Origin of the sequence: Bullifex porci, from assembly GCF_009695635.1 — a bacterium.
Lineage (GTDB): Bacteria > Spirochaetota > Spirochaetia > Sphaerochaetales > Sphaerochaetaceae > Bullifex > Bullifex porci.
Genome location: NZ_VUNN01000015.1, coordinates 1 through 57,671, shown reverse-complemented (window position 1 = coordinate 57,671; position 57,671 = coordinate 1). Strand labels below are relative to the sequence as shown.

The 57,671-nt window shown below is 36.8% G+C and carries 48 protein-coding genes, 2 tRNA genes and 1 pseudogene (1 of these 51 running past the window's edge); 39 read left to right on the top strand and 12 right to left on the bottom strand.

Features of this window, described 5'->3' with window-relative positions:
• On the top strand, positions 1-1,168 hold the 3' portion of the coding sequence (locus FYJ80_RS08020; RefSeq protein ID WP_154425777.1) for a sensor histidine kinase. 326 nt of this gene lie to the left of the window's left edge; 1,168 of the gene's 1,494 nt are visible here — the last part of the coding sequence; its start codon lies off the left edge, out of view; its stop codon occupies positions 1,166-1,168.
• Here FYJ80_RS08020 and yfcE read toward each other — a convergent pair.
• On the bottom strand, positions 1,161-1,700 hold the full coding sequence (yfcE, locus tag FYJ80_RS08015) for a phosphodiesterase (protein WP_154425775.1): 540 nt from the start codon (positions 1,698-1,700) through the stop codon (positions 1,161-1,163). The genes FYJ80_RS08020 and yfcE overlap by 8 nt on opposite strands.
• Positions 1,701-1,903: 203 nt before the next feature.
• Here yfcE and FYJ80_RS08010 point away from each other — a divergent pair, with 203 nt between their 5' ends.
• The 13 genes from FYJ80_RS08010 (at position 1,904) to FYJ80_RS07950 (ending at position 15,319) form a co-directional block, all read left to right on the top strand.
• Positions 1,904-2,926, top strand: a complete 1,023-nt coding sequence (locus FYJ80_RS08010) for a hypothetical protein (protein WP_154425773.1) — start codon at positions 1,904-1,906, stop codon at positions 2,924-2,926.
• A 115-nt stretch (positions 2,927-3,041) separates the two neighbouring features.
• Positions 3,042-3,938: a ribokinase gene (locus FYJ80_RS08005; protein WP_154425771.1), complete on the top strand. Its 897-nt coding sequence runs from the start codon at positions 3,042-3,044 to the stop codon at positions 3,936-3,938.
• A complete protein-coding gene (locus tag FYJ80_RS08000) occupies positions 3,925-4,695 on the top strand; it encodes an alpha/beta hydrolase (protein ID WP_154425769.1) in 771 nt (256 codons plus the stop codon). Before FYJ80_RS08005 ends, FYJ80_RS08000 begins: the two co-directional genes overlap by 14 nt.
• Before the next feature lie 166 nt (positions 4,696-4,861).
• Complete coding sequence (locus FYJ80_RS07995) at positions 4,862-6,022, top strand: ABC transporter substrate-binding protein (protein ID WP_154425767.1); 1,161 nt, start codon at positions 4,862-4,864, stop codon at positions 6,020-6,022.
• A gap of 74 nt (positions 6,023-6,096) precedes the next feature.
• Entirely contained in the window at positions 6,097-7,017 is a 921-nt protein-coding gene (locus FYJ80_RS07990; protein WP_276999178.1) for a branched-chain amino acid ABC transporter permease, read from the top strand.
• Complete coding sequence (locus FYJ80_RS07985; RefSeq protein ID WP_154425763.1) at positions 7,014-7,937, top strand: branched-chain amino acid ABC transporter permease; 924 nt, start codon at positions 7,014-7,016, stop codon at positions 7,935-7,937. Before FYJ80_RS07990 ends, FYJ80_RS07985 begins: the two co-directional genes overlap by 4 nt.
• Positions 7,921-8,697 carry an ABC transporter ATP-binding protein gene (locus tag FYJ80_RS07980; RefSeq protein WP_154425761.1) on the top strand — a complete coding sequence of 259 codons (777 nt, stop codon included), beginning with the start codon at positions 7,921-7,923 and terminating at the stop codon, positions 8,695-8,697. The genes FYJ80_RS07985 and FYJ80_RS07980 overlap by 17 nt, the downstream gene beginning before the upstream one ends.
• Positions 8,697-9,428, top strand: a complete 732-nt coding sequence (locus tag FYJ80_RS07975) for an ABC transporter ATP-binding protein (RefSeq protein WP_154425759.1) — start codon at positions 8,697-8,699, stop codon at positions 9,426-9,428. Before FYJ80_RS07980 ends, FYJ80_RS07975 begins: the two co-directional genes overlap by 1 nt.
• A 55-nt stretch (positions 9,429-9,483) precedes the next feature.
• Positions 9,484-10,128: a CBS domain-containing protein gene (locus tag FYJ80_RS07970; RefSeq protein ID WP_154425757.1), complete on the top strand. Its 645-nt coding sequence runs from the start codon at positions 9,484-9,486 to the stop codon at positions 10,126-10,128.
• Positions 10,129-10,130: 2 nt separating this feature from the next.
• A complete protein-coding gene (locus tag FYJ80_RS07965; RefSeq protein ID WP_154425755.1) occupies positions 10,131-12,017 on the top strand; it encodes a Smr/MutS family protein in 1,887 nt (628 codons plus the stop codon).
• A 115-nt stretch (positions 12,018-12,132) separates the two neighbouring features.
• Positions 12,133-13,428, top strand: coding sequence for an extracellular solute-binding protein (locus tag FYJ80_RS07960; protein WP_154425753.1), 1,296 nt, complete (start codon positions 12,133-12,135; stop codon positions 13,426-13,428).
• Positions 13,429-13,496: 68 nt separating this feature from the next.
• Positions 13,497-14,423 carry a carbohydrate ABC transporter permease gene (locus FYJ80_RS07955; RefSeq protein ID WP_154425751.1) on the top strand — a complete coding sequence of 309 codons (927 nt, stop codon included), beginning with the start codon at positions 13,497-13,499 and terminating at the stop codon, positions 14,421-14,423.
• Between the two features lie 14 nt (positions 14,424-14,437).
• Positions 14,438-15,319, top strand: coding sequence for a carbohydrate ABC transporter permease (locus tag FYJ80_RS07950; RefSeq protein WP_154425749.1), 882 nt, complete (start codon positions 14,438-14,440; stop codon positions 15,317-15,319).
• A gap of 96 nt (positions 15,320-15,415) precedes the next feature.
• Here the strand turns inward: FYJ80_RS07950 and infA are convergent, their stop codons facing one another.
• Positions 15,416-15,634, bottom strand: coding sequence for a translation initiation factor IF-1 (gene infA / locus FYJ80_RS07945; protein WP_276984182.1), 219 nt, complete (start codon positions 15,632-15,634; stop codon positions 15,416-15,418).
• A 156-nt stretch (positions 15,635-15,790) separates the two neighbouring features.
• On the opposite strand from infA, the gene FYJ80_RS07940 reads away from it, so the two are divergent.
• Positions 15,791-17,107 (top strand): extracellular solute-binding protein, encoded by a 1,317-nt coding sequence (locus FYJ80_RS07940; protein ID WP_154425747.1) that lies wholly within the window; start codon positions 15,791-15,793, stop codon positions 17,105-17,107.
• A 2-nt stretch (positions 17,108-17,109) separates the two neighbouring features.
• On the opposite strand, the gene FYJ80_RS07935 is transcribed toward FYJ80_RS07940, so the two are convergent.
• Both FYJ80_RS07935 and FYJ80_RS07930 read right to left on the bottom strand, forming a co-directional pair.
• Positions 17,110-17,862 carry a response regulator transcription factor gene (locus tag FYJ80_RS07935; protein WP_154425745.1) on the bottom strand — a complete coding sequence of 251 codons (753 nt, stop codon included), beginning with the start codon at positions 17,860-17,862 and terminating at the stop codon, positions 17,110-17,112.
• Complete coding sequence (locus tag FYJ80_RS07930) at positions 17,849-19,573, bottom strand: cache domain-containing sensor histidine kinase (RefSeq protein WP_154425743.1); 1,725 nt, start codon at positions 19,571-19,573, stop codon at positions 17,849-17,851. Before FYJ80_RS07930 ends, FYJ80_RS07935 begins: the two co-directional genes overlap by 14 nt.
• A gap of 73 nt (positions 19,574-19,646) precedes the next feature.
• On the opposite strand from FYJ80_RS07930, the gene FYJ80_RS07925 reads away from it, so the two are divergent.
• The 13 genes from FYJ80_RS07925 to FYJ80_RS07865 all read left to right on the top strand — a co-directional run bounded on the left by FYJ80_RS07925 (position 19,647) and on the right by FYJ80_RS07865 (position 37,600).
• Positions 19,647-21,158 (top strand): glycine hydroxymethyltransferase, encoded by a 1,512-nt coding sequence (locus tag FYJ80_RS07925; protein ID WP_154425741.1) that lies wholly within the window; start codon positions 19,647-19,649, stop codon positions 21,156-21,158.
• A 115-nt stretch (positions 21,159-21,273) separates the two neighbouring features.
• Positions 21,274-24,441, top strand: coding sequence for a putative selenate reductase subunit YgfK (gene ygfK, locus FYJ80_RS07920; RefSeq protein ID WP_154425739.1), 3,168 nt, complete (start codon positions 21,274-21,276; stop codon positions 24,439-24,441).
• 1 nt (position 24,442) lies between these two features.
• Entirely contained in the window at positions 24,443-25,777 is a 1,335-nt protein-coding gene (ssnA, locus tag FYJ80_RS07915) for a putative aminohydrolase SsnA (RefSeq protein ID WP_154425737.1), read from the top strand.
• A 205-nt stretch (positions 25,778-25,982) separates the two neighbouring features.
• On the top strand, positions 25,983-28,115 hold the full coding sequence (locus FYJ80_RS07910) for a xanthine dehydrogenase family protein molybdopterin-binding subunit (protein WP_154425735.1): 2,133 nt from the start codon (positions 25,983-25,985) through the stop codon (positions 28,113-28,115).
• 2 nt (positions 28,116-28,117) lie between these two features.
• Positions 28,118-28,585 carry a (2Fe-2S)-binding protein gene (locus FYJ80_RS07905; RefSeq protein WP_320595916.1) on the top strand — a complete coding sequence of 156 codons (468 nt, stop codon included), beginning with the start codon at positions 28,118-28,120 and terminating at the stop codon, positions 28,583-28,585.
• Positions 28,579-29,442: an FAD binding domain-containing protein gene (locus FYJ80_RS07900; protein WP_154425731.1), complete on the top strand. Its 864-nt coding sequence runs from the start codon at positions 28,579-28,581 to the stop codon at positions 29,440-29,442. The genes FYJ80_RS07905 and FYJ80_RS07900 overlap by 7 nt, the downstream gene beginning before the upstream one ends.
• Before the next feature lie 12 nt (positions 29,443-29,454).
• The gene (locus tag FYJ80_RS07895) at positions 29,455-30,156 is read left to right on the top strand and encodes an FAD binding domain-containing protein (protein ID WP_154425729.1); all 702 of its coding nucleotides are present in this window, start codon (positions 29,455-29,457) and stop codon (positions 30,154-30,156) included.
• Positions 30,149-33,022, top strand: coding sequence for a molybdopterin-dependent oxidoreductase Mo/Fe-S-binding subunit (locus FYJ80_RS07890; RefSeq protein WP_154425727.1), 2,874 nt, complete (start codon positions 30,149-30,151; stop codon positions 33,020-33,022). The genes FYJ80_RS07895 and FYJ80_RS07890 overlap by 8 nt, the downstream gene beginning before the upstream one ends.
• Before the next feature lie 131 nt (positions 33,023-33,153).
• A complete protein-coding gene (gene argC / locus FYJ80_RS07885) occupies positions 33,154-34,185 on the top strand; it encodes an N-acetyl-gamma-glutamyl-phosphate reductase (RefSeq protein ID WP_154425725.1) in 1,032 nt (343 codons plus the stop codon).
• Complete coding sequence (gene argJ, locus FYJ80_RS07880; protein WP_154425723.1) at positions 34,182-35,390, top strand: bifunctional ornithine acetyltransferase/N-acetylglutamate synthase; 1,209 nt, start codon at positions 34,182-34,184, stop codon at positions 35,388-35,390. Before argC ends, argJ begins: the two co-directional genes overlap by 4 nt.
• A 2-nt stretch (positions 35,391-35,392) precedes the next feature.
• Positions 35,393-36,265: an acetylglutamate kinase gene (gene argB, locus FYJ80_RS07875; RefSeq protein ID WP_154425721.1), complete on the top strand. Its 873-nt coding sequence runs from the start codon at positions 35,393-35,395 to the stop codon at positions 36,263-36,265.
• Between the two features lie 12 nt (positions 36,266-36,277).
• Positions 36,278-37,453, top strand: a complete 1,176-nt coding sequence (locus FYJ80_RS07870; RefSeq protein ID WP_154425719.1) for an aspartate aminotransferase family protein — start codon at positions 36,278-36,280, stop codon at positions 37,451-37,453.
• A 73-nt stretch (positions 37,454-37,526) separates the two neighbouring features.
• A tRNA-Arg gene (locus tag FYJ80_RS07865) sits at positions 37,527-37,600 on the top strand.
• A gap of 28 nt (positions 37,601-37,628) precedes the next feature.
• On the opposite strand, the gene FYJ80_RS07860 is transcribed toward FYJ80_RS07865, so the two are convergent.
• A complete protein-coding gene (locus FYJ80_RS07860; protein ID WP_154425717.1) occupies positions 37,629-38,426 on the bottom strand; it encodes a hypothetical protein in 798 nt (265 codons plus the stop codon).
• 181 nt (positions 38,427-38,607) lie between these two features.
• Between FYJ80_RS07860 and FYJ80_RS07855 the strand changes: the two genes are divergently transcribed.
• Positions 38,608-38,680 (top strand) — tRNA-Pro (locus tag FYJ80_RS07855).
• 174 nt (positions 38,681-38,854) lie between these two features.
• On the opposite strand, the pseudogene FYJ80_RS07850 reads toward FYJ80_RS07855, so the two are convergent.
• A pseudogene (locus FYJ80_RS07850) lies at positions 38,855-39,049 on the bottom strand (LuxR C-terminal-related transcriptional regulator); the annotation flags it as partial.
• A 303-nt stretch (positions 39,050-39,352) separates the two neighbouring features.
• Here FYJ80_RS07850 and FYJ80_RS07845 point away from each other — a divergent pair.
• Positions 39,353-39,958: an endonuclease III domain-containing protein gene (locus FYJ80_RS07845; protein WP_154425713.1), complete on the top strand. Its 606-nt coding sequence runs from the start codon at positions 39,353-39,355 to the stop codon at positions 39,956-39,958.
• Here FYJ80_RS07845 and FYJ80_RS07840 read toward each other — a convergent pair.
• On the bottom strand, positions 39,931-40,335 hold the full coding sequence (locus FYJ80_RS07840; RefSeq protein ID WP_154425711.1) for a hypothetical protein: 405 nt from the start codon (positions 40,333-40,335) through the stop codon (positions 39,931-39,933). The two genes, FYJ80_RS07845 and FYJ80_RS07840, sit on opposite strands and share 28 nt — an antisense overlap.
• Before the next feature lie 176 nt (positions 40,336-40,511).
• On the opposite strand from FYJ80_RS07840, the gene rpmB reads away from it, so the two are divergent.
• The 3 genes from rpmB (at position 40,512) to thrC (ending at position 44,486) form a co-directional block, all read left to right on the top strand.
• Positions 40,512-40,742 (top strand): 50S ribosomal protein L28, encoded by a 231-nt coding sequence (gene rpmB, locus FYJ80_RS07835; protein WP_154425709.1) that lies wholly within the window; start codon positions 40,512-40,514, stop codon positions 40,740-40,742.
• A gap of 76 nt (positions 40,743-40,818) precedes the next feature.
• Positions 40,819-43,212 (top strand): bifunctional aspartate kinase/homoserine dehydrogenase I, encoded by a 2,394-nt coding sequence (gene thrA, locus FYJ80_RS07830; protein WP_154425707.1) that lies wholly within the window; start codon positions 40,819-40,821, stop codon positions 43,210-43,212.
• Between the two features lie 14 nt (positions 43,213-43,226).
• A complete protein-coding gene (gene thrC, locus FYJ80_RS07825; RefSeq protein WP_154425705.1) occupies positions 43,227-44,486 on the top strand; it encodes a threonine synthase in 1,260 nt (419 codons plus the stop codon).
• Between the two features lie 30 nt (positions 44,487-44,516).
• On the opposite strand, the gene FYJ80_RS07820 is transcribed toward thrC, so the two are convergent.
• The gene (locus tag FYJ80_RS07820) at positions 44,517-45,863 is read right to left on the bottom strand and encodes an MATE family efflux transporter (RefSeq protein WP_154425703.1); all 1,347 of its coding nucleotides are present in this window, start codon (positions 45,861-45,863) and stop codon (positions 44,517-44,519) included.
• A 98-nt stretch (positions 45,864-45,961) separates the two neighbouring features.
• Here FYJ80_RS07820 and FYJ80_RS07815 point away from each other — a divergent pair, with 98 nt between their 5' ends.
• The gene (locus tag FYJ80_RS07815; RefSeq protein WP_154425701.1) at positions 45,962-46,120 is read left to right on the top strand and encodes a FeoB-associated Cys-rich membrane protein; all 159 of its coding nucleotides are present in this window, start codon (positions 45,962-45,964) and stop codon (positions 46,118-46,120) included.
• A gap of 1 nt (position 46,121) precedes the next feature.
• Here the strand turns inward: FYJ80_RS07815 and FYJ80_RS07810 are convergent, their stop codons facing one another.
• The 3 genes from FYJ80_RS07810 to FYJ80_RS07800 all read right to left on the bottom strand — a co-directional run bounded on the left by FYJ80_RS07810 (position 46,122) and on the right by FYJ80_RS07800 (position 50,227).
• Positions 46,122-47,372, bottom strand: a complete 1,251-nt coding sequence (locus FYJ80_RS07810; protein WP_235899611.1) for a galactokinase — start codon at positions 47,370-47,372, stop codon at positions 46,122-46,124.
• Positions 47,373-47,425: 53 nt separating this feature from the next.
• On the bottom strand, positions 47,426-48,754 hold the full coding sequence (locus tag FYJ80_RS07805) for a RecQ family ATP-dependent DNA helicase (protein WP_154425697.1): 1,329 nt from the start codon (positions 48,752-48,754) through the stop codon (positions 47,426-47,428).
• A 132-nt stretch (positions 48,755-48,886) separates the two neighbouring features.
• Positions 48,887-50,227, bottom strand: a complete 1,341-nt coding sequence (locus FYJ80_RS07800; protein WP_154425695.1) for an acetate kinase — start codon at positions 50,225-50,227, stop codon at positions 48,887-48,889.
• A 132-nt stretch (positions 50,228-50,359) separates the two neighbouring features.
• On the opposite strand from FYJ80_RS07800, the gene FYJ80_RS07795 reads away from it, so the two are divergent.
• Positions 50,360-51,361, top strand: a complete 1,002-nt coding sequence (locus tag FYJ80_RS07795) for a hypothetical protein (RefSeq protein WP_154425693.1) — start codon at positions 50,360-50,362, stop codon at positions 51,359-51,361.
• Here FYJ80_RS07795 and murB read toward each other — a convergent pair.
• Complete coding sequence (gene murB / locus FYJ80_RS07790; protein WP_154425691.1) at positions 51,345-52,241, bottom strand: UDP-N-acetylmuramate dehydrogenase; 897 nt, start codon at positions 52,239-52,241, stop codon at positions 51,345-51,347. The genes FYJ80_RS07795 and murB overlap by 17 nt on opposite strands.
• A gap of 30 nt (positions 52,242-52,271) precedes the next feature.
• Between murB and cysS the strand changes: the two genes are divergently transcribed.
• From cysS to FYJ80_RS07770, 4 genes are all read left to right on the top strand, one after another.
• Entirely contained in the window at positions 52,272-53,678 is a 1,407-nt protein-coding gene (gene cysS / locus FYJ80_RS07785) for a cysteine--tRNA ligase (protein WP_154425689.1), read from the top strand.
• A gap of 28 nt (positions 53,679-53,706) precedes the next feature.
• Entirely contained in the window at positions 53,707-54,243 is a 537-nt protein-coding gene (locus tag FYJ80_RS07780) for an RNA polymerase sigma factor (RefSeq protein WP_154425687.1), read from the top strand.
• Positions 54,233-54,757, top strand: coding sequence for an anti-sigma factor family protein (locus tag FYJ80_RS07775; RefSeq protein ID WP_206361027.1), 525 nt, complete (start codon positions 54,233-54,235; stop codon positions 54,755-54,757). The genes FYJ80_RS07780 and FYJ80_RS07775 overlap by 11 nt, the downstream gene beginning before the upstream one ends.
• A gap of 126 nt (positions 54,758-54,883) precedes the next feature.
• Entirely contained in the window at positions 54,884-57,535 is a 2,652-nt protein-coding gene (locus tag FYJ80_RS07770; RefSeq protein WP_154425683.1) for a valine--tRNA ligase, read from the top strand.
• Positions 57,536-57,671 lie beyond the last annotated feature (136 nt).

Sequence of the window (57,671 nt, the reverse complement as noted above, 5' to 3'; positions counted from 1 at the left end):
TAGTATAAATGACCCTTCGATGATTAATAGTCAATTGATGGTAAATTCAATTGCAAATTTAGATATATCATCGATGAGAGAAATCAATACAGATATAGATTTATATGAATTTAATGTAGATAGACAGGCTGATGGAACCTTTATCTTTTATGTAAATGAAGAGGTTGCTTCAATAGAACAAAAGTATACAGTACCTCTAGAGGTTCAAGCACGTGATATAGCAGCCTCTGTAGTAATAAAGAGTAATGGAGAGGTTAAGGGCTACTATGATATTTTAGTTATGACAGCTAGAAAATATGGTCCTACTAGATATATCCTAGATACTTCAGCTCTTGTAATTGTTACATTCCTTCCAATAGCAGTTATTGTATCCCTATTAATTTCATATGTTATTTCAAAGCGAAATGAAAAATCGATAAAGCAAATCCAAACTTCATTAAAGAAGCTTTCAAATAATGAATTTGATGTTGAGATCGGGTCCCAAAAGAGTATGGAGCTACAAAGTATTTCAGACTCTATTGTTGAGCTAGGTAATAATCTTAGAAGGCACCAGGATTCAAGAAAGGAGTGGATTAGATCAATTAGCCATGACCTAAATACTCCTCTTACCAGCTTAAATATGCTTCTTGATGCATCTATAGATGGAATTTTCCCAATCAATGCGGATTTACTTAAGCAAATGAAAAAGGAGTGTGATGTACTAACTAGCAGAATAAGTGCAATTAAGTACTATGCATTCTTACTCTCTCCTGATTGTAAGGCAAATAAGGAGGAGGTTGGCTCCTTTGATTTCGTCGATAGTGTAATAAGCCAATTCAAGGATTCTAAGAAGGTTGATGTACACTTAGATAATAACTCTCCTTTAGTCTTAGATACAAATCTTGCTTCTAGAGCTCTATGTGAGGTTTTAAATAACGCAATACAAAGTGGTAGTGATCAAATTGATTTATATGTTAGTGATAGCATTATAACGATTAAAAATAAGGGTAAGCTCCCAGATCCACTTCCAGACTTCTTCGAGCCTTGGGCTAGAGGTGATTTAAGTAGACATGAGGGAGGCTCAGGACTTGGTCTTCCTATTACAGGTCAAATTATGAATCTTCATGGTGGAAAGGCTACTATCTCACAAGAAGGAGAATATGTAGTTGTAACACTCTCCTTTAAATAGAGAGTGTTAGCATTTGCTTTTCATCAATTAAATCTAAAACAGAGAGTGTTTTGTTTTCATATATTCCAAAGGAGGCTTTATTTCCTCCCTTTGGAATAGAAGTTGAGCCAGGATTAAAGAAGATTATATCATTCTTTTTATGACAAACTGGAATGTGAGTGTGTCCATAAAGCATGATAGAGGCTCCAGGAACTATCTTTTCCTCATTATATATGTGTCCATGTGTTAATGTTAATTTTAAACCATCAACAAATACCTCTGAATAGGTACTCATACATGGAAATTCTAGTACCATTTGGTCAACCTCAGCTTCACAATTTCCCCTTACAGCTATTATTTTATCTTTATATTTATTTAATAAAGGTATTACACCCTTTGGGTGATAGCCTAAAGGTAAATCATTTCTTGGACCATGGTATAATAGGTCTCCAAGAAGGATAATTAAATCAGGATTGTGCTTCTTAATAAGCTCATCAACTCTTAACATGGCGTTCTCACTACCATGGATATCTGAAAAAATAAGTGCTTTCATATGCTTTGAATTTATCTAGAATGCACTTGAATATCAATAAGTTACACTTCGCACACACAAAATATATAAAATCCTCCATATTCTTCATAAAGCTCAATAATCTCCATAATTAATATAGATTGCGAACATTTATATATCATACTGGCTACAAATATTCATGAGACGATTTCTACAAAATCTATAAAAAAACGGAGTATTGAAAAATGAAAAAAACAATCTCACTTCTACTCGTAGTACTTCTTGCATCAGCTTGTTTGTTTGCAGATGTCTCATTGACTGGCGAACTTGGTTTCGGCTATAAGGTTAATTTCAACGGTACAGTTGAAAATAAGGACTATTTAAATCTTGATTCTACATATGGTGGTAGATTCAAGATTAAGCTTGCTTCTGATTATGTAAATGGCGAACTCAGAATGGATAAGATTACTCTTGATGGTGATGCATCTTTTACAACAGGTGTAAGACAGCCAATTAACGCTTATGCTACAGTTAAAGCATCTAAGTTAGTTGAAGATACATTAAGTGTTAGCCTTCCTGTTGCTGTAGAGCTCTATGTTGGTAACCAGTCATTCAGCACAAGCTACAACTGGGCTTACTTAGATCCTCAGGATAATGAAGATAATATTAAGTTAAATGCTGAGAGAAATGTAATGCCAATTGGTGCTTCTGTTTCTTATGACAAATATGTAACAGTTAGTGCATGGGGTTCATTCACAACTGGTTCTCAGTTAGGTCTCGTTGAAGCTAAGGTTTCTCCAGTTGATGGTATTAGAGCTGCTGTCGCTTATGGTATTAACCAGGCTGCAGGCACAAATAATTTCCAGGCTGCTGCTTTAGTAGATGTTAAGACTCTTGCTGATCTCGACTTTGACTTAGCAGTTTCTGGTCAGATTATTGCTAACGTTAATAATTTTAATAATGGTGCTTACTATGCAACAGTTGCTGGTGGTTACAAGTCAGTTTCTGGCTTTGCTGAATTCATCAGAAAGAGCGAAAAGAACAATTTATATGCAGGCTTATCATATGTACTCCCAGCTGAGAAGGCTCCTACAACATTAAGCGCAGGTCTTGCATTAGTTAATTTAGCTGATGTAACAGTTGGTGCTTCAGTTGGTGCAACAACACAGCTTGCAAACATCACTCTTAATGTTAAGCTTGGTGTAGATAACTTCAAAGATTTCAAGAATAGTGGATACGTTAGATTTGCTTCTTATATAACTTTCTAATAAGGTCTTCCAATTTTTCGGGAGAAAAATTCCATAATACAAAAGGTACTTCAATATATTTTGGAGTACCTTTTTTCTTATCTATAGTTTATTATTCTTTCTGTGAGGCTAAAGTATGAAGGTTCTTTGCTATGGTTCTTTAAATATAGATATTACATATCGTGTAAATCATATAGTAAAGGAGGGAGAAACTATTTCCTCCTACAGTGTTATTAAGGGCGCAGGTGGAAAGGGTGCAAACCAAAGTGCTGCTTTAGCAAAAGCGGGCTTAAGAGTCTTTCATAGTGGAAAGCTAGGTACAGATGGAGCCTTTATTCTTGATAAGCTAAAGAGCTTTGGTGTTGATACCTCTCTTACTATAGTTACAGATAATCAAAGCGGGAATGCTATAATCCAAGTTGATGATGAGGGACAAAACTCTATCATTTTATTTTCAGGTGAAAACAAAAATATCTTAAAAATCGAGGTTGATAGTGTCCTTTCTAATTTTGATGCAGGAGATTGGCTTGTAATACAAAATGAGATAAATGAGCTTGAATATATTATAAATAGAGCCTCTGAAAAGGGTATAAATATTTGCTTTAATCCTGCTCCTATGGATGAAGATGTATTTAAGCTTCCTCTTGATAAAATTACATTACTAGTTGTTAATGAAATAGAGGGTGCTGCTTTAGCTTTAACTGATGGAGATTTTGAGGAGATTTTAAATACTCTTTGTCAAAAATATCCAAAGTGTAAAATTTTAATGACGCTCGGAGATAAGGGCTCTCTTTATTATGATGGTAGTAAGGTTTATCATCAAGCTTGCTTTAAGGTTGATAGTGTTGATACTACAGCTGCTGGAGATACCTTTATTGGATATTTCTTGAAAAAGCTAATAGATGGAGAAGGTGCAATAGATGCTCTTAAGTGGGCGAGTGCTGCTTCTGCAATAGCTGTTAGTAGAAAGGGAGCTATGGATAGTGTTCCATACTATGATGAGGTAAGGAGTTTTTTAGGTGAAAGTATTTGACTTTACAGTTGGAAGAAATAAAAGAGTTGTAAAAGCATATTTACATGAGGATTTATCAAGCGTATGTGATAGCGTTGAAAGCCATCCAGTAATGATTGTATGTCCAGGAGGTGCATATATGCATCTCTCTCCAAGAGAGGCAGAGCCTGTTGGCTTTAAGTTCTTTGCAAGGGGCTACAATGTATTTATTCTTTATTATTCTATTGGAGAGAGTATTAAAACAGAGAGCCCTGTAAGAGAGCTTGCAGAGTGTGTAGACATAATAAAGCAAAATAGTAAGGAATGGATGGTAGATAGAGATAATATCTCTGTTGTAGGCTTTTCTGCAGGAGGACATTTAGTTGCTTCATTAGCTACTCTTTGGAATAAAGAAATTTGTGATGGCTTTGATTGCAAGGTAAAAAATGTAGTTCTTGCTTACCCTGTTATTACAGCTGGTGAGTATGCTCATAGAGAATCAATAAAAAATATTTGCCAAGATGGTCATGACGAAGAGTATTACTCACTTGAAAAGAGAGTAGATAAGGATACTATTCCATGCTTTATCTTCCATAGTGCGAATGATCCTGCAGTTCCTGTAGAAAACTCTCTACTATATATGATGGCTTTAAAGAGGAATGGAATTGATTTTGAAGCACACATATTTCCTTATGGTGGCCATGGATGGAGTACAGCTACAAGAGAGGTTGGTACAGAGTTTATAGAAAACCAATCTTGGATAGATATGGTTTTAAGGTATTTAGGCTATAGAGAATAGTTTTTTTATCGATAATTATTTATAAATTAATAAAAAATAAAAATATTGTTATAAAATCCTAAAAATAGAGGGTAATTGTTGTTGTATGCTAATTGCATAAATATTCTATTTCGTGTATAAAAAGCTAATTAAAATAAAAAAGTACATCTCTATTGGAGGTTTTGGTATGAGATCTTTAAAGAAAGTTGCTCTTGTATTTGCTCTTGTTGCAATGAGCGCTTGTTTGTTTGCTGGTGGTTCTTCAGAGAGCTCAACAGCTTACAAAATCGGTTTCATTGGTCCTATGACTGGTGATAATGCAAACTATGGTATTCTTTGTTCTCAGGCAGTTAAGCTCGCTGTAGATCAGGCTAACGCTAAGGGCGGTATTAATGGTACTCAGATCGAGTTAATTATTGAAGATAGTGAAGGTAACCAGGAAAAGGGTATGGCTGCTATTGAAAAGCTTTCTTCTACAGATAAGATCTCTTGCTTAGTTGGTCCTGTATTCACAGGTGTTTCATTCGCAGTTGGTGAACGCTGTCAGGCTGAAGGTATCCCAATGATGAGCCCATCTGCTACACATAAAGATATTACAGCAATTGGTGACTATGTATTCAGAACAGTAGTATCTGATGGTCTCCAGGGTGAAGTAGCTGGTCACTATTTCTATGAAGTACTTGGATATAGAAACATTGGTTGTCTCTACATCAAGAACGACTATTCACAGGGGCTTTACGAAGGTATGAAGGCTGCATTTGAAGCTTGCGGTGGTAAGGTAAGTGCAGTTGAAACAGCTCAGCTTGGTGATAAGGACTTCAAGACACAGCTCACAAAGCTTAAGGCTGCTAACGTTGAAGCTATCTATATTCCTAACTACACAGTAGAAATGGCTCAGCAGCTCGAGCAGGCAGCTCAGGTTGGCTTAAACGTTCCATTCCTCTCATGTGATGGTTTCTCAAACCCTGAAATCTATGACCTCGCTGGTGATTACACAAATGGTGTTATTTACATTGCTCCAACACAGGTTGAAGAGAGTGATTCTTACAAGCAGTTTGTTGCTGATTACACAGCTGCATTTGGTGTTGCTCCAGACTCATTTGCTACAAACGCATTTGATGCTACAAACATCTACATCAAGGTTATGAAGGAAGTTGGCTCAGATAGAACAGCTATCAGAAATGGTGTAGCTTCTATTAAGGATTATCAGGGTGTAACAGGTACTGTTAACTTTGCTGAAAATGGTGACTTAATTGCATACCAGGGTGTTTATCGTGTTGAAAACCAGACACCTATCTATATTGGTGCATACACTGTTGACGGTGGTAAGCTTGTTGAAGTTAAATAAGCAATAAGCGTTCTCAAGAATAATCATCCCTTGGCTCGCTCAAGGGATGAATACTTTTATTTAAGGAGCTGACTGTGTCATCTGTAGCAGTATTTTTTCAGCATCTCACAAATGGCCTTACCTTAGGTGGTATCTATGCTTTAATCGCACTTGGATACACTATGGTATATGGTATCTTAAAGTTTATTAACTTTGCTCATGGCGATATCCTAATGGTAGGTGCGTACATGGGTATGTTTGCCTTTGACTTTTTAAGAGGCGATGCACCTCTCGGGGCTTGGACCTTTATTTCATTTCTATTAGCGATGATTTTCTCTGCAGTATTCTGTGCAGTTCTTGGTATGTTCATTGAAAAAGTCGCTTATAAGCCTCTAAGAAGAGCTGCAAGACTTGCTCCTCTACTTTCAGCTATTGGTGTTTCATTTATTCTTTCAAATGGAGCAGCTTGGATGTGGGGAACTCAATCAAGGAAGCTAAATTATCCTTTTGATAACTCTCCAATTACTATTTTAGGAATTTCTATTACACCACACCAGATACTTGTTTTAATTGTATCCTTTGCAATGATGGTTGCATTAACCCTATTCGTAGGAAAGTCTAGAATGGGTAAGGCTATGAGAGCTACCTCTCTAGATCAGGATACAGCTCAATTAATGGGTATTAATGTAAATGTGGTAATTTCTCTTACATTTGCTATTGGTTCTGCTTTAGCAGCAGTTGGTGGCATGCTCATTGCACTTGACTATAAGTGCTATCCAACACTTGGAACAATGACAGGCTTAAAGGCCTTCGTTGCAGCTGTAGTTGGTGGTATTGGTAATATTTCAGGCGCTATGCTTGGTGGTATTCTACTTGGCCTTGTTGAAACCTTTGGTGTTGCTGTACTTGGTATTCCTCAGGGTTATAAGGATACAATCGCATTCGTTATTCTTATCATTATATTACTCCTCAAGCCAGAGGGTATTCTTGGTAAGGTTGAAAAGGAGAAGGTATGAGTTTCTTTCAGATTATTTTGATATATACATGTATCTATGCACTTATGGCAATCGGACAGAACCTCATCACTGGTTATGGTGGTATGCTCTCTCTCTGTCAGGCAGGCTTCTTTGCACTTGGTAGCTATGCAACTGCAATCTTAACAACTACCTATGGCTGGAACTTTTGGCTTACACTCCCTGTTGCTGTATTAATCAGTGCAATTTGCGGCTTTGCAATTGGTATGCCAACCTTAAGACTTAAGGGTGACTACCTTGCAATTGCAACACTTGGTTTTGGTGAAATTGTTAGAAACGTAATCAATAACTGGGATAGCTTAACAAAGGGACCTATGGGAATTCAGAAGATTCCTCAGGCTGCTATTTTGGGCTTTAAGTTTAATCCATATAAAAAGACTGCATTCTTAATTATGCTAGTTGTTGTTTTAGCTATTTGCTACTTCTTATTTAGACGTCTCGCACGCTCTAGGATGGGTAGAGCTCTAGCAGCAGTAAGAGAGGATGAAATTGCAGCCGCTTCAATGGGTATTAATACTACTAAATATAAGGTATCTGCATTTATCTTAGGTGCAAGCGTAGCTGGTATCGCAGGCTCATTCCAGGCTGTATACATTCTTTCAGTTACACCAGGTACTTATACCTTCATGGTTTCAATCATGGTACTTTGTATGGTTGTTCTTGGTGGTATGGGTAACTTCTTAGCTTGTATTTTAGGAGCCTTTATTATTCAGTTTATTTCATACTTCCCTCAGCTTACTGGACTTACAAATGTTATTCCAGCTCAAGCAAAACAAATTATCTTTGGTCTTATCCTAGTTGTTATGATGATTTGGAGACCTCAGGGTATTATGGGTCGTGAGAAGTTCGACTATAGCGGTGAAAAACGCAAGAAGGGGGCTAAGGATGCTACTAGAAACTGAAAAGCTTTCAAGAGTTTATGGCGGTGTCGTTGCCGTTAATGAGGTTGATTTCCGTGTCCAAGAGGGTTTAATTACAGGTCTTATTGGCCCTAATGGTGCTGGTAAAACAACACTGTTTAATAACATGACAGGACTCGATACTCCAACTAATGGTAAGGTTTTATTTGAAGGTAAGGATATTACTGGAAAAAAAGCTAATGAGATTTGTCGTCTTGGAATTGCCAGAACCTTCCAAAATATTCGTCTCTTTAAGGAGATGAGTGTTGTAGAAAATGTTATGATTGGTCGCCACTTTAAGGTTGGTGATAAGAATAAGGGTCGTTTTTTGCAATCTGTTAAGAGCTACTTCTTCATGAAAAATGAGGAAAAGACAATATATAATAAGGCTCTTGAGTACCTTGATTTCTTTGGCTTAGCAGATTTAAGAAATGAAGATGCAAAGGCTCTTCCTTATGGCCACCAAAGAGAGCTTGAGATCGCTAGAGCTATGGCTACAGAGCCAAAACTTTTATTCCTCGATGAGCCTGCAGCTGGTATGAACCCTCAAGAAACTGAGCACCTAATGGAGATGATTTCACGTATTCGTTCTCTTGGAGTTAGTGTTGTATTAATCGAACACGATATGAAGCTTGTAATGAATATTTGTGATGAAATTACTGTTCTAAACTTTGGTAATAAGATAGCGTCAGGAACACCTAATGCTATTAAGCATGACCCTGTCGTCATTGAAGCATACCTTGGATCAGAGGAGGATGATTAATGTCTGAGCTTCTTACAATTGAGAATATTGATGTTTGTTATGGAAACATCAAAGCACTTAGCGGTGTTTCAATGCATGTTGACCAAGGTGATATCGTTTGCTTAATCGGTGCAAATGGTGCTGGTAAATCAACACTTTTAAAGTCTATTGTTGGTCTTGAAGGACTTACTAATGGCCAAATATGCTTTGATGGTGAAGTGATTTGTCAAGCAAAGAAGGTTAAGCATACAACAGACCAAATTGCTAAGATGGGTATTTCACTAGTTCCAGAGGGTAGACGTGTCTTTGCTGATATGACCGTTGAAGAGAACCTTGATATGGGTGCCTTTATGGTTAGAGATCAAAATGTAATTGCTAAGAAGAAGGAAGAAATGTTTGACTTCTTCCCAATCTTAGGTGCAAGAAGAAAGCAAAAGACTAGAAGCTTATCTGGTGGTGAACAGCAGATGATGGCTATCGCTCGTGCTCTAATGTCATCTCCTAGAATGATATTACTTGATGAACCAGGCTTAGGACTTGCTCCTCTTATTATTCAGGATATCTTTAATAAGATTGCTTTGATTAACAAGCAGGATAAGGTAACTATATTCCTTGTTGAGCAGAATGCTAGAATGGCTTTAAAGGCTTCAAATAAGGGATATGTAATGGAAAATGGTAAGATAGTATTAGCTGATAAAGCAAGCAACCTTTTAACTAATGAAAAGGTAAAGGCTGCTTATTTAGGAGAGTGATTTTCCTTTAATCTTTTAACATTGTATTGTAAGATTTATTTGACGGAGGGTAAAAATGATTATAGAAAGAAGAATGACTAAGAATCCTGTTACCATTACTCCTGATGCGAGTGTAGTAGAGGCATCTGATTTAATGAAGAAGGAGAAGGTCCATCGCTTACCAGTCCTTGATAAGGATAAGAACCTAGTTGGTGTTATTAGTGAAAAGGATATTCTTTTTGCGACTCCTTCACCAGCATCATCTCTTTCTATTCATGAGATGGCATATCTATTATCTAAACTCACAGTAAAAAAGATTATGTCAAAAAATCCTGTTACTATAAGTAAGGATACTCCTGTAGAAGAGGCTGCTCGTTTAATGGTAGACCAGGATTTATCATGCTTACCAGTTGTTGAGAATGGAAAGCTAGTTGGTATAGTTTCAAAGAGTGATATGTTTAAAATTCTTTTAGAACTCTTTGGTGCTCGCCACTTTGGAGTACGCGTATCATTCCTAGTTGATGATAAGCCAGGTACAATTGCTGCTGTTTCACGTGTTATTTCTGATGCAGGCTTTGATATTATTTCCTTTGGTACCTTTATGGGTACTGACCCTAGTAACGCAATATGTACAATTAAGGTTCAAGGCTGTACTAAGGAAAAGCTCACTTCTTTGTTAAGTCCACTTGTTAAAGAAATCCTCGATATTAGGGAAGCTTAATAATGGGTAAGAAAGATAAAAGAAGAGCGACTGAAACAGGTCGCTCTTTTCTAACTGATGATGAAAATCTAGCAGATTCTCCCTTTAAAAACATCGTATTAAAGGAGAAAAAGGAAGAGGAGCCAAAGGCAAAAAGGACTCCTCCTAAAAAGCCATCTCAAATTGTTCAGGGCTATGATCCTAATGCATCCTTTAAGGATATTTTATATAACTGGGAGCATACTGGAAATCCATATGCACTTCCTTCAAAGGGAAAGAAGGAAGAAATAAAAGCAAAGGAAACCTCCTTTGCTGATATCTTTGCGCAGTGGGAAAAGAAAACAGATAAAAAAAGTATTAATAAAAAACAGGAAATAAAAAGAGTATCTCCTTCCTATAAACCAACTAAAGACTTTGGCTCACTGTTAGATCAATTTGAGGGAAAGCCTGTAAAGAAACAGGATGATACTCCTGTTGTTAAGGAAAAGGTTTTAGATGCTCCAAAGCCAACCTTCTTTAAGCAAATGGAGGAAGATGATGAGCGTCCATCCACAGTTGCTTGGTCAGTTTTTGGTGATAATAAAAAAATTGAAAGAGCTGAAAGGAAGGAAGAAGTAAAAGAAGAAGCTGAAAAAAGCTTTAAAAGAGTATCGAAGGAATATAAACCAACAAAAAGCTTTGGAGATTTACTTGATTCCTTTGAAGGTAAGGTAAAGCCAAAGAAAGTTGAAGAGAAGAAAGAAGTAAAGGTTGAAAAAAAGAAGGAGATAATTCCTGAAAAGCCAACTTTCTTTAAGGAAAAGGAAGAGGATGATGAGCGTCCTGCTACTGTTGCTTGGTCTGTCTTTGGAGACAATAAGCCAATTGAGAGAGAGAAAAAGGTTAAAGAGGAAGTAAAGGAAGAGACTCCTATAAAGGAAGAGATAAAGCGTGTTTCACCTTCCTATAAGCCAACTAAAGACTTTGGTGAGCTTCTTAACTCCTTTGAAGGTTCTATAAAGATAGAGAGTGTTAAAAAAGAGATTGTAGAAAAAGAGGAAGCTCTTCCTGTAAAGCCAACATTCTTTAAAGAAAAGGAAGAGGATGATGAGCGCCCTTCCTCTGTTGCTTGGTCTGTCTTTGGAGAGAATAAACCAATTGAGAGAGAGGAAAAGGTTAAAGAGGAAGTAAAGGAGGAGACTCCTATAAAGGAAGAGATAAAGCGTGTTTCACCTTCCTATAAGCCAACTAAAGACTTTGGTGAGCTTCTTAACTCCTTTGAATGTTCTATAAAAACAGAGAGTGTTAAAAAAGAGATTGTAGAAAAAGAGGAAGTTATTCCTGAAAAGACAACCTTCTTTAAAGAAAAGGAAGAGGACGATGAACGTCCTTCTACTGTTGCTTGGTCTATCTTTGGTGATAACAAACCAATTATAAGAGAAGAGAAAAAGGAGCTTGTAACTGAGGATATTGTTGAAAAGCCTGATACAGAACAAATTGTCATTAAAAAGGCTCCAATAAAGAAATCAAAGCTATTTAATGAGAGTGTTAATAAAATTCCTCAGAAGAGCTTTGAGGATATTTTAAAGGAGAAGGGTGAGCTAAGGAAGAAGCCTCGAGAAAAAACTATGAATGAGCTAAGAGTAATGCTTCCATTAGCAACACTAGATCTTCATGGAATGACATATGTAGAGGCGGAGAGTGAAATCAACCATTTCTTAGATGAAGCACTTTCCTCTAAGATACAAAAGATTGCTATAATCCATGGAAAGGGATTACACTCTGAGGATGGTGTTGGCGTTCTTAAGGACTTAGTTTATAAGATTTTGAATGAGAGAAAAATTGCTCGAGAAATTATAGTTCCAAAGATCCAATATGGAGGTACTGGAGCTGTTTGGGTAATATTAAAGAAGGAAGAAGAAGCACTGTAATAGGTGCTTCTTTTTCTGAATTTTATTCAAAAAACGATAAATAATTACAATTGCGAAACGAAGAAATTAAATTGATGATTAATTATAGAAAGCCATAAAAGGAGGCAATTTTTATATGAAAAAAGCATTGGTTTTATTACTTTGTTTAGTAATGACACTTACATCTGTATTTGCACAGGGTGCAAGTGAACCTAAGGCAGATGAGCCAATTACTCTCGAATTCTGGACACATGAGGATTCCGCTAGACAGGTTCTTGAAGAGAGATATATTGAAGAATTCAAGCAGCTTCATCCAAATGTAACTGTTAACGTTACAAGACAGAGTGCAGAGAAGCTTAGAGAGCTCATTCAGACAGCTTTCGCATCAGGAGAAGGTCCATCATTCTTTAACCTTCCTATCGAAAACGAATTCCAGTATATCGAAGCTGGTCGTGTAGCTCCAGCAGATTACAAGACTCTCGGCTTCAAGGATGCTAAGGATCTTCTCGCTAACTATCAAGATGGTATGATTGATGCAGTTTACTACGATGGTGATGTTTATGGTCTTCCTCTTGAGCTTACAAACTGGTCTATCTTCTTAAATAAGAAGGTATTTAGAGATGCAGGCTTAGACCCAGAAAAGGATTATCCAAAGACTTGGGAAGAGATGAAGGAAGTATCAAAGAAGATTGTAATAAGAGATGGTGACATCATCACAAGAAGAGGCTTTGACTTCAGATATTCATATGAGCTCACATACTTCATTCCAATGGTTGAGCAGCTTGGTGGTTCTCTCTCTGAGAAGGATGGATGTGTAAATAAGGAAGCTTGGGTAAAGGCTTTAACATTTATGAAGGAATGGGGCCCACAGGGTGAAAATCTTGGTAACCCAACATTAACAGCAGCTAGAAAGCTCTTCAATAAAGACAACAATGATATCGCAATGTGTAACACAGGTCTTTATCAGGAAGCTAGAATCCTTTCAGATAACGCAGCATTCTATAACAGTGGTGAGTGGATGGTAGTTCCTTATCCAGTATTTGAGGATGCAGTTAAGGACGTAGCTGGTTGCTACTATGGCCACTTCTACATGGTTAATGCTGATAAGCCTAAGGCAGAACAGCAGATGGCTTGGGAATTAATTAAGTACTTCCTCTTAACAGAGGGACACGCTGAAGAGTACCTTACACAGGTAGGACTTATCCAGCCAACTAAGGCATTGATGGAAGGTGCAACATACGCTGCTCAGCCATATTCAGAGGTATTCAAGAATGACTTTGCTAGATCTCACATCGTATACTACGGAAAGGGTGCTACAGAAATCCAGAGTGCTATCAACAGTGCAATTAAGCAGGTTATGCTACAGGGTACAGATCCATCAGTAGCTTATGATGCTCTCCAGAAGAATGTATTAGAGATTCTCGCAGACTGATCTTATTTGGTTTGAAAATTGTGGGTCGGCATATTTTACCGGCCCACGTTTAATAAGAGAGGTTAAAAATGAAACATGAAAAAAAATTTAGCATAGAGAAGCAGCAAGCAAAGTGGGGCTTTGCATTTACTATTCCATGTCTATTATTCTTTGCAGTATTTAGCTTCTATCCAATTATTAGTGCGTTTATTACAAGCCTTACGAATAGAGATGCTATTAAGCGTACCTGGGATTTTATTGGATTAGATAACTACGTATATCTATTTACTCAATCAAATGGGGGATTTTCCCTTATAAATTCTCTCAAGGCAACAGGAATCTTTACTATTGGTACATTTATTCCTATGGTAGTAGTTTCTTTAATTCTTGCCGTTATGATTATGCAGCTTCGTAAGCCTGGACAGTCTAAGATGTTCGAGCTTGCTTTCTATACACCTGCAGTACTATCTAGTGTAGTAGCAGCAACTATTTGGATGATTCTATTCCAGCCAACTGGACTCTTTAACCAGCTATCAAATTTTGTAATGAGATCCTCTGGAAGAGATTTCCAGTGGCTAACAAATGATAACATGTTGAGAATTTCAACTATTATAGTTTACTTCTGGAAATACATAGGATACTTTACAATACTATTTATTACAGGACTTGCTTCAATCCCTCCAACAATTTATGAAGCAGCTATAGTTGATGGCTCATCAAGATGGCATACCTTTTGGAAGATTACTCTTCCTCTTCTAAAGCCAACTATCATGCTTGTATCTATTATGGCAATGCTACAGTGCTTGAAGACCTTCAGTACTCAATACATGTTTGTCCAGGGTGGAACAGCAAGAGAGCCAATCGATGTTATTACAATGAATATTTACTACACAGGTGTTGTAAATAGAAGACTTGGAAGATCAAGTGCTATGTCTATCATCCTGTTTGTTATCATGCTTTTCTTTACCTTCCTACAGTTTAAGACTCAGAAGGGTGATGAAGACGTCGAATATTAAGATGGAGGAAAATGATGAATAATAATAAATTCGTTGGAAAGGTAGGAGTAGGTGAGGTTATTACCTATATCGTACTAATATTAGTTCTAATATTTACTATACTTCCTCTAGTATTCATGGTTACAGCAGCCTTCATGGATGCAAAGCAGATAATGAGTATGCCATATACTTGGATTCCTAGTAAAAAATATTTTACTTCAGAGAGTAGAACGTTCTTTACTAACTTTCAGAAAGCTATATTGGGTAACCATGGTGAGAAGATATTCTTTACAAACCTATTAAACTCTTTAGTTGTTGCATTAACCTGTTCAATAACTACCGTATTAATGGCTTCCTTATGTGGCTATGGCTTAGCTAAGTTTAATTTCAAAGGTAAGACTCTAGTATTTATGTTAATTATGAGTACTATGATGATACCTTTTGAAGCAATTATGATCCCTCTTTATTTAGTTGCTTCAAAGTTTAAGCTTATCAATACTATTCCAGGTCTTATAATACCATTCTTGGTTAGTGCCTTTGGTGTATTCCAGATGAGACAATATTTACTAACCTTCCCAAGTGAGTATCTTGATGCAGCACGTGTAGATGGTCTTGGTGAGTTTAAGATTTACTATAAAATTGTACTTCCAAACTCAACACCAGTTATTGCTACTCTTGGTATATTATCCTTTAGAAATCAATGGGATAACCTTTTGTGGCCACTTCTCTGCTCACAGGCAGAAAAAATGAAGACAGTACCACTCTATATTTCAAAGTTTGCAGAAGAAAAGCAAACAGATGAGGGTGCTTTGATGGCATGTGCACTTCTTGCATCTATTCCAATGTTTATACTCTTCTTCTCTCTATCTAAGTATTTCTTAGGTGGTGCAGCTGTTTATGAATCTCGAAAGGGATAATAATTTAAAGACTAAAAAATACCCGTCATATGACGGGTTTATTTATATATACAATAAGAAATAAAAAAGCTTCCAAATCTGGAAGCCTGTCATTAATCAGTGTTCTCTGTAAACAATTCTACCCTTTGATAGATCATATGGTGATAGTTCAACTTTAACTATATCACCTGGAACAATTCTGATATAATGCTTCCTCATCTTACCGGAGAGGTGAGCGAGAATAACAAGCTTATTTTGAAGCTCAACCCTAAATCTTGTATTTGGGAGTGCTTCCTTTACTACGCCTTCAACTTCAATAGCTTCTTCTTTAGCCACATTTCCTCCATATAATTGCTTTTCTTATAAAGCCTTAAAAATTATAGATAACTTATGTCTATAAGTCAATATGGTGCTTTATCGCAAGATGAACCATTTAATTGAGTTTTATTTTTTAGATTATTTTATATATAATAATAGTAACTGAGGTAAATTATGAAGAAAAAGGGTTGTTTCATTATTTTAGCTATTGCTGTTATTTCTTTATGTGCAGCTTTTTTCTTTTATTCATTTTTTAACCATAAAAGTAAAGAGGATGAACACATCGTATTAGAGATGTGGACCCATGAGGATAGTAATAGAGCACTACTTGAGGATAGATATGCAAAGGAATTTATGCAAACTCATCCAAATGTTGAGATTAATATTACTAGACAATCATCGACGAAGCTTATAGAGCTAGTTCAAACTGCATTTGCAGCAGGTGAGGGACCTACAATTTTTAATCTATCAATTAATGATGAGTACCCTTTAATTACTACTGGAAGAGTTGCACCTATGGATTATGAAGCTGCAGGATATAAAGATGCAGAGGATGTTAAATCCTATTACATAGATGGTATGCTTGATCCTGTTACCTATAATAGCGAAATATATGGCTTACCTTTAGAGCTTACTAATTGGTGTATATTTATTAACAAGAAGGTCTTCAGAGATGCTGGCTTAGATCCTGAAACAGATTATCCAAAGACCTGGGAAGATATTGTTAGACTATCTGAAAAAATAGTTATTAGAGATGGAAATATCTTAGTTCGTAGAGGGTTCGACTTTAGATATCCATACTTTTTAGAGGCAATGGTACCTATGGTAGAGCAGCTAGGTGGTAAGCTAATCTCAGATGATGGTAAGGAAGCAATCGTTGGAGAGGAGGCTTGGATAAAGTGGCTTACCTTTATGCAGATGTGGGGACCAAATGGTCTAAATTTAGGATCTCCAACATATAAAAATGCAAGATCACTATTTAACTATGATAATAACGATATAGCCATGGCTCAAACGGGACTTTATCAGGAGGCTCGAATGAAGAGTGACAATCCTGAGTTCTTTAATAGCGGAGAGTGGATGGTAGTTCCATATCCTGTATTTGAGGATGCTGTTGTTGATACTGCAGCGTGCTACTATGGTCATTACTATATGGTAAATGGTGATTGCGATGAAAAAACAAGGAAAGTAGCATGGGAGTTTATCTCATATATGCTTTCTCATGGAGAAGAGTATTTAGAAGAGGTTGCGATTATACAGCCAACAAAGGCGCTATTTAATAGTGAAGCCTTTAAAGCAAAGCCATATTCAGATGTTTTTGCTAAGGACTTTGAAAGAGGACACATAGTTTATTATGGTGAGTCCTCCTCTGCTATACAAAGTCTATTAAGAACTGCAGTTGGTTCTGTGATGCTTCAAAATGAGTCACCAAGAAGTGCGTATTTAAAGCTAAAGAGCGCAGTACAAGAAATTATAGATGAAAAGCGTTAGCTTTATAGCTGGTCTCTAAATTGAGTAGGAGTCATGCCAAAATATCGTTTAAAGATCTTTGCAAAGTATCCTGGATTTTGGAAGCCACAGCGTGGTGCGATTTCTGAGATATTGACTCCTCCCTCCTTCATAAGATCAATTGCCATATTTAATCTATATGCATTTAGATATTGTAAGAAATTAATTCCTGTAACCTCTTTAAATAGTGTTGATAGGTGGTTTTCAGATAGCTTAATAGCTTCAGCTGCATCAGAAAGACCAATAGCCTTTTCATAGTTTTCCTTAATAAAATTAACTACACAGCTAATTTGATGGTTATGAAAGCCTGTTGGAAGATTGATATGGAAGGATCCTTCCTCCTGCTTTTCATTCTTATGCTCCTCTCTAATTTTATCTGCAAGCTGACCACAAACCTTTAAAAGCTCCTCATCATCAAAGGGCTTTTCGATGTAATCATATACTCCAAGCTGAATAGCCTTTCTTGTGTATTCGAAGTCTGTATATCCAGATAGTACCAATACATTTTGATCTAATAATGGACATTTTGATACCATTGTTAAGCCATCCTGTAGAGGAAGTCGAATATCTGTAATAATTATATCTGGATTACTCTCCTTTATTAGCATTTCACCCTTTAAGCCATCCTCTGCAGTTCCTATAACAGTAAGTCCAATGGAAGCCCAGTCGATTGTACTTACAAGTTCTTCTAGCATTATCTTTTCATCTTCGATGATAACAAGACTAAGTGTTTCCATTTTTATCCTCCTCTACTGGAATAACAATATTAACCTTAAAGCCCTCATTTGGACCTGTTTTAACTTCAAATGTAAAGCTATTTCCATACCTAAGCTGAAGTCTTCTATATATATTATATATACCTACATGGCCGCTATCCTCTAGCTGACTCATATCATTAAATAGCTCTGGGTTATCCATTCCACAGCCATTATCCTTTATAGATATATAAATATTATTTAATACCTTTTTGATATCTATTTCAATTGTAACTCCCCCCATTCCTGGCTCAAGTCCATGTACAACTGCATTTTCTACTAATGGTTGGATTATTAGCTTAGGAGTTAGGATGGTATCACAAGGAGTATCATGAGTTTCGATAGTATATGTTAGTCTATCGCTAAATCTAATTTTTTGAATAGCAAGATAGCTTTTAGTAAGCTCAATAGACTCTGAAAGTAGGCATGTTGAGGAGTGGTTCTTTAATGAGGAACGAAGAAGCTTTCCCAGCTGCAATGAGATTGTATAGATATCTGTTTCATTGTGTAGCTTTGCTAACGCTTTAATTGTATTAAGGGTATTAAAGATAAAATGGGGATTAAGCTGGCTCTCCAAAGCCTTTCTCTCTGCCTCAGCAGCCTTTGCAGCCTCCTCACTACGACTTTGGATTAAGTAAATTATTTTAGTAATCATAGTATTAAAGGAAGCTGCTAGCTCATTAAATTCTACGATTCCAGTTTCCTCAAGATATATATTTAGGTTCCCTTCCTCTATGTATTTCATGTTCTTTATCATGTTGTTAATTCTTTTTGATAGAGAGTGAGAAAAGATAAATGAGAGTATAACTGAAACTAGTGTACCTAGTAGTAGGGCAATAGTAATAGATGCAAAGAGTCTCTCTGAGCTACCCTTAAATATAGTTGTATCTATATATCCAACAACATAGAAAAGCCCTGATGGAAAGTAGTAATAGTACTTTTGAATAGAGTCATCACGAAGAAATGGGAATTTATCGAAGCTACCATACATATTTGGATGGTTTAGTGAAAAGGCTGAGTAAAGAGTATTATCGACTAAGATAACATCCTTAAATATACTTCCGTTTGTAAGCTCTGGAATAACTGCTTCGGTATATACATCTACAATTACATATCCTAGCATTGTTCCATCATCTGAAAAGATATTTCTTAATATAGAAAAAAGGATTTGTTCTCCATCGTTATTTACTCTATGATCTCCAATAAAAAATAGGGAGGCTCTACCTAAATCACGTCGAGTATTTGCTTCTGCAATAATATTTTTTCTATTCCACTCATTTGTTTGGAAGCGAGTATCATATTCATCTGGGAAAATACCTGAGGATAATCTACTTTTACCTGATACAGAAACTATATGGGCATCGGCATGCATGGAGTCAGAATTAAGCAAAACATACATTGTTGTATATAGTTGTGAGGCTTCATTATCTGTTAATACATCATCCTCTAGGGCATCTATTACTAGCTCATTTGTTCCTATTGAATAGGCAATATGCCTATATTCTTCCATCTTTTTCTCTATTAATTGACCATCTGCTTTAATTAATACCTTTGCTTGCTGCTCAAGTACACCATATACACCCTTGGCGTTATAGTAGTTAAAGAATATTAAAAATATTAGTAGCGGAATAAACATGATAATCAAAAAGTAGATTATCAGTCTTCCTAATATTGTTGTTGGATGTATACGCATAGCTACAATGATAACATAAATGATTGCATAAGACTGATATTTTTACTAAGCTTGTAATAATTTGGAGGCTTCTATGGAGAGTATCACAAAAAATTACATAAAAAATCACTTGGATGATTTTACTCCTGAGATGGTGATGTACCTTTCTCAGCTAGAGCTAATAGCCGCAAAGGATAAGGATGTAGCTCGATATATTGTTAAGGAGCTAGAGGATCAGAGAGAAAATGATCTTAAGCTTATTGCAAGTGAGAACTTCTCATCAATTGCAGTTCAGGGTGCAATGGGAAATCTATTAACAGATAAATATAGCGAGGGCTTCCCATTCCATAGATTTTATGCAGGGTGCCAAAATGTTGATGAAATAGAGTCAATTGCCTGTGAAAAGGCGAAGAAGCTATTTGGTGCTGAGCATGCATATGTACAGCCTCACTCAGGTGCAGATGCAAACCTTTGTGCCTATTGGGCAATTCTAAATAGTAGAGTACAAATCCCAACCTTAGCAGAAATGGGAGTAGAGAATGTTAGTAACATGTCTCGTGAGGATTGGAATAAGGTACGTCATGCGCTACATAACCAGAGATTACTAGGCCTTGATTACTATTCAGGTGGACATCTTACTCATGGCTATAGACAAAATATCTCTGCTCAGCTTTTTGATGCATACTCATATACTGTCGATAAAAATACAAATCTCTTAAACTATGATGAGATTAGAGCAATGGCAAATGAAATTAAGCCATTAATTCTTCTTGCTGGCTACTCTGCTTATCCTAGAAAGATTAATTTTAGAATAATGAGTGAAATAGCTCACTCTGTTGGTGCTGTATTTATGGTTGATATGGCACACTTCTCTGGCTTAGTTGCAGGTGGTGTATTAACAGGTGATTACTCTCCATTCCCATGGGCAGATGTAGTTACAACTACAACTCATAAAACTCTACGTGGTCCTCGTGGTGGTATGATTTTATGTAAAAATGAGTTTAGTGAGAGTGTTGATAAGGGCTGTCCATTAGTTATCGGAGGACCACTACCACAGGTAATGGCTGCAAAGGCAATTTGCTTTGAAGAGGCTCTTCAAGATGAATATAAGGCATATGCAGCACAAATTGTTAAAAACTCTCAAGCTCTATGCGAAGCATTTATTAGTGAGGGCTTAACTGTTTTAACTGGTGGAAGTGATAACCACCTCCTATTACTAGATGTTAGTCCATTTGGCTTAAATGGTAGAATGAGTGAAACACTACTTAGAGAGTGTGGAATAACACTAAATAGAAATGCTCTTCCATTTGATAAAAATGGACCATGGTATACATCTGGCTTAAGACTTGGTACTCCTGCTGTCACAACACTTGGTATGAAGGAAGAGGAGATGAAGGAAATAGCATCTATTATCTCTAATGTCTTAAAAAATGCACACCCTGTTCGCCTTACAAAGGGTGAGAAGGCCGGACAACTAAGTAAGAATAAAGCCAAGTGCCCACCAGAGGTAATGGAGGATGCAAGAGGTAGAGTTAAGGCTCTCCTAAAGAGGTTTGTCCTCTATCCTGAACTTGATCTAGATTATCTAAAGGAACAATTTCTTTGACCTATAAGCTGCTCTTAATCGGGCAGCTTTTATGTTGCGGTTTGTTGCAAATCGTTGTTGACTTATCATCAAAGTAGGGTACAATAAAATTAGATAAACCACGTGGAGGCTCGTTATGGCAGATAAAATGCGTCCGGTTCCTTTTGTAAATTTATTAGAAAGAATCGTCGGTGAGTACAGAAATGAAGGTTCTGTTTTCTCTATTCATGAAAGTGAATTTTATGTTCCTAAAAAGGATAAAGCAATAAAGGTTTTTAATCAGGAGTGTGTTACTCCATTAGGTCCTGCTGCAGGTCCACATACTCAGCTTGCTCAAAATATTATCGCTGCATATCTAACTGGTGCGAGATTTATCGAACTTAAGACTGTCCAAATTATGGATACTCTTGAGATTGCAAAGCCATGTATAGATGCTCGTGATGAGGGTTATAACGTTGAGTGGTCAACAGAATATACACTTCCTAAAGCATATGATGAGTATTTAAAGGCTTGGATTATTTTACATATTATTGAAACTCTCATGCAGGGTGGAAAGTTTGAAAAGCCTTCCTTTATATTTAACATGAGTGTTGGATATAACCTTGAGGGTATTAAGACTGAAAGAATGCAGAAGTTTATCAACTCAATGCTCGATGCAGATGTTGATGGACGCTTTGATGGTTATATTGATAGTGTAAAGAAGGTCTTTGAGGATGGCTTCTTAGCAGGTACTCCTTGGGAGGGGTTAGAGAGTAGTGTTGTAAAGATGCTACCAAAGATTAGTAAAAAAATTAGTCCATCTGTAACTATTTCAACAATGCATGGCTGTCCACCTAAGGAAATTGAAGCAATTTGTACATATATGCTTACTGAAAAGCATATTGATACATTTGTAAAGCTTAATCCTACTCTTCTTGGCTTTGATGAGGTTAGAAGAATTCTAGATGAGCTTGGTTATGTATATGTTGGCTTAAAGAGAGAAAGCTTTGAGCATGATTTACAATATGGCGATGCAATTACAATGCTCACACGCTTAATTGCATTAGCAAAGAAGGAAAATAGAGGCTTTGGAGTAAAGCTTACTAATACTCTTGGCTCTGTGAATGACCAAGGTGTTTTACCTGGCGATGAGATGTATATGTCTGGTAGAACTCTTCTTCCTATTTCAACTAGCGTTGCTCTTCGCTTATCTAAGGAATTTGATGGTAAGCTTCCTATCTCATATTCTGGTGGAGCTAATGCTTTGACAGTTAAGGATCTATTTGAATCAGGTATTCATCCTATTACACTTGCAACAGATATGCTTAAGCCAGGTGGCTACAATAGAATGAAGCAGCTTTGTGAGATCGCTTATAGCTCAGATGGCTGGAAGATGAATGAAATAGATAACTCAAAGCTTGAGGCTTTAAATACTAAGGCACGCGATAGAAAGTATTTTATCAATAAGGACTTTAGAGGGACAAATAAGGCTAAGGATTCAACACCTCTTACCTTAACAGATTGTTATGTTTCTCCATGTGTAAGTGCATGTCCTATTCACCAGGATATTCCTGAATATGTTCAGCTTATGGGTGAGGGTAAGGTTGCTGAGGCTCTTGCTGTAATCTTAGATAAGAATGCTTTACCTAATATTACTGGTTGGATTTGTGACCATCAGTGTCAAAACCACTGTACAAGACTCGATTATGAGGGTCCAGTAAAGATTAGAGAGATGAAGAGATTAGCTGCCCAGCAGGGCTTAGATGAATATCTCTCTGAGATTTGGGAAAAGCCAAGTGAACCAGCAAATGTTAAGGCTGCTGTAGTTGGTGCTGGTCCAGCTGGCTTATCTGCTGCACTTTTCTTAGCTAGAGCTGGCTTTAAGACTGAAATCTTCGAAAGAGAAAGCTGTGCTGGTGGTGTTGTTTCTAACATTATTCCAGAGTTCAGAATCCCTCGCGAGGTAGTTGAAAGAGATGTTAATTTCATCCTTAGTAATGGAGTTGATATCCACTACTCAGTTACACCTGAAGATGTAAAAATTGAAAAGCTTAAGAGTCAGGGCTTTGATTATATCTTCTATGCTATTGGTGCAGAGAAAGAGAATAAGATTAATATTGAGGGTGAGGGGCTAATTGTTGATGCAACCACCTTCCTTGGCTCAGATAAGAAGGGAGAGGAATATAGCTTAGGCTCCGATGTTATCGTTGTTGGTGGTGGTAATACTGCTATGGATGCTGCAAGAGCCGCTATAAGAAAGGGTGCAAAAGTAACAGTTGTTTATAGAAGAAGCTTTGCTGAGATGCCTGCTGATAGAGAAGAATATGAAGCTGCTCTAGAGGATGGTGTTAAGTTTGCATTCCTAACAAATCCTAAGAAGCTTGAAAATGGCGTATTAACACTCTCAGTTATGAAGCTTGGAGAGAAGGATAAGTCTGGTAGAAGAAGACCTGAGGATACAGGAGAGGTAATTACACTTAACTGTAGTGCTATTATTACAGCTACAGGTAATAAGCCTGATTGTGATATGTTTGCATCCCTTGGAGTTAGTATAGTAGATGGATATCCAACAGATAGTGAGGGTGTATACATCGTTGGTGACTCATTAACTGGTCCTACAACAGTTGTAAGATGTATTGCATCTGCTCGTAGTGCAGTTGATAGAGCTATTGATGCTGTAATTGCTAAGCTTGAGTCTGAGGTTGCTGAAAGTGAGCATGATGAGGATTGTGATTGTGGCTGTCATGATGATAATTGTGATTGCGGCTGTCATGATAGTGAAGAGGAGTACTCTGATGAGGAATTAGAAGCTGAGGAGAATGAATTCTTCCAGTCAATTAGAGAGAGAAAGTCAAGAATCTTAAGATCCTGTGATAAATGCTCCTCTAAGGAATTCATGAAAACAGAGGCTTGTCGCTGTGTTGAGTGCTCATACCTATGTAATAAGTGTGTAGAGGTTTGTCCTAACCGTGCAAATATGGCAATTGATTTAAGAGATACAGGTCTCTTTGATGATCCATTCCAAATTCTACATATCGATGCATATTGTAATGAATGTGGTAACTGTGCAACCTTCTGTCCTCATGATGGTGGTCCATACCTTAAGAAGTTTACACTCTTCTCAAGAAAGGATGACTTTGAAAATAGTACGAACTCAGGCTTCTTCATCTTTGCAGAGAAGATTATCGCAAGAGTCGATGGAAAGATAATTGAGGGTAAGGTATTTGATGATCATGCAGATATCGAGCTTGATGAAGAGCTTTTAGCTATCATCAATCGTGTAATAACAAGATATTCATATCTTCTAAATAGTGTGGAGGAGTAATATGGCAATATTAATTAAGAATGTAAGAATAATGCAGACAGAAGCTCCATTTGAAGTAAAGGAGAATATGGATGTTTTGATTGATAATGGCATTATTAAGAAGGTTGGAGCTGGTTTAAATGCTGTAGCTGATAAGGTTATCGATGGCACAAATAAGACTTTAATCCCTGGTAATGTATGCTCTCATCACCACTATTACTCAGGTCTATCTAGAGGCATGCTAATCTCAGCAGGTCCTCAAACAGATTTTATCCAGGTCCTTAAGGAGTGGTGGTGGCGCTTAGACCGCGGGCTCGATGAGGAGGCATGCTACTACTCTTCTCTTATTTGCTCAATGGATGCAATTAAAGCTGGTACTACCTGTGCTATTGACCATCATGCTTCACCTTCCTACATCAAGGGATCTCTTTCAACTATTGCAAAGGGTATGGAGGAGGTAGGCCTTAGAGGCTCAACCTGTTATGAGATAACAGATCGTAATGGGGGTCTTGAAGAGGTAAAGAGTGGTGTTGAAGAAAATATCCGCTTTGCAAAAGAGGTTGATGAGAAGAAAAAGCATAAGAAGGTTCTTGTCGAAGCTATGATTGGTGGTCATGCTCCATTTACTATCCCTGATGAGGGCTTAGCTATGATGAGTGAAGCTATGAAGGAAACAGGTAGAGGAATGCACCTTCATGTAGCTGAGGATAAGTACGATGTAGTATGGTCACACCATATGTACAATGAGGATATCATCGATCGTCTTGATCGCTTTGGCCTATTAACAGACAAGACTCTATTAGTACATGGACTTCACCTTTCTGAAAAGGAAATAAGAACTATTAACGAAAGAGATTGCTTCTTTGCTCATAATGGAAGAAGTAACATGAACAACCATGTTGGGTATTGCAAGAATCTTCCAATAATAAAGAATCTTGTAATTGGTACAGATGGCTGTGGTGGCAATATGTTTGAGGAGCTTAAGATTTCCTTCTTTAAGCATAAGGATGAGGGGCTTCCTTTCTGGCCTGCTGAGTTTGTTAATGCTCTTAATCGTGGTAATAGACTTATTGAGAAGAGCTTTAATGATGGAAGAAAGTGGGGACGTGTTGAAGAGGGATATACTGCTGACTTAGCTCTCCTTGATTACCAGGCTCCAACTCCATTAGTTAGTGCAAATGCTGCAGGACACTTTGTCTGGGGTATGAGTAGTAACTGTGTTAACACTGTAATCGTTGATGGTAAGATTATCCTTGAAAATAGAGCTTTCCTCGGCCTTGATGAAAATAAGATCTATGAGGAAGCACGTCGTGTTGCCCAGAGAGTTTGGAATACTGTAGATAAAATTAAACCTTAATACCGAAAAGGGAAAAAGTTTTAAACCACCGTTCATAATTGTTCGGTGGTTTTTTTTTGGGTTGTAATTTGTTGCATTTTGTTTCAATTTCTTTTGCATTTTTATCGCTATGTTGTATACTGAAAGAGGGATGGTATCATATAAATCCTTTTAGTTGATATAATTCCATTATAAATAAGTAAATATAATGGTAAATGGAGGCTTCATGTCAGTTACTCATATTGATGATAAGATCAAGAGAGTTGATGCAGTTGAAAAGGCTAGAGGGGAAGCAATATATCTTGCAGACCTAAAGTTTGATTCAATGCTTTATTCTCGACTCATTCGTTCAACGATTGCTCGTGGAAGAATTGATCGCATTAAGGTGCCATCACTTCCTGATGGGTATTACTTTATCAGCGCAAAAGATATCCCAGAGAATGGTAAGAATGCTTTGAAGATGATCGCTGATGATTGGCGCTGCTTTGCCGATGGTGACGTAAAGTATGTTGGTGAAACAATTGGTATTTTAGTTGGTTCTGATCGTGGCGTTCTTGATAAGCTTTATAAAGAATTTGAGATTACATACACAGAAGAAACTCCTGTCGTTACAATTGATGATGCTATAAAAAATGAAGCAGCTCCTCTTTGTAAAGAGAATAATATAATGTGCTCTCTTGTAAGTGATAAGGGAGAAGATATTAATGAAGTACTTTCTAAGGCTGCAGAGGTAATTGAAGAGACCATTGAAACTGGCTTCCAGGAGCATGTGCACCTAGAGACTAATGGTGCAATTGCAACTATCGAGGATGGTAGATATGTTATCTATGCCTCAGCTCAATGTCCTTTCTACATTAGAAAGAGTATTTGCGGGCTTTTAGGCTTAAACCCTGAGGATATTGTAGTTAAGCAAACAGTTACTGGTGGTGCATTTGGTGGTAAGGAGCACTTCCCTGATGTATTAGCAGGACCTCTTCTTCTTGCTGAAAGTATCATTAAAAAGCCTATTCAATTAAGCTTTGATAGAGAAGAGGATATGCTCTATTCTGTTAAGAGACACCCTTCAAAGATTATGTTTAGAACAGGTGTAGATCGTGATGGAAATATCTTAGGTAGTGATATCAAGGTATATTACAACTGTGGTGCATATTTATCCTCCTCCTATGTAGTTTTACAGAGAGGTGTATTCCATGCTAATGGTGTTTATAACTTCCCTAGTACAAGGATTGAGGGCTATGGTATGGCTACAAATACCTTCCCATCATGTGCATTTAGAGGCTTTGGAGCTCCTCAAACAATCTTCGCTATAGAGACTCACCTTGATCATATTGCTAGAAAATTCGGTTATGATCCTGCAATTTATAAGAAGAAGTACTTCTTAAAAAAAGGTGATGAAACAGTAACTGAGGGCCATATTATTGAAGATGTTAAGCTTCCTGAGATGATGGAGCAAATTACATCTGCTAGTGATTACTACAGAAAGAGTGCAGAGTATGGCTATGGCTCAGGTAGGGGTATTGGTATTAGCTTCTATAACCACGGTGGTGCCTTTACTGGTAATGGTGAGCAGGCAATTATTAAGGGTCGCTTAAAGCTAGTTAAGGATGGTGATAAATTCACTGTACTTTGTGGCCAAACAGAGATGGGTCAGGGCTTTAGAACCGCTCTTAGAAAGATTGTAGCTTCAACACTTGAGGTTGGAATGGATGAAGTAGTATTTGATGCTCCAAATACAGATTTAGTACCAGACTCAGGTCCTACAGCTGCTTCAAGATCAACGATGATCGTTGGTAATCTTGGCTATAGAGCTGCTCTTTTGATGAAGGAAAAGATGAATGAGGAGCATGCTGAGGTTGAGGTTCAATATGAGCACCCAGAGGGACATCCATGGGATCAGTCAACCTTCAAGGGCGATGCATACCTTGGTTACGGATGGGGTGCTGCATGTGTTGAGGTAGAGGTCGATAAGCTTACTAACGAGGTTACTGTTAAGGGTGTTTGGACTAGCCATGATATTGGTAAGCCAATTGATGAGCTAATTGTTCATGGACAGGTAAATGGTGGTGTAATGCAATCACTTGGATATGCTGCTATGGAGAAGATGGAAAATACTACTGGACACTTCAAGCAATCAAGTATGTCAGATTACGTTATTCCAACTAGTATGGACTTCCCTAAGCAGGAATATTTCTTTGTTGATAACCCATATCCATGGGGACCATTTGGTGCAAAGGGCATGGGTGAGCTTGTTTTTAATGGTACAGATGCTGCCTATGTTGATGCTGTTGAAAGAGCTCTTGGTATTACATGTACTAAGATTCCTATCCCAGTTGAAGATATTGAAGGATTAAGAAGATGAGCATGATAGAATTCAAACTAAATGGAAAGCCTGTTGCCTTTGATGGTAATCCATTAAAGAGGCTTTTGGATGTAATACGTGATGACTTTGGTATCACCGGTACTAAGGAAGGTTGTGGTGAAGGTGAGTGTGGTGCATGCTCAGTTTTAAAGGATGGTAAGCTGGTAACATCATGTATTATACCTGTAGGTGCAGTTGGTGGCTGTGAAATCATTACTATCGAGGGCTTACGCGATACTCCACAGGGTAAGTGCTTAGTCGAGAGCTTTGCTGAGGGTGGTGCTGTACAGTGTGGCTTCTGTATTCCAGGTATGGTTATGGCAGCTGAAGCTTTATTAATGAATAATCCTCATCCAACAGAAGCTGATATTAGACTTGCTATTAGCGGAAATATCTGTCGCTGTACTGGTTATGATTTAATAGTTGAATCCATATTGCTTGCTAGCAAAAAGGGAGAAGGCTTATGGTAAACGAAACATATATTCCATCAACACTTGAAGAAGCATTAAAGCTTAGAGCAGAGGTCCACGCAATGCCTCTTGCTGGTGGCTCTGACCTTATGGTTCAGTACAGAAGAGGAACTGGAGTTGTTCCAGAGTTCCCTTTCCCTGTAATGATTATGTCCTCACTTAATGAGCTTAAGGGAATAAAAAAGGAAGAGGATGGCTCTGTATTAATTGGTGCGTTGACAACCTCAGCTGAGATAGCTAGCTGTGAAGACGTTCCTTTCTTCGTAAGAAAGGCAGCATCCCTAATGGGTGCTATCTCATTAAGAAATAGTGCTACTATCGGAGGAAACTTAGGAAATGCTTCTCCTAAGGGCGATTTACCTCAGCCATTAATTCTTCTTGATGCAACTGTTGTTTTACAAAGCATAAATTCAACTAGAGAAATTTTAGTTGATGAATTTATCAAGGGTAGTAAGAAGACTGCTTTAGCAGATGATGAGATTATCACAGCTATTCGTATTCCAAATGTTAAATACACATATGGATACTATAGAAAGATAGGAACTCGTAAGGCTAATGCAATTAGTAAGCTATCGTTATCTGCTTTAATTTATGTTGAGGATGGAATAATTAAGGACTTTAGAGTCTCTAGTGGTGCTGCAGGTCCTAAGGTTGCTAGAAACAAGGCTAATGAAGCTAAGCTAATTGGTAAGAAGCTAGAAGATATCCCAGCATTAAAGGAGGATATCCTTAATACTCATGACCAAACAATTTCACCTAGAGCTATGGCTACTTGGAGAAGAAATTCAACTAGACGTATGCTAGATTATTTCCTCTCAGAGGTCGCAAAGGGTGGAGACGAAGGAATTATCCAATAGTAAGGAGGACTCATGGAACTAATCAAGAAATCATCCTTATGTGAATGTGTAAAAGCAAAGAAAGAAAATTTAAATGCTATTTATCTTGCTGGTGGTACAGAGGCTTTACGTTTAAATTCTCCTGTTAAAGGTGATAGCGTTATTCCTATTTCTTCTTTAATTGAAAAGAAAATAGAAGCTAAGGGAGATGATATTTTCATCTCCTCAACCGTTACCTTTTCAGAGCTTTTAGCATCCTCAATAGTACCTAAGCCTTTAAAGGAAGCATGTAAATATCTTTCCTCAAGAGCTTTAAAGAATGCTGCAACTATTGGTGGAAATATTGCATCTCTACGATTTGATAGCTACCTAATTCCAACACTTCTTGCATATGATGCAAAGCTAGTAGTTTTTTCTAGTGAGGAGAAGGTTTGTTCATTAAAGAAATATGTTGAGAAAGGAAGCTGTAGCTGTCTTATCGTTGGTATTTTAATTAATCCTTTAGTTAAGGTTGTTAATAAAAGAGAATCATTAACAAGCTCAACTCATGCAGCAGTTACCTCTGCATTAAGTGAAAATGGATACTTCTGTGCAGTTTCTAATAGTGGTATATTCTTCTCTCTTGAGCAGGCTATGAGTAGTGATATCAAGAGTGATATTACTGGATCGAGTGAATATAAAAAGTATTTAATCAAAGAAAACTATGAAATCTTGAAGGAGGCACTCAATGGTTAGTTTTACTCTTAATGGTAAGAAAGTATCATCAACTCTTGATGTGATGACACCTCTTAGAGATGTTCTATACTCTATGGGCCTAAATAGTGTTAGAGATAGTGATGATAGAGAGGGCTTTGCAGGTAGTGACTGTATTATCTTCAATGATGAAGTAAGAGCCTCTAACCTTATCCCTCTATTTATGGCTGAGGGAGCTGAGATTTTTACTGCTGAAAGCTTAATCAAGGATAGAAAGATTAATGATGTTCAGAGAGCTATGGTTGCTGCAGGAGTTGTTCAAAGTGCTTATAACTCTCCAACAGTCGCATTAATCCTAACACACCTCTTGGCTCACAAGAGTGATGCAACAAGAGAGGATGTTAAGGATGCTCTTTCATCAGTCTTTATTCGTGATGCGGGCTATGAGCACTTCTATCTTGCTGTAAAGCTTGTTCAGGAGGAGAGAGCTACAGGTAGCTACCAAACTCCAGTTTCTCCATCCTTTAGACCAAATCTAGATGTTATTGGTAAGCCAACAGGAAAAATCGATGGTGATAGCCTAGTTAGAGGCGAAAAAGTATTTGTTGAGGATAAGGTTATGCCAGGTGCATATGCTCTTGAGGTTTTAAGAAGCCCATATGCTATGGCCTATGTAAAAGATATCGATACAAGTGAGGCTGAAAGCCTTGAGGGTGTTGAAGCAATTGTTACTTGGAAGAATGTTCCTGATGTTTACTACATGTCTGCAGGACAGGGAAATCCTGAACCAAGTCCACATGATAGAAAGCTAATAAACAGAAAGGTTCGTCACGTAGGTGACCGTGTAGCAGCTATTGTTGCAAAGGATAGAGAGACCTGTGAAAAGGCAATGTCTCTTATTAAGGTCACATATGAGCCACTTCCTGCTATCTTCACTGTAGAAGAGGCTATGGCCGATAATGCTCCACTAGTTCATAATGGTAAAATTGAATATGTAGTTGGTGCTCCTAGCGATTTAGATGAGCAAAATAAGAGCTATGACGAAAGAGATGGTAAGGTAATTTATCAATTCCCTCTCCATGGTGATATTAGACACAACATTGCTGCTGGCGCTCATGGTGGAATTGGCTCACTTGAGGAGGGCTTTAAGGAAGCTGATGCCATAGTTGAGGAGACATATCAAACAAGCCAAGTACAGTGTACTCCATTAGAGCCACATGTTTGCTATTCCTTAATTGAGAATGGACGTTTAACTGTTCATGCATCTACTCAAGTACCTTGGCACCTTAGACGTATTGTTGCAACTGTTTGTGGACTTAGTGAAAATAAGGTTCATATCATTAAGGAAAGAGTTGGTGGTGGTTATGGCTCTAAGCAGGATATTCTAGTTGAGGATCTTTGTGCTTATTGTACATACATCACAGGTAAGCCAATTTATTACAGAAATAGTAGAAAAGAGGAGTTTATCGCTAACTCTACTCGTCACCCAATGCGCTTAACAGTTAAGATGGGTGGTAAGAAGGATGGAACTATTACAGCTATTTATATGGATGTAAGAGCTAATACTGGTCCTTATGGTAACCACTGTCTAACTGTTCCTATGAATGCATCAAGTAAGACTCTTCCTCTATTTGCTGTTAAGAATATGTTCTATGACCTTAACACCTACTACACTAACATCGCTCCAACAGGTGCATATCAAGGGTATGGTGCTCCAAAAGGATATTTCGCAATAATGTCTGCCTTAGCACAGCTATCATGGAAGCTTGGTCTAGACCCATTAGAGGTTGCTAAGAAGAATGTTGTAGAAGAGGGCTATATGCTTGAGATCCTAAAGGGCTTAGGAGAAGGAAGAGAGGGTGCTATAGTACCTGTAGGCTCCTGTGGCGTTAAGCAGGCTCTTGAGGAAGGTGCAAAGATGATTAAGTGGGGTGAGAAGGAAAGCTCCTCTGATCCTGATTGGGCAATAGGTAAAGGCTTTGCAATGATACAGCAGGGCTCAGGTCTTCCAGGACTTGACCACTCTAACTGTCAAGTAAAGCTCTTAACAGATGGTACATTCCTAGTATTAAGTGGTGGTGCAGATATTGGTACTGGACTAGATACTATCTCAGCAAAGATTGTAGCTGAGCAAACTAAGATCTCTCTTGATAAGATTGCAGTTATCTCTGGTGATACAGACTCCTGTCTATTTGATACCGGAGCTTATGCATCTAGTGGAACTTATTTCTCTGCTTCTGCAACACTAAAAGCAACAGAGGATTTAGTTAAGAAGATGATTAAGGAAGCAAGCTTCCAAATGGGTGAGGATGAGAGTGATTTAATCCTACGTAGTCCTGGAGAGGTTTATAGCACAAAGAGTGGTAAAACTCTTTCATATGCAAAGCTTAGCCACGATACTCTATCTGGTACAGGTCATGGACAGCTCGTTGGAACTGGATACTTTGTTACACCTAATAATGCTATTCCTTATGGTGCACACTTTGCTCAGGTTGCAGTTAATAAGAGAACTGGAGAGGTTAAGGTCATGAAGTTCTATGCGCTTCAGGATGCTGGTACTCCAATAAACCCTGAAATTGCACTATGCCAAATGTATGGCGCTGCAATGAAGAGTATTGGACATACACTTTATGAGGGTATGGTACTTGATAAGGATGGAGTATGTGTAAATGCAAACCTTACCGATTATGGAACTCCTATGATTGGTGAAGCTCCAGAGGACTTTAAGGCTGTACTAATTGATGTTAATGATCAATATGGCCCATATGGTGCAAAGAGTATTAGTGAAATTGCGACTAATGGCGCAGCTCCTGCAATTGCTATGGCTATTGCCGATGCTACAGGTGCATGGGTTCGCTCTTGGCCAATTACACCAGAAAAGATTTTAAAAGCAATGGGTAAGCTTTAATAAATTTGATTTCTATTTAACAGCAGGTCTGAGGACCTGCTTTTTTTTATCGAAGAAAATGTAAATTTATGCATAAAACCTATGGATAAAACGTCAAATATTGTATTAATATGCATTATCGGAGTATAAATATGATAAAAGTTGGTATTATCGGTGCAACAGGATATGCAGGTTCAGAATTAATAAATATTTTACTTAATCATAAAGATGTTGAGCTTACATACTTAGGCTCTCATTCCTATGCAGGAAAGAAACTAACAGATATTTATCCATTTTTCGAAAAAAGAATAGATATTGTTCTCTCAGATGATAGCATAGAGAATGCTTCTGATGCTTGTGATGTTGTTTTCCTAGCTCTACCTCATTCTATTGCCTCAAAGGTAGTTACTGAAGAAATATTAAAAAAGTGTGTCGTAATTGATTTAGGGGCAGATTTCCGTCTTCATAGTAAGGATGTATATGAGAAGTGGTACAAGACAGAGCACCACAATGAAAAGCTTCTAAGCAGTGCAGTATATGCACTTCCTGAAATTCATAGAGAGTCTATAAAGGGTGCAAGACTTATTGCTAACCCTGGTTGCTATACAACCTGTTCTATCTTAACACTTTATCCATTAGTAAAGAATCATTTAATTGACCTTGATTCAATTGTAATCGATGCTAAGAGTGGTACTACAGGTGCTGGTAGAGGAGAGAAGGTTCAAAATCTATTTTGTGAGGTTAATGAGAGTATAAAGCCATATGGTTTAGTTACTCATAGACATATTCCTGAGATTGAGCAGGAGCTATCTATTGCTGCTAATGAGCAAATTGTAGTTGAGTTTACACCTCACTTAGTTCCAATGCAGAGAGGTATTTTGGCAACCTGCTATGCAAAGGTAAAGGATAACGTTAGCGAAGAGGATATTAAGAATGCATATTTAGATTCATATAACGATGAAGAGTTTATTCGTTTAGTTAGTTACGTTCCTGAAACAAGCTTTGTTAGAGGAAGTAATTTTGTAGATATTTATTATAAATACAATAGTAGAACTAATAGAGTTATTGCAGTTGGTGCAATAGATAATTTAGTTAAAGGTGCAGCAGGTCAGGCTGTACAAAATATGAATATTGTATTTGGCTTTAATGAAGATGAAGGTTTAAATAGGAGTAGTGGTGTATGATAAGGATTGATGAACAATTAATTCTTCCAAAGGGTTTTTTAGTTAGTGGTGTTCATGCTGGACTTAAGAAAAAGAAGCTTGATATGGCTTTAATTTATAGTGATACTCCTTGTACCTCAAGTTCTACTTATACAACTAACAAAGTAAAAGCAGCTCCAGTATTATATGATATGTCAATTAAGCAATCTCCTAAGAGGGGCATAATAATTAATAGTGGAAATGCAAATGCATGTACAGGAGAGCAGGGCTATAAGGATGCTGTGCATATGGCTGAGCTTTGTGCCGCAAAGCTAGGTGGTACCTCAGATGAATATTTCGTTGCTTCAACTGGTGTAATTGGTGTTCCACTAGATATGAATAAAATTGAAAGTGGAATTAATGATGCAATTTCTGAGCTTAGCACTAGTAATAAGCAAATTGATAATGTTGCAACAGCAATCTTAACTACAGATACTCATAAAAAATGTGTTACTGCTTCCTTTGTATATGATGAAAAGCTTGTTAAAGTTACAGGCTTTGCTAAGGGCTCTGGTATGATACACCCAAATATGGCAACAACACTCTCATTTATTATGACAGATGCAAAAATTGATAGTGAAAGCCTACAGCTTCTTACAGGCTTATCTGTTGAGGATTCATTTAATATGATTAGTGTTGATGGTGATACCTCTACTAATGATTCCTGCTTTGTACTTGCAAATGGTGCCTCTCTTGTTGATTGTTCAACAGGTGAAGCAAAAGAGAACTTTGCATTTGCACTTGATACAGTATTAAAGAAGCTTGCAATAATGCTTGTTAAGGATGGAGAGGGTGCTGAGAAATTAATTGAAGTTGAGGTTGTTGGTGCTGTTGATACTAAAAATGCTAAAATCCTTGCTAGAAGTATTATTTCATCTAATCTTGTTAAGGCTGCATTCTTTGGCTCAGATGCAAACTGGGGAAGAATTTTATGTGCAATGGGATATTCAAATGCTGAATTTGACCCAAGTCTAGTAGATTTATATTTTAAATCCCAAAAAGGAGAAATCCAAACATTAAAACAAGGAGAGCCAATTGCTTTTGATGAAGCTAAGGCAAAGGAAATATTACTTGAAAAGGAAGTAAAAGTTCTTGTAAAGCTTAATCAGGGCTGTGGTATTGCTAATGCTTGGGGCTGCGACCTAACCTATGAATATGTAAAGATTAATGGTGACTATAGGAGCTAATAATGACAGAAAGACAAGAAAATGGCGTAAAGAAGGCACAGGTCCTTATTGAAGCTATTCCATATATTAGAAAATTTAGAGGAACAACTGTAGTTATAAAGTATGGTGGCTCTGCAATGGTTGATAACGCTTTAAAGAAGGCAGTTATTACAGATATTGCAATGCTTAAGTTCATTGGTCTTAAGCCTGTTATTGTACATGGTGGTGGAAAGGAAATTTCTGCACTTCTTGCTAAGATGGGTAAGGAGTCTGTATTTATCGATGGTCTAAGATATACAGATAAGGAAACTGCAGATGTTGCTGAGATGGTGCTTTCTGGCACAATAGGAAAGAACCTAGTTAAAGACTTAGAGGCCGTTGGAATTCATGCCTGTTCTATAAATGGTAAGGATGGTTCTACATTTATTTCTAAAAAGAAGGAAGACAAAAAGGGTAGAGATCTTGGCTTTGTAGGTGAAATAGAGAAGGTTGACATTACATTAATAAAGACTCTTATGGATGCAGATTTTATCCCTGTTATTTCACCTATTGGAACCGATAGTGATGGAAACACATACAACATAAATGCTGACTATGCTGCATCAAGTGTAGCAGGAGCATTAAATGCTCAGAAGCTTGTCTTTATGACAGATGTAGATGGAATAATGAAGGATAAGGATGACCCTGAATCATTAATTAAAAAGCTCAGTGAAAGTGAAGCAATTAGCTTAATTGAGAGTGGTGTTATCTCTGGAGGTATGATTCCAAAAACAGAGTGTTGCTTAGATGCTCTTAAAAAGGGTGTTAAGAGTGTCCACGTTTTAGATGGAAGAATTCCTCATTCTATTTTACTTGAGATCTTCACAGAAGAAGGTATCGGTACAATGCTTTTGTAAGGAGAGCTTTATATGAATTATGTTGAAGTTGGACAAAATGTATTATTAAAAACCTATGCCCAAATCCCAATTTGCTTTGACAGGGGAGAAGGATGCTACCTATATGATGTAGATAATAATAAGTATCTTGATTTAGTAGGTGGTATCGCAGTTAATGCTTTGGGATACAAAAATGAGAAGCTGATTAATAAGGCTACTCAGGTTTTAAATGAGGGTATATTCCATGTTTCTAACCTTTATTACAACAAATATACAGTTGAAGCTGCTGCCTTACTTACAAAGGTTAGTCAATGTGAAAGAGTATTCTTTGCAAATAGTGGCGCCGAAGCAAATGAGGGTGCTTTGAAGCTTGCAAGAAAATATGGCTCTAAAAAGGGTAAAAGTAAGATATTATCATTTGAGCACTCATTCCATGGAAGAACCTATGGAGCTGTAACCTTAACAGGACAAGAGAAATACCATAAGGGCTTTTATCCTATGGTTCCAGATATTGCATATGCTAAATATAACGATATAGACAGTGTAAAGGCTGTTGTTGATGACACATTCGCTGCTATCTTTGTTGAGCCAATACAGGGAGAAGGTGGTATTATCCCTGCAAAGCCAGAATTTTTACAATTTTTAAGAGAGCTATGTGATGCTAAGGATATGCTACTTATTTATGACTGTGTTCAGTGTGGCATTGGAAGAAGTGGAAAAATGTTTGCATGGCAGAACTATAATGTTAAGCCAGATATAATGACTCTTGCAAAAGCATTAGGAGGCGGTATCCCACTATCTGCACTATGTGCTTATTCAAAGGCTGCGAATGTATTTGAGCCAGGGGACCATGCTTCAACCTTTGGTGGTAATCCTATTTCCTGTGCACTATCAACTGTAGTAATTAATGAGCTACAAAATGGCTTACTTGAGCATGTCCAGGAGGTTGGCTTATACTTTGCGGATAGCTTAAAGAAGCTAGCAAAAAAATATAATCAGATATGCTCAAATGTAAGAGGTATGGGCTTAATGCTTGGCCTAGAAGTGCAAGTTGCTCCAAAGCTTATTATCGAAAAGCTAAGAGAGAAGGGGATTTTAGCTTGCTCAGCTGGATATGATGTAGTTCGCTTCGTACCTCCACTTATTATTACTAATGCAGAGGTTGATATAGTAATTTCAGCATTAGATGAAATTCTTTCTTCACTTTAGTGAGAATATTACTAAAAAAACTATTGACGAAAAAATCTTAATAACCTATGATATTTTTCGTCATTAAGACAATGCGCCCTTAGCTCACCTGGATAGAGCAACTGCCTTCTAAGCAGTAGGTGACAAGTTCGAATCTTGTAGGGCGTACGAGCCGGATCAAATTGGTCCGGTTTTTTTATTTTTCTAATTGATATATTTTAGTGCCATCCTTTGAAATAGAGTATTTATAGCGTTTTACAAATTGTTTATTTGTAAAGGTAGTTCCCATTGAGATATATCCAGTAAACTTAAGTGGAATAGGGTTAAACTCACTCTTTGCAAATAGGAAGATAGCTTGATTTGAGTATGTACGTAAGCTTTGATCTTCAATAATATAAAGCATTGAATAGCCATAGTATCCAAATAAGCTATAAGTAGCATAAACACCAATTCTTATAGAATGATTTTTCTTTAAAAGAAATTTAACACCAGCATCTATATCAAAGGATATAGTAAATTCAGAGGATTCAAGCTCTAGCTTAGTTTCAATATTTGAGTTGCTATATAATCTACTTTTTATGTTAAAGCCATATCCAAGATAAAAATCTAATCTCTGGTCAAAGATGTATCTTTTAGCACTTCCTAAAACAAATGATAGAGTTATATCTGAGATACGTTCCTTTATTGTTACTTCGCTTAATATACCATCGTCTAATTCAACAGATTTAGTTGTTTCAAGAGGCTTTACTAATGATATAATTGATAAATATGGAGTTTGTAGTCCAAAGCGTACGAAAACACCACTGGTAGATTTTTCTCCTAAGAAACCAAAGCCTGTGTAATCAAAGCCAAATTTCTCTTTATTAGCTATTCCCAATGATTCAGAAACAGTTTTATAAAAAGTAAAATCATATCCTTTTAATGTATCATTAGCCATCAGAGCTAATGGAATAAGGATAAGAATTGCTAACAAAGCTATTCTCTTTTTTATCATAATAATTCATATTACAATTTGGAATTAAATATGACAATATATTGAGAAAGAATTAAAAAATGAAGAAATAGCTAGATAATGCTAAAGATAATTATTTTAGTCTTTTATGAATTTTTTTAAACTTTTTTTCAAAAGCTGTTGACAATAATTTCTATTTAGTGCATTATCATCTTCGTTGATTCGGGATGTCGCCTAGCGGCTATGGCGTCTGCTTTGGGAGCAGAATATCGATGGTTCGAGTCCATTCATCCCGACTATAAAAGCTGAGACTTAATAGGTTTCAGCTTCTTTTTTTTACATTATTTAGAAAATAAAAGTGAAAATAGATATAAGGTAAGCTATTTAATACGATTAAATTATATATTTATAGTAAATCTCTATGAAAATTATTGATATAGACCTCTATATCTGTTGTTCTAGATTAGTCATTACCCTGCCTCTCCTTGGGAGTAAAGTGATGAATTATCTATAGTAAACTGAAGTAGTTCTTCAAACTTGTTGATGCCAAGCTTTCTGTATATGTTGCAGAGATGCTCCTTTAAGGTATTTTCCGATATGAATAGTTTTTCTGTAAGAGATTCCCTAAGATATCCTGATTCCACCATACGGATAATCATTGCTTCCTTATCTGTGAGTTTATATTATTTCAATAAATTGGCTATTTCATCACTTTGCCTATCTGATGCAGGTGAGTCGTTATTTGTTTTCAGCTGTCAGCAAATAAATCAAAATCTTTTAAAGTTGTAATCATTTTGCTTATGGCTTTTATCTCATAATATCTTAAGCTTATCCAAGCAAAAAATAATAGACTCTAGAAGAAAGAAACACAATGCAAAGAGAGAATATGGATGATAAGTGTCTTAAAAGTGTAGTTTATGTTTTTTCTTTCTTATCATTAATTCTATTATTGTGTTACTATCCATTTTATGAAGGCTTTTGAAATTCTCGATAAAATATATCCTAAGGATATTGGTTTTTTATTTGCAGATACTAACTTTCAATTTTTAGTTTCTGTTTGCTTATCAGCACAAACAACAGATGCTGCAGTAATGAGAATTACTCCTATATTATTTTCTAAATACCCTGATGAAAAGGCGTTATCTAATGCTGAATTAACAGCTGTTGAGGAGATAATTAAGCCTTTGGGCTTTTACCATATGAAGGCTAAAAATATTATTGCTCTTTCAAAGGCTTTAGTTAGCTTAGGTTATATTCCAAATACTATCGAGGAATTAATAAAGCTTCCTGGAGTTGGTAGAAAAACAGCTAACTGCTATATTTTACATATTTGTAATGAGCCAGCAATTATTGTTGATACTCATTTTAAGAGAGTTGCTAAGCGTCTTGGATATACAGCTGAAACAGATCCAGATAAGGTTGAGTTTGATATTAAGAAAAACTATCCAAAAGAATTATGGTCAAGGCTCTCTATGGTTTTAAATTTACATGGAAGAAAGTATTGCTTTAGCAAAAAGCCTAATTGTGATGAGTGTCCTGTAAGAAGCTATTGTAAAACTATAAATCCATCTTGAAAGCTCTTAAGTAGTACTAAGCGCTGATGCTTAGAAATAAGAGGCTCCTCTAAGGTTGGTAATGCACGCTTAGAAATATATATTCCAACAGGGGAGGGAGTAATATTTAAGCTTTTTTGGATTTCTTTCAATTCTTTATCATCATGAGCTGTTAATAGCTTTCCATATTCACTATCAACATAGCTTCCATCAAAAAAAAGCTTTAGGTTGTAGTGCTTTCTATCAAAGCTTCTCTTCTCTGTTTTTCCTAAAATAATATATGGAGGTAGGGCGAAAATAGTCTCATCATCTGAAAGCTTGAATAGCTTTTTCCTTAGCAAGAATAGCTTATTTTCAAAGTCTTTATCACAGGTGAGAGCAAAAATATTTTCAGTCATATGAAAATAATACTTCATGAATGGAAAAATGAATAGAAAGAGTATTTACAAAACCTATGAATATTTGATAAAGTCAAATAGTTGCGACCTCTCACTTTCACTGTATATGCTCGAACAGATGATATTGAGAAGCCGCCCGAATAGAAAAAATAACACAGATTAAGGTGGATATAATCATGGCAAGAAGATGTGATATTTGCGGTAAGGGTACTGTTGCTGGACAGGTAGTTCCTCGTAAAGGTCAAGCTAAGAAAGACGGTGGTGTTGGTCAGCATATTGGTGTAACAAAGAAGAGAGAGTTCCGCCCAAACCTTGTAACCATTAAGACTATGATTAATGGTACTCCAAAGACAATTAAGGTTTGCACACGTTGTCTTAGAAGCGGAAAGTTCCAGAAAGTAGTATAATCTTACTTATCTTTCCAAAGAGTATGAGCCCTATAGCAGGGCTCATATTTGTCTCTAGAGATTATCGGAGGTTTTTATGGATGACTTAAGAGTACATGCGCTTGAAGGCGTAATGCTCTGTATACCTGAAGGATATGAAAAGCTTTTAAAGATACACTCTTCATCAACAGAAGAGAGTCAAGTATATGTTATTTCTCCAGTGCATGAAGGTCCGTTATGTTTATCTGGTCTTTTAGAGAGTGCAAAGAAAAAGGATGAGATTTTATGGTCTTCCTTAGAGCAATCTCAGCTTGCTTGGCTAGATTTGTCATCAAAACTAAACATTAGAGATGAAATAGTTTCATCGTTAATTCGAAAGGGCTTTGAGGATATGGAAGATATCCTTAGGTCTGTATGGCTCTTAGAGGATATTTCTGAGAGTACATTAAAATATTTTGCTTCATTAACAAGCTATTACTTAGCTTTAATTGCATCTGCATATTTTAATTCAAATGGAATAACAGCTTCACTAATTGCTGCAGATAAGGCTGTTAGACAAAAGAGCTTCACAAGGGGAGCTACATTCATCTATGGCGATTTAATCCAGCCTAAAATTAAGGTTTTAAGCCATGAGGGTGAGAGTGAATATACTGCATGTCTATGTGCAGTTAATGCAGGTGGTGCACTAACCTTTTGGAATAATAGATCACTTTTATGTACTGCAAGAAAGAAGGATATACCTTCTGCTAAGGTTATTGAGCGTCTTTCTTTTGCTGAAGCAACTGAGTTAAGCTTCTTTGGTGCTCCTATTGTTCATCCTCACTACTTTATTCCAGCTCAAAGCCAGGGAATTCCTATAGAACTAAAGTTCTGGGGTGATATCACAAGTAAGGGAACTATTATTACAGATAAAAAGAGTGTCCAGGATAGACGATTCCCAATTAAGGCCTTCTCTGTCATGAGAGATATTTCGATTATCAACATCGAAGGTGCTGGTATGTCTGGTATTCCTGGTATTTCCTCTCGTCTATTTACAGCTCTTAGAAGGGAAGGTATTTCTGTAATTCTCATAAGCCAGGCTTCTAGTGAGTATTCAATTTGTTTTGCAGTTCCATCTTCTCAAGTAACTATGGCTGCTGCTTGTGCGAGATATGAATTTGAGAGCGAGCTTAATAACCATCAAATTGGATCTATTAGCGCAGTTAGTAATATGGCAATCCTTGCTGCAGTTGGTGATGTGATGAGTGGACAAATCGGTGTATCTGGTAAGTTCTTCTCTGCACTTGCTAAGGCAGGTGTAAACATCTCTGCTATCGCTCAGGGCTCTTCAGAAAGAAATATTTCTGCAGTTATTAGAGAATGTGACTCGCTTAAGGCACTTTCTCAGGTTCATGCATCATTCTTTTTATCTGCACAAACAATGTCTGTTGGTGTCTTTGGACCAGGTAATATCGGTGGAACCTTTTTGAACCAGATTGCAAGTGAAAAGGAACGTCTACAGGATCAATTTGGTCTTGATATTAGAATCCGTGCAATTGCTAGTTCCTCTAGAATGCTTTTAAGTGAGGAGGGTATTGACCTTTCTAAGTGGAGAGAGCTATTTGAGGTTGCATCTCAGGAATATGATTTAAATAAGTTCTTAGCTCATGTAGGCTCTGAATACTATCCACACTCTGTTCTTGTTGATTGCACAACAAGTAATGAGCTAGCTAGTATGTATTCTCGTTTCTTAGAGAAGTTCCACGTAATTACTCCTAATAAAAAGGCTGCAACAGGCTCCTATTCTTATTATAAGGAGATGTTCGAAACCTGTAAGAGAACTGGAAAAAGATTTTTGTATGAGACTACAGTAGGTGCTGGTCTACCAGTTATTAATACACTTAATGACTTAATCCAAACAGGTGATGAGGTTAAGAAGATAGAGGGTATGCTATCTGGTACATTATCATGGCTATTTAATCGTTACGATGGTACTGTTCCATTCTCTCAGCTAGTTTTACAGGCTAAGGAGATGGGATATACAGAGCCAGATCCTCGTGATGATCTATCTGGTATGGATGTAGCTAGAAAGACAGTTATCCTAGCTCGTGAAATTGGTTTAGATGTAGAGCTTGAGAACCTTAATATTACCTCATTAGTTCCTGACAAGCTTAAGGATGCCTCTAAGGAGGAGTTCTTATCAAGGCTCTCTGAGATGGATGATGAGATATACACCAAGTATAAGGAAGCAAAGGATAGGGGTGAGGTAATTAGATATGTTGGTCGAGTAGACAACGGAAAGTGCTCAGTTTCTCTTGAATCCTTTGGTGCAAACCATCCATTTGCAAGTGCATCAGGAACCGATAATGTGATAACATTCGTTACAAGTCGTTATGTTGAAAGCCAACCACTAGTAATTAAGGGCCCAGGTGCTGGTAGAGAGGTTACAGCGGGTGGCGTTTTTGCAGACCTACTTAGACTGGCCATTTACATTGGTGCAGGAATACTCTGATAAAGGAGAAAGAAATGTATTACTATTCAACACGTGATAAAAATAGAGATATAAAGCTCACTGCTTCACAGGCTATATTAAAGGGCTTAGCTGCAGATGGTGGCTTATTCGTACCATCACAGCTTCCTACTCTCTCAAAGAGTGTTAGCTTAGAATTAGACTATCCTACCTTTGCCTATGAGACACTAAAGCCTTTCTTCGAGGGTGATGAGCTATTAGATGAGCTTTTAGATATTTGTAAGGGCGCATTTAACTTTCCAGTTGAGCTAAGAGAGCTTAAGGATACATCTGTATTAGAGCTTTTCCATGGACCAACCTCTGCTTTTAAGGATTTTGGTGCAAGATTCTTATCCTTCTCAATGGAGAAGCTATTAGTAAAGAAGGGTGAAAAGCTTTGTATCTTAGTTGCTACTAGTGGTGATACAGGTGGTGCTGTTGCATCAGCATTCCATAAGAGACAGAATCTCTCTGTTAAGGTATTATTCCCAAAGGGAAGAGTTGCTGAGCGTCAGAGAAGACAGCTAACCTGTTGGGATGATAATATCTCATCATATGAGGTTAGAGGCTCCTTCGATGATTGCCAAAGAATGGTTAAGAGTGCCTTCGTTGATCCTGAATTAAAGAATCTTTCAAGTGCTAACTCTATTAACCTAGGAAGACTCCTTCCTCAGATGGTTTACTATGTATATGCTTCAATGCTTTATCAAAAGAGATGTGGAAAGAAGCCTGTAATAATTGTTCCATCAGGTAATGTTGGTAACTGTACTGGTGCTTTCTGGGCTAAAGCTATTGGAGCTCCAATTGAAAGAATAGTTCTAGCAGTTAATGCTAATACTACTATCCCAGAGTATTTATCAAGTGGTGTATATCGTCCTAGAGATAGTGTTAAGACTTTAGCAAATGCAATGGATGTAGGTGCTCCATCTAATATGGAAAGACTCTTTAACCTCTTTGATAGCTATGAGAAGATGAAGGAAAATGTTACTGCTTACTCTGTTAGTGATGAAGAGATTAAGAAAACTATTAAGGATGAATATGCTAAGGAAGGCTATGTGCTTTGTCCACATACTGCATGTGCAGAGCGTGTAAGACTTGATCATTTTAATAGTGAACCAACTATTATAGTTTCAACAGCACATCCTGCTAAATTTGAAACTGTAGTTGAGCCATTAATTAATAAGACAGTAGAAATGCCACCAGCATTAGCAAAGCTAGTTAATATGCCAAGTACCTTCACTGAGATTGGTACTGACTACAAGGAGCTATTTAAATAATAGCTAAGGGGAGAGTTTAAAAGCTCTCCCTTAATTATTATTAAGCCACTTACCTTTTTTATAATAGGTTAAGAATAGTATTGAAGTAATTACCCAAGTAATTGGATAACAAACTATTACTGAAGAAAGTGTTCCAATAAGTGGTGAGACAATGCATACCCATAGAACTCTAATACCACAAATACCTGTTAAACAAATTACAGTTGGAACTAACGCCTTACCTGCTCCTCTAATAGTGCCAGATAGTATTTCTACAGTAATATATGTAATAAAGGTTGGAGCAATAATATATATGATCTCAACACCAATATTTATTACATTTTCATCTTGAGTAAATAGCATATATGCATATCGAGCAAAGAGACAGTAGATTAAGGAAATAACTATTGTTGTGCCGCCTGCAAATAGTATTGTTGTTCTTACTCCCTTCCTTACTCTATCTGTTTTACCAGCTCCATAGTTTTGACCTACAAAGGTTGTTATTGCTATACCAAAGGCATTTATTATCATCCAGAACATGCAATCGAGCTTTCCATATGCAGCCCAGGCTGCAGCTGTATCTGTTCCAAAGCCATTTACACTACTTTGAATTAATAGATTTGATAGTGTATAGAGCATTGACTGAATACCAGAAGGAAGTCCAATTCTAAGCATCTCCTTTAATTCTGTTATGTTGAATCGACTCTCTAATACTCTATATTTAAGACCATCTTTAAGCTTAGCTAAGCTTACAAGAGTTAATAGCATAGAGATAGCTTGTGATATTACAGTTGCGAATGCAGCTCCTTCAACTCCCATTTTAAAGGCGCCAATAAAGATAATATCTAATATAATATTACAAATACAGCCTATTATTAAAAAGTAGAGAGGGTGCCTTGAGTCTCCAAGTGCTCTAAATACTCCTGTTCCCATATTATATACTACAAGTGCAGTAGAGCCAGCATAATATATCCTCATATATTTTAATGCTTGAGGTAGTATATCATCTGGTGTTTTAATAATTTCCAGTGATGCCTTTGCTGTTAGTAGTCCAACAGCTGTAATAATTATGCTACTAGCTATTGATATAGCCATTGCTGTATTTATAGCTTGCTTTGTCTTGTCAATATTTCCTGAGCCATAGCGATGGGATATAACTACGCTAGCACCAGATGCAAGACCGGTGAAGAAGCCAATAAGTAGATTAATAATTGTACTAGTTCCACCGCCTACTGCTGCTAAGGCCTGCTTACCTAAGAACTGTCCTACAATAACTGCATCAACTGTATTATATAGCTGCTGAAAGAATGTTCCAAAGAGTATTGGAAAGAAGAAATAAAGTATTGCTTTCCAAATTGGTCCCTCTACAATAGCATTTTTCTCAATTTGTTTAGTCATACAGTCGCATATTATAGTAAGCTTGGAAAAAAATAATAAGTAGTTGATTATCTTATTATTTATTATTATAGTTAGTTTTGACTAACAGGAGATTAAAAATGGCAACAATAATTGTTTTATTAGTAGTTATATTATTAGCAGTATTAGCTTTTAGATCACTAAAGAAGAATGGAAAGTGCTCATCATGTGGCTGCGGCTGTAGTAGTGAAAAAAAATGCTGCTGCAATAAATGCAACAGCACTGATATAAATAAATAGCTTAACAAAGTCTACAGGTTGGAAGGCTTCTAATTGAGAGTAGTGTAGAAGCACCCTTACCAAATAGATTATCCATTTGAGTGATATATTCATCGAGAATATCATCTGGAACGTATGCTTGGATTGTACCTGCAAAGCCACCACCATGTACTCTTACAACACCCTTATCCTTTAAAATTGCTTCACTAATTGCAATTCCAATGGAAAGTCCCTGTTCCTGTGGTGCACTTGCTGCATATACGTTTTGTAAGAATCTGAAGGATGAATTACCACTCTCTTGGACACCCTTGAGGTAGGAATCAAAATCCTTATTCTCTAAAGCCTCTAGCATATCATTAACTCTTTGGTTCTCTGTTAGGTAGTGATAAGCTCGTAAAAGTGCTCTGTCATTGTTAACAGCTTTTCTTGCTTCAGGTAATGCTTTAATAAACTCATTTAATGAAACATCTCTTAAAACACTCTTTCCAAAGTAAGCTGCAACTCTCTTCATCTCTGTTGGAACAGCTGCATATTCATGAGTTAAATCTGCATGGTTACCTTTAGTATCAACGATTACTAGGTTATATCCATAATCCTTAAAGTTAACGTCTAGAGCCTTAACCTTTGGATTTTTGGCATCCTCGAAATCAATTCCTACAATACCACCATTTGCACATCCTATTTGGTCCATTAAGCCTGATGGCTTACCAAAGTATACATTTTCTGCATATTGGCTTATCTTTGCTAATTCAATAGGAGAAAGTGCATCGTTATTAAATAGATTGTTAAATATTTCAGCAATTAATACTTCAATTGCAGCAGAGGAGGATAGTCCTGAGCCCTTTAATACTCTAGTAGTTGTATTAGCTTCAAAGCCTCCAACCTTTAATCCTCTCTTTGTAAATGCATCTGCAATACCTCTAATTAAGGAAGATGTTGTATTTTTTTCTTCCTCCTTAATAGATAGATCTGAGATATCTACATCATCAACTGGAAAGCCCTCACTCTTTAGAATTACTCTGCTATCAGCTCTTAATGAAACAGCTGCGATTGTATCTAAATTTATAGTTCCAGTAATTACTAAACCAAGGTTATGGTCTGTATGGTTGCCAGCTAATTCTGTTCTACCAGCTGTTGAAAATAGTGCAACATTATCCTTTTTCCCAAACTCCTTTTCATGCTCTTTTAAAAGGTGTTCAAAGCGAGCATCCATATCCTCTTTATTATAATTTTTGCCATATAGGCCCTCATAGAGATGGCTAATATCTTTCATGTTCTCCTCCATAAAATAGTCTATCAGAAAGGATTGTAAAAAGATATTAATATTTAAGAATAAAGTTTAGAAAAGATACTTTTAAGCTTCTTTTCCTCTAATAAAATATGAATAGCATTATCTAGCTCAAGTTTTTTTATTCCTTTAAATTCCTTCTTCCTTAATAAATATTGACTAAGTGAAGACGTATTGAAGACTAGGGGAAGGTGCCTAGCAGCTTTTAATATTCTTTCTTCTCCCCAAGCTTGTGTAAATTTATTTTCACAGCTATCACAGCCTTGGCATTCTCCGATAAGCTTTTTCCCCATTAAATTAATTAAACTTTCTCTAATACATTTATTACTTAAAAAGAGATTCTTTAACGGACTATCCTCATCTGCTTTAATTAATACATACGCATTTACTATAGAGCCATCTCTTCCAGCTCTTCCTGACTCTTGAAGGTAATCACTAGCACTTTGAGATAAATCATAATGAATTACTGTTTTAATATCTCTTTTATCAACTCCCATCCCATATGCAATAGTTGCACACATTACGCTATCTGAGCTTTTATAGAATTGCTTCTCTATCTCAAGTCTCTTTTCAGATGATAAACCCGCATGATAAAACATTGTTTTAAAGTATGGAGATAGCAGGATAGCAAGCTGCTCACATCTTTTTCTTGAACGTGTAAAGACAATAGCAGGACGTGTTGAAGAAGCCTTAAGAAGTGTAACTATATCCATAATTGGAAAAAGAGAGCGTATTCTATGATAAATTATATTTTCTCTATTCATAGATGCTGCAATTATCTTTGGCTTTGAAATAAATAGTAGCTCACATAGCTTTGACTCTGTGTAGCTATCAAGAGTTGCTGTAAAAGCTAATACTTGCTGAGGCTTTAAAAACTTTAATACTCTTTTTGTTTCAAGGTATTTGGGTCTAAAGCTCTCACCCCATGAAATCACTGTATGTGCTTCGTCAAATACTACTAATGATATCTTTTGTGCAGAGAGGAATGTTAGTATCAAAGGATTTGTTAACGATTCCATAGTAGTAATTATAATCTTAGCTTTATTAGAGAGTATATCGAGCAATGCTTTTTTCTTATTGCTTTTACTTGTTAAAACACAGTGCTCTATATTTAATCTTTTTAATGCTGCACTTTGATCTCTCATCAAAGCTAATATAGGATAGATTATAATTGTGATCCCATCTGCAACTATTGCTGGAAGCTGAAAGCATAGGCTTTTACCACCGCCTGTTGGGAGAACAACTATCATAGCTCCATTAGCTTTTGTAAAGCCTGAAATAATTTCATTTATTACTAACCTCTGATGTTCTCTTAGAGAAACAATATTAAACCTTTCTTTTGCAATAGTATCTATATCATATTTCATATTAATAATAATTAATTAAATATGATTAATTATAAAAAGTAATATAATATACCGAAAATAGTATAATTATTTAAGTTTATAAAAACTGAAAGGGTATAGAAAAGCCTCAGAAATAAATCTGAGGCTGAATAGTTATTTTCTTACTGGATGAGCAATTATGCTTTCAAGCTCTGGAGTTTTCTTGAGGTTTTCAACAAGACCTCTAGCTCTAGCCTTATTAACATAATCTGGAGACTCAAATGTGTAGTGGAAGTTTGTATGGATGTCGTAGGTTCCATTCATGAGTGCAAATGCATCTTCAGTCATTACAAGCTCTTCATCTGTTGGGATTACGAAAATCTTAACAGGAGAATCATCTGCGCTGATACATGTTTCTGTATTTCTGCAGTGTGAGAGAGCATTCTTCTTCTCATCAAGCTTAATACCAAAGTTTTCAAGACCTGAGAGAGCACCCTTTCTGATGTGATCACCCATTTCACCAACACCTGCTGTGAATACAACTGCATCTACACGGCCAAGAAGAGCTGCATAAGCACCGATGTACTTCTTGATTCTATGTATTTCCATATCTATACCAAGCTGAGCAAGCTTATCGCCTTCGAGTGCTGCTGTATGTACGTCTCTTCTATCAGACTTTCCACAAATACCGATAAGACCTGATTTCTTATTTAATAGAGTATCCATTTCAGCTGGTGTTACACCAAGGTTCTTACACATATAAGGGATGATAGCTGGATCCATATCACCACTTCTTGAACCCATTACGAGACCCTCAAGTGGAGTGAGACCCATTGATGTATCGATACATACACCATTTTTAACTGCACAGCCAGAAGCACCATTACCAATGTGCATGATAATTACGTTAGTATCCTTGTTTTCCTTTCCAAGGAGAACTGCAGCTCTCTTAGCACAATAGAGGTGGCTTGTTCCGTGGAAGCCATAGCGGCGTACGTTGTAGTCCTTATACCATGAATACGGAACAGCATACATAAATGCAGCTTCTTCCATTGTCTGGTGCCAAGCTGTATCCATAACAATTGCCTGAGGAACATTTGGCATGAGTTTACGAGCAACCTCAATACCCATGATATTTGCTGGCATATGAAGAGGTCCAAGTGGGATGATTTCCTTTAATTTTTCAATTACTTCATCTGTTACTAAGGTAGACTTCTTAAAATATTCACCACCATGAAGTACTCTATGACCTACTGCACCAATTTCATCTAGGCTCTTGATACAACCATATTTCTCATCAACTAACATCTTTAATACTAGCTGGATAGCTTCCATGTGGGTTGGTGATGAGAAGCGAGCTTCATATACTTCCTTACCTGTGGACTTCTGCTCGATAGTTGAATATTCAAGACCGATTCTTTCAACAATACCTACGGCTAGGACATCTTTATTATCCCAGTCATATACCTGATACTTGGCAGAGGAACTGCCACAGTTTAATGTGAGGATTACCATCTATTTACTCCTAAATTAATTTGTTAATTTGTTTTTCTTTTATTTAAACATCATTATTCGTTTTTCTCAATCTTCAACTTTTGAAAAAAACAGACTTTTTTTGCTATTATTAGTATGAGGATAAAATTTTTAATGATTATTGTACTTTTGTTATGTACAAAAGTAGGTGCAGTTAGTATTAGCTTCTCAAAGGAGAGCATTCGTCTTAGCTCTGGGCCAATTGCAATTGATAGTGTTGAACAAACATTTTCAATTAAAAAGGGTAATTTTAAAGCGGGATCAATTAGTGAGTTTGAATTATCAGAGTTAATATACCCTGATTATTACATTTGGAAGGATAAAGCTGAGCGAAAAAAGACAGCTAATATTAAGGGCTTTGGTTATTTTGATGATAGCTATGCTTTGTTTTTAACTCCTGATAAAAGATTTTCTATTGGTAGCTATGTCTCATTTAAGGATATTTCACTCTCATTTTTAAGATATCAAAGTGGAGAGAGAGGTGATGAACTATACTCATATAGTAAAAATAGAGGAGGCTTTGCGGGTGAAAATATCATCCTACGATATTCAAATAAATACCTACTATTTAGAGTAATGGTAAGCTTAACTCATTTTAATGAGATATCAAGGTTCTATTCTCTTGGCGTAAGCTATAACAATATTGCTCTTACAGTCTCCTTTGGAGATATTACATATTACTATAAGGAAGCAAATCCTAAGACATTAATTATCACAAGCGATATTAGAAGTAGAGATTTAAATATTAGCCTTACATACTCTAAAGGAAGTAACCCCTATATAGGAGGCACTTATCGAAGCTTTGAGCTTTCCTCTAATGTTAGATATAGATATAAAAAGCTTATTTTAAGGAGTGAGTATAAATTATCCTTTACTGAAAAGGGAAAATATATCAAAGACTATGAATATGAATTACTCCTCTATTACTTTGGCATAAAACTTGATAACTCAGGCTCATTTACATATATCTTTAAAAAAGATTGGTTTCGGTTTGAAAGTAATTTAAAAACCTTCTCTGTTGCTTTTAATTTAGATAGAGATAGCTTTTCAATTTATTTATCACTTTCAAGTGAATTTAAGGTTAAAACCTCTGTTACGCTCAATTTTGGCCCATAATATTAATTTCATAATCGAGTGTAATACCAAAGCGCTTAAAAACTTCTTCTCTTACCTTATTTGCTAATGTAAGGTAAGAGTTTGCTGTTGTATTTTTCTCAACAGTAATAAAGTTCGCATGACTTTCACTTACTACTGCACCATTGTAGCTTAAGCCCTTAAGACCACATTTATCAATTAATAAGCCTGCACTAAGTGGAGTAGGGTTTTTAAATACACAGCCTAGAGATGGCTTATCATATTGTCCCACCTCTTTTCTTTTTAAGATATATTCTTCTCTTTGCTTAATAAGAGGTTTATTATCATCGACCTTATTTAAGCGTAAAGAGACAGAGTAAATAAATGAGTCCTTTGGAAGGTTTGATGCTCTATAGGAAAATAGGTCATCAGAATTATATATTTTTTTTATGCTTAAATCTGGTAGCACAATTTCTGCACTATAAAAAATATCTGAAATAGCTTTATTGTAGGAGCCTGCATTTCCCTTTAAAGCACCACCAATAGTTCCCGGGATTCCTGAAAGCTGTTCAAGACCCGATAGATTATTATTAATTGCACTTTGAATTACATGGCTTAACGACTCACCACACTTAGCGCTTATTACATCGTCTTTTACTGTTATACCTTTTAGATTCTTTGTTGAAATAGCTAAGCCATCAAGACCGCTATCAAGCACTAGAGTATTAGTTAAGCCTCCCAGTATGAAAAGCTTAAGGTCATTTTGCTTTGAGAATTTTATACTCTCGATTACTTCATCAAGTGTAGAAGGGAAAGTAATATATTTTACCTTACCCCCACACTTAATGGGTGAAAGGAGTGTGATATCATAGTTGGTATGAATGTTGATTTTTTCTTCTAGAATGCTTACATTAGATACCATATAAAATAGTCTAATAAGGAGAAATGGTGTATGTCAATTAAGCTTTACAACACAATGAGTAGGAAGACAGAAGAGTTCAAACCAATTGTTGATAATAGGGTTTCGATGTACTGTTGTGGACCTACCGTTTATAATTTTGCTCATATTGGCAACCTTAGAACATATATATTTGAGGATTTACTTCATAGAACACTCTCTCATGCAGGATATGATGTTAAGCATGTAATGAATATTACAGATGTTGGACATTTAACTGGTGATGGCGATGATGGTGAGGATAAATTAAATAAACGAGCTAAGGAAACTGGTAAGAGCGTTTGGGATATTGCTGAGTTTTATACAAAAGCATTCTTTACCGATGAGAGCCATTTAAATATTGTTCGCCCAGGAGTAGTTTGTAAGGCAACAGACCACATTCAAGATATGATTAACTTAATCAAAACTCTTGAAGAGAAGGGTCACACATACGTTAGTGGTGGAAATGTTTATTTCTCAATCGATACAATCGATGATTATGGTAAGCTTGCAGGTCTTCGCTTAGATAATTTAAGAGAGGGTGCAAGAATTGAGGTTGATAGCAATAAGAAGAATCCTAAGGACTTTGTTTTATGGTTTACTAATTCAAAGTTTAAGGACCAAGCTATGGTATGGCCTTCACCATGGGGTGTTGGATATCCAGGATGGCACATTGAGTGCTCAGCTATGAGTAGTAAATATCTTGGCGACCACTTTGATATCCATTGTGGTGGTATTGATGCTATTCCTGTTCACCATACAAATGAGATCGCACAAAGTGAAGCCGCAACAGGTAAAAAGCCTTGGGTAAATTATTGGTGCCATGGTGAATTCTTACTTAATGATAAGGGTAAGATGAGTAAGTCCTCTGGTGAGTTCTTAACACTCTCTGTCTTAGAGTCAAAGGGGTATAACGCTCTTGACTATAGATACTTCTGCCTTTCAGGACACTATAGAAGCCAGCTTAAGTTCTCCTTTGAGGCTTTAGACCATGCAAAGAGTGCAAGGGAAAGCTTAGTAAAGAGAGTAGCTGAGCTTAAGAAGAGTGAGCCAAGTGAATTAGGTGAAAAGGCATTAAGCTATAAAGAGCAGTTCTTTGGTGCTATGGAAAATGATTTAATGGCTCCACAGGCTCTAGCTGTAATGTGGTCTATGCTCAAGGATAATAGTGTTAGTGATGGTGAAAAGCTTTCATTAATTCTTGAGATGGATATGATTCTTGGTTTAAGACTTGATGAGGTAAAGGCCCAAAGTGATGAGGGTGATGATATTCCAGCTGAGGTTAAAGCATTAGCTCAGGAGAGAGCTGATGCAAAGAAAGCAAAGAATTTTGCTAGAGCTGATGAAATTAGAAATACCCTAAAGGAAATGGGTTATATCGTAAAAGATACACCTCAAGGTCCAGTTCTTGAGAGAGTGTAACCTTTTTGTATAAAGGGCATTTACTGTTATGGAAATCAAAAGTACGGACTTAAAAGATTTCAAGCTCATCTATAATGAGTGTTATCCTTTGCTGATGAAGATTTGTTATCACGTTGTGTATAACTTAGACATCGCTCAGGACCTCGTTCAAGAGACGTTTGAACGCTTTTATATGAAGAATATGAGCTTCCCATCAGAGGATGATGCGAAGTATTGGCTAATTAGGGTCTCTAAGAATTTAGCCTTGAACCATGTGAGAAGAAATAAACGGGAGATAAACATGGTTGAAAAGGTTAAACAGCTACCTACAACCTCTGCTACCTATGTAGTAGATGGTGTGAAGGAGCTCTCTGATAAGGAAACTATCAAAGAGGTTAGAGCTGCAATAGAGATGCTGCCTGATAATCTTAAGATGGTTATAACTCTTAAGGAGTATGGCGATCTTGATTATAAAGCCATTGGTAAGATTCTTGGGATTTCCGAGAGTAATGTAAAGGTGAGAGTTCATAGAGCTAGAAAGAAGCTTGAGGAAATTCTCTCTAAGGAGGATGGCTATGTGTATTGATGATGGATTACTATCTTCTTATCTGGATGGAGAGCTTGGGGAGCCTTATAAGAGCCAGGTTGAAGAGCATCTTTCTTATTGCACTGCATGTCAGAGTAGACTTGAAAAACTGAAAAAGCTTGATGCCATCATCAAGGGTGTGGGGCCTAGTGATGAGGAATTAACTTCAAGACAAGAACAGACTCTATCAATTCTAGAAAAGAAATGCTTTTCTAATAAGAAAATAAGCTTTTGGAGAAAAAAGCTTGAAGTATCGATTCCCTCAATGGTAACAGCTGCTGCAGGTATCATTGTAGTATTTATTGGAAGCTTTGCTTTATTTGGTAGCTCTTCAAGTAATACTAGCGATATTATGCCTTCCTTTAGTGCTCAAGCAGGAAGTGAAAATGTTCATTTAGTTTCTACAAAGGAGCAGGGCTTAGATGCCTATTCCTTGGAGGAAATAATGAAATACCTTGATAGCAAGGGGTACAATGTTGATATTTCGATTAAGGGTTTAAAACCAATCGAATAAATATAATTTCTTCTACGATTAAGGATACCTAATAAAAAGTTGGGTATCCTTTTTCTTTTTTCTCTCTATACCTTTATACCTCTTTTTGTTAAGATAAAATGACTATATTTTGTGGAGGCTTTGGGTATGAAAGCAGTTGAACTTTCAAAGTCCTATAACCCTAAGGATTTTGAAGATAAGATTTATTCCAGTTGGGTTGACGGAAAGTGTTTTGGACCTCAGAAAGAGGGGTGTGAGCATTTCTCCGTGGTAATGCCACCTCCAAATGTTACAGGAATTCTTCATATGGGCCATGCCCTAAATAATAATTTGCAGGATATTATCGTTCGCTATCAGAGAATGCAAGGTAAGAATACTCTCTGGGTTCCTGGAACAGACCATGCTGGTATTGCAACTCAGAACGTAGTAGAGCGTCAGCTTGCTAAGGAGGGATTAAGAAGACAGGATCTTGGTAGAGAAAAGTTTATCGAGCGAACCTGGGAAGTTAAGCATAAGCACCATGCAATTATCTCCTCACAGCTTAAGAAGATGGGATGCTCCTGTGATTGGGACCATGAAAGATTTACAATGGATGAGGGACTCTCAAAGGCCGTTAGAGAGGCTTTTGTAACCTTGTATGAGAGAGGCTTAATCTATAAAGGTAAATATCTTGTAAACTACTGTCCAAAATGTGGTACAGCACTAGCTGATGATGAGGTTGAGTATGAGAATATGCCAGGACATCTCTATGATGTTAGATATCCATATGCTGATGGATCTGGCTACATTACAGTTGCTACTACTCGTCCTGAAACAATGTTTGGAGATGTTGCTGTAGCAGTTAACCCTGATGATGAGAGATATAAGAGTGTTGTTGGTAAAAAGCTAATTCTTCCATTGATGGGTAAGGAAATTCCAATCATCGCTGATGCATTTGTTGATAAAGAATTTGGTACTGGTATGGTAAAGATTACTCCTGCTCACGATCCAAACGACTGGGAGTGTGGAAAGAGACATAATTTAGAAGCAATTAATCTTTTAAACCCAGATGGTACCTTAAATGAAAACGTACCAGAGAAATATCGTGGACTTGATCCAATTAAGGCTCGTGAGCTTGTTGTCGCAGATTTACAAGAGGGCGGATATTTAGTTGGAATTACTGACCATGCACACGATGTTGGTCACTGCTACCGCTGTCATACAGTTGTAGAGCCATATCTTTCTGAGCAGTGGTTTGTATCAATGCGTTCTATGGCTGATAAGGCATTAGCTGCATGGAAAAATGGTGATATACAGTTCTATCCTAAGAGATGGGAAAATACTTATACACACTGGATGGAAAACATCCGTGACTGGTGTATCTCTCGTCAGCTTTGGTGGGGACATAGAATCCCAGTATGGTACTGTGAAGATTGCGGAGAGATGATTGTTTCTAGAACAGATGTTGATACTTGTCCAAAGTGTGGCTCTAAGCATCTTCATCAGGATAATGACGTACTCGATACCTGGTTCTCATCATGGCTATGGCCTTTCTCAACACTTGGCTGGCCAGATAAGACTCCTGATTTAAAGACTTTCTTCCCAACTCAGACTCTAGTATCTGCATACGATATTATCTTCTTCTGGATTAGTAGAATGATTATGGCTTCAGAGGAATTTATGGGCCAGGCTCCATTTAAGGATATCGTAATTACAGGACTTGTAAGAGATAAGCAAGGTAGAAAGATGAGTAAGAGCCTTGGAAATGGTATCGATCCTCTTGAGGTAATTGACCTTTATGGTGCAGATGCAATGAAGTTTACACTTTGTTATCTTGCAGCTCAGGGCCAAGATGTTCAGGTAGATATGGATTCCTTCAAGATGGGCTCTAGATTTGCTAATAAGATTTGGAATGCGACAAGATTCTTACTTATGAATCTTGAGGATAGAAATCTTGTTGAGATCACTCCTGATAAGCTCAATACAATGGATAAGTGGATTTATCATCAGCTTAATAGCGCAATTAATACTATTAATAAGGCTATGACAAGCTACCGCTTCAATGAAGCAGCTCAGGCAGTTTACTCATTCTTCTGGAATGATTACTGTGACTGGTACATCGAAGCAAGTAAGATGAAGCTCTTACATGGAACAGCTGAAGAAAAGGATCTTGCAATCTCAATCCTTATGGATGTTCTTGAGAAATCAATGCGCTTAATGCATCCTTATCTTTCATTTGTTACAGAGGAGATTTATCAGAAGCTTCCTAACAATAAGGGTATGTTAATTAACCAGGATTATCCAAAGTTCGATGAAGCATTTGATTTTGCTGAGGATTCAAAGGTAGTTTCTGAGCTTCAAGAGGCAGTAAGAAATGTTCGTTCTGTTAGAAGTAAGCTTGGTATTGCTCCTGAGAAGAAGCTACACGTTGTTATTAGACCATCAGAGGGCTTCTATGCAACAGATGTATTTATTAGTGAGAAGAGCTTAATGGCAACCTTCATGGGTGCTGGTAATCTTGAAATTGATACAACTGCTTCTATTGATGTTTCTAAGGCATTCCCTTCTGCTGCAATCGGCTTTGAGGTATTCTCATTTGTTCGTGAGGCTATCGATGTTGAAGCTGAGATTAAGAAGCTTGAAAATGAGATTGCAAAGGCTGAAAAGAATTTAGCACAGAGCAATAAAAAGCTTTCAAATGAGCAGTTTGTTAAAAATGCTAAGCCTGAAGCCATCGAGAAGGAGAAGGGCAAGAAGGCAGAGTTTGAAGAAACAATTGCAAAAGCAGGTGAGCATATAGCTCTTCTAAAGACTCTTTAATAGATAAGAGGGGCTGTTGCACGAGCCTTTAAAAACAAATAGTGCTAAATGAAAAAGAGGCGAATGCGAGCATATAAGCGAGCATTCGCCTTCAATTTTGTCCAAAATATCAATAAATTAATACATGATGTAAATA

Coding starts and splice junctions, on each gene's coding strand:
- yfcE (WP_154425775.1), bottom strand. CDS start 1,700: ATGAAAGCACTTATTTTTTCAGATATCCATGGTAGTGAGAACGCCATG.
- thrC (WP_154425705.1), top strand. CDS start 43,227: ATGTATTACTATTCAACACGTGATAAAAATAGAGATATAAAGCTCACT.
- FYJ80_RS07780 (WP_154425687.1), top strand. CDS start 53,707: ATGGAAATCAAAAGTACGGACTTAAAAGATTTCAAGCTCATCTATAAT.
- FYJ80_RS07860 (WP_154425717.1), bottom strand. CDS start 38,426: ATGATAAAAAAGAGAATAGCTTTGTTAGCAATTCTTATCCTTATTCCA.
- FYJ80_RS07950 (WP_154425749.1), top strand. CDS start 14,438: ATGAATAATAATAAATTCGTTGGAAAGGTAGGAGTAGGTGAGGTTATT.
- FYJ80_RS07960 (WP_154425753.1), top strand. CDS start 12,133: ATGAAAAAAGCATTGGTTTTATTACTTTGTTTAGTAATGACACTTACA.
- FYJ80_RS07845 (WP_154425713.1), top strand. CDS start 39,353: ATGAAGGCTTTTGAAATTCTCGATAAAATATATCCTAAGGATATTGGT.
- FYJ80_RS07775 (WP_206361027.1), top strand. CDS start 54,233: ATGTGTATTGATGATGGATTACTATCTTCTTATCTGGATGGAGAGCTT.
- FYJ80_RS07935 (WP_154425745.1), bottom strand. CDS start 17,862: ATGGAAACACTTAGTCTTGTTATCATCGAAGATGAAAAGATAATGCTA.
- FYJ80_RS07815 (WP_154425701.1), top strand. CDS start 45,962: ATGGCAACAATAATTGTTTTATTAGTAGTTATATTATTAGCAGTATTA.
- FYJ80_RS07810 (WP_235899611.1), bottom strand. CDS start 47,372: ATGAAAGATATTAGCCATCTCTATGAGGGCCTATATGGCAAAAATTAT.
- argB (WP_154425721.1), top strand. CDS start 35,393: ATGACAGAAAGACAAGAAAATGGCGTAAAGAAGGCACAGGTCCTTATT.
- ssnA (WP_154425737.1), top strand. CDS start 24,443: ATGGCAATATTAATTAAGAATGTAAGAATAATGCAGACAGAAGCTCCA.
- FYJ80_RS07895 (WP_154425729.1), top strand. CDS start 29,455: ATGGAACTAATCAAGAAATCATCCTTATGTGAATGTGTAAAAGCAAAG.
- FYJ80_RS07795 (WP_154425693.1), top strand. CDS start 50,360: ATGATTATTGTACTTTTGTTATGTACAAAAGTAGGTGCAGTTAGTATT.
- FYJ80_RS07965 (WP_154425755.1), top strand. CDS start 10,131: ATGGGTAAGAAAGATAAAAGAAGAGCGACTGAAACAGGTCGCTCTTTT.
- FYJ80_RS07870 (WP_154425719.1), top strand. CDS start 36,278: ATGAATTATGTTGAAGTTGGACAAAATGTATTATTAAAAACCTATGCC.
- FYJ80_RS07930 (WP_154425743.1), bottom strand. CDS start 19,573: ATGCGTATACATCCAACAACAATATTAGGAAGACTGATAATCTACTTT.
- FYJ80_RS07975 (WP_154425759.1), top strand. CDS start 8,697: ATGTCTGAGCTTCTTACAATTGAGAATATTGATGTTTGTTATGGAAAC.
- FYJ80_RS07890 (WP_154425727.1), top strand. CDS start 30,149: ATGGTTAGTTTTACTCTTAATGGTAAGAAAGTATCATCAACTCTTGAT.
- argJ (WP_154425723.1), top strand. CDS start 34,182: ATGATAAGGATTGATGAACAATTAATTCTTCCAAAGGGTTTTTTAGTT.
- murB (WP_154425691.1), bottom strand. CDS start 52,241: ATGGTATCTAATGTAAGCATTCTAGAAGAAAAAATCAACATTCATACC.
- FYJ80_RS07980 (WP_154425761.1), top strand. CDS start 7,921: ATGCTACTAGAAACTGAAAAGCTTTCAAGAGTTTATGGCGGTGTCGTT.
- FYJ80_RS07985 (WP_154425763.1), top strand. CDS start 7,014: ATGAGTTTCTTTCAGATTATTTTGATATATACATGTATCTATGCACTT.
- ygfK (WP_154425739.1), top strand. CDS start 21,274: ATGGCAGATAAAATGCGTCCGGTTCCTTTTGTAAATTTATTAGAAAGA.
- FYJ80_RS08010 (WP_154425773.1), top strand. CDS start 1,904: ATGAAAAAAACAATCTCACTTCTACTCGTAGTACTTCTTGCATCAGCT.
- FYJ80_RS08005 (WP_154425771.1), top strand. CDS start 3,042: ATGAAGGTTCTTTGCTATGGTTCTTTAAATATAGATATTACATATCGT.
- FYJ80_RS07955 (WP_154425751.1), top strand. CDS start 13,497: ATGAAACATGAAAAAAAATTTAGCATAGAGAAGCAGCAAGCAAAGTGG.
- FYJ80_RS07905 (WP_320595916.1), top strand. CDS start 28,118: ATGATAGAATTCAAACTAAATGGAAAGCCTGTTGCCTTTGATGGTAAT.
- FYJ80_RS07940 (WP_154425747.1), top strand. CDS start 15,791: ATGAAGAAAAAGGGTTGTTTCATTATTTTAGCTATTGCTGTTATTTCT.
- rpmB (WP_154425709.1), top strand. CDS start 40,512: ATGGCAAGAAGATGTGATATTTGCGGTAAGGGTACTGTTGCTGGACAG.
- FYJ80_RS07805 (WP_154425697.1), bottom strand. CDS start 48,754: ATGAAATATGATATAGATACTATTGCAAAAGAAAGGTTTAATATTGTT.
- argC (WP_154425725.1), top strand. CDS start 33,154: ATGATAAAAGTTGGTATTATCGGTGCAACAGGATATGCAGGTTCAGAA.
- thrA (WP_154425707.1), top strand. CDS start 40,819: ATGGATGACTTAAGAGTACATGCGCTTGAAGGCGTAATGCTCTGTATA.
- FYJ80_RS07970 (WP_154425757.1), top strand. CDS start 9,484: ATGATTATAGAAAGAAGAATGACTAAGAATCCTGTTACCATTACTCCT.
- FYJ80_RS07820 (WP_154425703.1), bottom strand. CDS start 45,863: ATGACTAAACAAATTGAGAAAAATGCTATTGTAGAGGGACCAATTTGG.
- FYJ80_RS07925 (WP_154425741.1), top strand. CDS start 19,647: ATGGAGAGTATCACAAAAAATTACATAAAAAATCACTTGGATGATTTT.
- FYJ80_RS07840 (WP_154425711.1), bottom strand. CDS start 40,335: ATGACTGAAAATATTTTTGCTCTCACCTGTGATAAAGACTTTGAAAAT.
- cysS (WP_154425689.1), top strand. CDS start 52,272: ATGTCAATTAAGCTTTACAACACAATGAGTAGGAAGACAGAAGAGTTC.
- FYJ80_RS07900 (WP_154425731.1), top strand. CDS start 28,579: ATGGTAAACGAAACATATATTCCATCAACACTTGAAGAAGCATTAAAG.
- FYJ80_RS07995 (WP_154425767.1), top strand. CDS start 4,862: ATGAGATCTTTAAAGAAAGTTGCTCTTGTATTTGCTCTTGTTGCAATG.
- FYJ80_RS07770 (WP_154425683.1), top strand. CDS start 54,884: ATGAAAGCAGTTGAACTTTCAAAGTCCTATAACCCTAAGGATTTTGAA.
- FYJ80_RS07910 (WP_154425735.1), top strand. CDS start 25,983: ATGTCAGTTACTCATATTGATGATAAGATCAAGAGAGTTGATGCAGTT.
- FYJ80_RS07800 (WP_154425695.1), bottom strand. CDS start 50,227: ATGGTAATCCTCACATTAAACTGTGGCAGTTCCTCTGCCAAGTATCAG.